Origin of the sequence: Algoriphagus halophilus (assembly GCF_041729275.1) — a bacterium.
Taxonomy (GTDB): Bacteria; Bacteroidota; Bacteroidia; order Cytophagales; family Cyclobacteriaceae; genus Algoriphagus; species Algoriphagus halophilus_A.
Genome location: NZ_CP146486.1, coordinates 4751101 through 4806961 on the forward strand (window position 1 = coordinate 4751101; position 55861 = coordinate 4806961).

Genomic DNA, 55861 nt, shown 5'->3' on the forward strand with positions numbered 1-55861 from the left:
CATTCAGTTTAATAGTGTAATCAGTACCAATCAAGCCGCCATTCACCTTTGGAAGAATTTTGGTTTTGAGATCATAGGAACGACTCCCAATGGATTTAGACACCAAAAATTTGGGATGGTAGACACCTATATCATGTATAAAAAATTGTGAAAGTTAGAGTTTTGATGACCTTCAATTGGAATTTCAAAGCTAGAAAATGAGCTGATAGGAAATTGGTTCTCATCCTTGTTCATCGAGTAAAAAATAAATTCTTAGTATATATGCTTTCTTGTCAAAAACACCTGTTTAATCTTAAGCCTGGGGTTCACTATTTAAACAATGCCTACCGTGCCCCATTACTTGGGAGTTCGGAAGAAGCAGGGATTCAATCTATTATCAAGCAAAGAAATCCTTTTGAGTTTACCCAAGATGATTTTTTTGATGGGGTAATGGAAGTGAGAAACTCATTTGGTTCATTGGTAAATTGTAAAGCCAATGAAGTAGCTGTAATTCCGTCTACCTCTTATGGCTTTACTTCTGTTTTGAACAATGTGCCAGGAGGAAAAGGCAAAAAAGCAATTGTGGTGAAAGAGGAGTTTCCAAGTGGGTATTTTTCCTTGGAGCGTTGGGTCAAGGAACAAGGTGCAGAATTGGTCATTATAGGTCCTGATCCAAACGATGGCCAAAAAGGCGCCTCTTGGAACCAGCGAATTCTAGACAGCATTAATCAGGACACTGCAGTGATTTTAATTTCCTCTATTCACTGGATGAGCGGGGTAAAGTTTGACTTGAAAGCCATTGGAGAAAGGTGTCAGGAAGTAGGGGCTTATTTTATTGTGGATGGAACTCAGTCCGTTGGGGCACTGCCCATGGATGTGAAAGAGTTTAAAATAGATGCTTTGATTTGCGCAACCTATAAATGGCTTCTTGGTCCATATTCCATCGCCTTGGCCTTTATTGGGGAAAAATTTCAAGATGGAATTCCTTTGGAAGAATCCTGGATGAATCGGGTTAATGCTCGAAATTTTAGTTCTTTATCTGATTATGCAGCTCAATACCAAGCCGGAGCAGGTAGGTTCAATGTTGGTGAAACTAGTAATTTCATTATGATGCCTATGTTGAAAGCAAGTTTGAGTCAATTGCTAGTGTGGAAACCTGAAGGAATTCAGGAATATGCTCGGCTGTTAAACCAGCAGTTGAGACAATTTATGGAAGAAATCGGAGGGGTGGTTGAAAAAGATGATTATTTAGCCTATCATTTGATTGCTCCCAAATTGCCCCAAAAACTTGATCTGATTTCTCTGAAAAATAAACTGGATGAACATCAGGTTTATTTATCTGCGAGAGGAGAAAATTTGAGGATTTCAGTGAATGTCTTCAACACCGAGGAGGATATTGCCAAATTGCAAGAGGTTATCAGGGGAGAATTGTAAAATGTATTGTAGCGGGCACCTGAAGTAATTGCCTAAACTTTTCTTTTTATTTAGTAGATTCAGGTCTACTTTTTTAAACAATACATGGAAAAAAGAACCTGTTTAAATTGTGGTGAGCCCATACGAGGTAGAGTAGATAAGAAGTTCTGTGATGATTCCTGCAGGAATAATTACAACAACCAGCAAAATGCAATCACCACCAATTTGATTCGGAATATTAATCATGCCCAAAAAAGAATCGGAATATTTTAGAAAGTTTGATCCCAGAGGGAGAGAGTTTGGCCAAATCACCAAGGGATAAATTAATGAGAGCAGGTTTCAATTTTAAATATTTCACGCATTTGTACACCAATAAAAAGGGAAATCAATACTACTATTGCTACGATTACGGGTACTTGGAGCTAGAGGGAGATTGGTTTTTGATTGTAAAAGGAAAAGAATAATCTAATCTAAATAAGGATGAAAAAGCGCGTTACAGGAGTAGGGGGTATTTTCTTCAAAGTGAAAGACCCAGCAAAAACCAAAGATTGGTACAGAAAACATTTGGGACTGCATACGGATGATTATGGGACCACTTTTGAATATAGGAGTTCTGATAACCCAGAAAAGAAAGAATTTTTACAATGGTCTCCCATGAAGGACGATACCACCTATTTCAAACCTTCGGAAAAAGATTTTATGATCAATTATTGTGTGGAAAATCTAGAGGAATTGGTAGAGGAGTTGAAAAAAAAGGCGTCACTATTTTAGATAAAATCGAAACCTATGATTATGGGAAATTTGTCCATATTTTGGATCCGGATGGACATAGCATAGAGCTCTGGGAGCCCAATAATGAGATCTATGATGACATGGTTGAAGACAAAACAAAAAGCTAATTGAAAGATTAACGATGGAAATACAACATCACTTTGATGGTAGAAAAGGATCTTTTTTTGTGGAAGAAGGGGTGAGAAGGTTCGCTGAGATGGTATATGTTATGGCTGGGCCTAAAAAGATGATCATCGAACACACAGAAGTAGATGAAACACTAAAAGGACAAGGCATAGGGGCGAAATTATTGGAGGCTTTGGTTGAATATGTAAGAAAGGAGGGGATCAAGGTATTACCTCTTTGCCCATTTGCGAAAGCTACTTTTAGGAAACGCAAAGACTTACAAGACGTTTTAACTTAATTCATTGCGATAATGATTTCTATCCAACAAGAGCAAATCATCCAATTGGAAGAATTTATCCATGTTTTGGAGGCTTCTACTTTGGCCAGGCGTAGGCCCATGGATGATGCTCCATTACTGGCTCAAATGGTGAAAGGTGCAAATCTTTGGGTTACTGCAAGAGAGGATGGAAAGCTGATTGGTTTTATGAGAGGGATTTCAGACTTCTGTTACAGGACATTTATCGCAGATTTAGCAGTGATTGAAGCTTATCAAGGAAAAGGGATTGGGAGGGGAATGCTTGTTAAAACAAGAGAAATTGCTCCTACTGCCCGTTTAATCCTGTTTGCTGCAGAGGATGCTGAAGGTTTTTATCAAAAATTGGGCTTTCACTTACATGAGCGATGTTATCAATTGAAGACTGGAGAGCCATTCTCCTGATTTTTTGTTAAACTGCTTCCGAATTTAACCAACCAACCATTCACCCATGAGAAAATTAGTTCTTTCGGGGTTAGCATTAATGCTATCCCTTGGTGTTTTTGCGCAAAAAACTTACATCCACGCAGGGAAATTAGTGGATGTGAAAACAAAGAAAATCCTGACAGAGCAGACCATTGTAGTAGAAGGAGACAAAATTGTGTCTGTTGGTGCTGGATACCAATCTGGTGGGGCAAGTGATCAAACCATCGATTTGAAGAACAGTACCGTAATGCCCGGGTTAATGGATATGCACGTGCATATTGAAGGAGAGACAAGTCCGACAAGATATGTGGATGGCTTTAGAGACAATGAAGCTGATATTGCTTACAAAGCGATCCCTTTTGCCGAAAAAACACTGATGGCTGGTTTTACCACAGTTCGAGATTTAGGAGGTTCTGGCGTGAATATAGCCTTGAGAAATGCCATTGCCACTGGAAGAGTAGATGGCCCTAGAATTTACACGGCTGGAAAATCCATTGCTCCGACAGGTGGTCATGCAGATCCAACGAATGGGGTTAAAAGAGATTTAATGGGGGATCCAGGACCAGATCAAGGGGTAATTAATGGGCCCTATGAAGCAAGGAAAGCGGTGCGCCAAGCCGTGAAATACGGTTCTGATGTCATCAAAGTAACTGCCACCGGTGGTGTTTTGTCCGTAGCTAGAGATGGTTCGGCTCCACAATTTCAACAAGACGAATTGGATGCCATTGTTCAAACTGCCAATGATTTTGGAATTCATGTGGCAGCACATGCGCATGGAGATGAAGGAATGCAACGGGCAGTGAAAGCTGGGGTTCACTCCATCGAACATGGGACCATGATGACTGAAGAGACCATGGCACTTATGAAAGAGAAGGGTACTTGGTATGTGCCTACTATTACTGCAGGGATGACTGCTGCTCAATTGGCTGAGGTTCCAGGATATTATCCTCCAGTTGTGGCTGAAAAAGCAAGAAGAATAGGCCCTCAGATCCAAGATACATTTGCTAAAGCCTATAAAAGTGGCGTCAAGATCGCTTTCGGGACGGATGCTGGGGTGTACCCACATGGAGACAACTATCGCGAATTTATATACATGGTGGAGGCAGGAATGCCTAATTTGGAAGCGATTCAAGCTGCCACCATTACCAATGCAATATTCATGAACATTGAAGATAAATTGGGTTCTATCGAAGGAGGTAAAATAGCTGATATCATTGCAGTAAATGGAGATCCCGAGCAGGATATAGCTGTGATGAATGAAGTGGTATTTGTCATGAAAGAAGGAAAAGTCTACAAACAATAATTAAAAGCCCGAGTATTCGGGCTTTTTATGTCTTAAATTAAATCCTATCAACCAATCTAAATCAAACAATCATGAAGATAAGATTAGTACTAATCCTATTTCTCGTCACCGGTTTTGCTTTTGCCCAGGAAAAGCATGAAACGGAAAAAGAGACTCCAAAAGCACAGGTGTTTGAATCCAAACAGTCTGTTACGATTGATGGCAAGACCATTAACTTAAATGCCAAGGCTGGAACCTTTGAATTGAAGGATGAACAAAATAAGCCGATCGCACTATTTGGTTTTACCGCCTATTTTAAGGAAAACCCTGAAAAAGATAGACCGATTATCTTTTCATACAATGGAGGTCCAGGATCATCTTCCTATTGGCTTCACATGGGGATTATGGGTCCAAAACGAATTGTGTTAGACGACCCAAATTACAATCAAGCAGGCCCTTATGAGCTTACCAATAATGAATTCTCCATATTGGATGTAGCAGATGTAGTCATGATGGATCCTGTGGGAACAGGTTTAAGTGTTCCGATCGGTGATGCTACGGGCAAGGACTTCTGGGGAGTAGATCAGGATATCAGAAGCGTCAGCTTATTCATTATGCAATTTCTAAAGGAATATGACCGGTTGAATTCACCCAAATATATTTTGGGAGAAAGCTATGGGACTTTCAGAAATGCTGGTGTGATGAGCTATTTATTGAACCAAGGATATGCTTTGAACGGGGTGATCATGGTTTCTTCCGTATTTGATTTGAGAACTCTGTTTTTTGTTCCAAATGAGGATATTTCAAATATTGCTTATTTACCCACTGTAGCTGTAACGGCAAGATATCATGATAAAATAACCAACAAAGGGGCAGATATAGAGTCCTTTGTACAGGAAGTTAGAGCGTTTACTGAAAATGAATATGCTCCCGCTTTATTTAAAGGCAATACCATTTCTGATACGGAGAAGAATTCCATTGCTCAAAAGCTGGAAGGTTATACGGGAATTGATGCGGAGATCTGGAAAAGAGCTGATCTAAAATTGAATGCAGGGGAGACCTTTCAGGAACTTCTAAGAGATGAAGGAATGACAGTAGGTAGATTGGATTCCAGGTATAAAGGGATCAATTTGGATCCATTGTCAATGTCTGCCTTTACAGATCCTCAAAGTGATGCGATTTCTCCAGCGTATACTAGTTTGTTCTTGGATTACTTCCATGGAGCTTTGGGAGTAAGTAAGGATTTGATGTATGCTCCTTCTGCCTATAGTAAAGATGGGTTTAAATGGGATTGGTCCCATAGCGGAAACCAATATTGGGGAACAACTGGTGCGATTACTACCCTTCCTGATATGGCTGATGCGCTGAGTAAAGATCCAAATATGAAAGTGTTGATCATGAATGGTTACTATGATTTAGCCACAGTTTTTTATGGGGTAGAGCATTCTATTTCTCATTTAGGATTGCCAAAATCAGCCACTGATAGAATTATAATGACCTATTATGAAGCTGGACATATGATGTACACTCATTTGCCTTCCGCAGCCAAATTTAGAGCAGATCTAAAGGATTTTATTTCTGATACTTTAAGAAAATAAAAATGGAATCCAGCAGCCTGTTTCCATGAACTGTTAAAATGGAATAGGTTGCTGGTTATTTTTTCTATAAAAAAAACCAATGGAATAGCTTCTATTGCCTTTTATCTTAAGCTTTTGAATAATTTCTTTTCAGGGAATAAACAAGAGGCCAAAACTGCTGGAAATGAATCCAGCGATCAATTAACCTTCTTCTTCGTATTGGGTAAGTTGTAGTTTGATTTTGTCAAGCGTAAGAGGCTTTTCAAGAAAGCCAGAGACAATGCTATATTCTTCTGCTTTTTGCCGATCTTGAAAATCAATGGAGCTGGAAAGTATGACGATTTTATTGTTCCTGTCAGGGAATTTTTCTTGATAGATTTCCAGAAACTCCCAGCCATTCATTACCGGCATATTGATGTCCAGAAAAATCAGTATTTTTTTATGTGAAGGGATTTCCGAGACTCGTTCAATAGCAAATTGCCCTTCAAGAAATTCCTCAATATTTTCCGAAACTTCAACTTTGCTTAATAACCTATTATTGATCAGGTTATTGATGGGGTCATCATCCACGAGAAAAATGGCGTCGAAGTGAATCATTGAACGATTTAAAGTATTCGGTTGGGTATTATCAGCAAAATACAATTATTCCATATCCTAGAAAAAGTATTTTGACCCTTTTTTATAATTAAATATGACTAGCCTCTAATTTTCAGATAAATAAAAAAGGAGACTGATTCAGTCTCCTTCCTTATTTGAGGGGTTGGAATTACATCATTCCACCCATTCCTCCTCCGCCACCCATTGGAGGCATTGCAGGAGCATCTTCTTTCACGTCAGCTACTACACACTCAGTAGTAAGTAGCAATGCTGCAATAGAAGCTGCATTTTCAAGTGCCAATCTAGTCACTTTAGTAGGGTCAATTACACCTACAGAGAATAGATCTTCATATTTGTCAGTACGTGCATTGTAACCGAAGTTTCCAGAGTTTTCTCTGATCTTGTTGATTACCACAGATGGCTCACCACCAGCGTTCAATACGATAGTTCTCAATGGAGATTCGATTGCTTGTCTGATGATATTGATACCAGTGTCCTCATCTTCGTTCAGACCTTTAAGATCAGCTAGTGCTTCGCTTGCTCTGATCAAAGCAACACCACCACCTACAACAACACCTTCTTGAACGGCTGCTCTAGTAGCATGCAATGCATCGTCTACACGGTCTTTCTTTTCTTTCATTTCTACTTCAGTAGCTGCACCGATATAAAGGATTGCTACACCGCCAGAAAGCTTCGCTAATCTTTCTTGAAGTTTCTCTCTGTCGTAATCGGAAGTAGTTTTCTCAATTTGAGCTTTGATTTCAGAAACACGTCCTTTGATCGCGTTGGCATCGCCAGCACCGTTTACAATAGTAGTGTTGTCTTTGTCAATGTTGATTTTTTCAGCTCTACCAAGCATGTCAACAGTAGCGTTTTCAAGCTTGAAGCCTCTTTCTTCAGAAATTACAGTACCACCAGTTAAGATAGCGATATCTTCCAACATGGCTTTTCTTCTGTCACCGAAACCTGGAGCTTTCACAGCAGCTACTTTCAGTGCACCTCTGATTTTGTTCACAACTAGAGTTGCCAAAGCTTCTCCGTCTACATCTTCAGAAATGATCACCAAAGGCTTACCAGACTGAGCTACTGGCTCAAGAACTGGAAGCAATTCCTTCATGGAAGAGATTTTCTTGTCATAGATCAAGATGTATGGCTGCTCCAATTCAGATTCCATTTTCTCTGTGTTGGTCACAAAGTATGGAGAAAGGTAACCTCTGTCAAACTGCATACCTTCTACAGTTTTAACTTCAGTTTCAGTACCTTTTGCTTCTTCAACAGTGATCACACCGTCTTTACCTACTTTGTCCATTGCGTCAGAAATCATGTTACCGATTTCTTCGTCATTGTTGGCAGATACGGTAGCCACTTGAGCAATTTCCTTAGAAGTAGAGATTTCTTTAGAGTTCTCTCTCAATTTGGCAACAACGGCAGTAACCGCTTTGTCAATACCTCTTTTCAAATCCATTGGGTTAGCACCAGCAGCAACGTTTTTGATACCTACGTTGAAGATGGACTGAGCTAATACAGTTGCAGTAGTAGTACCGTCACCCGCATTGTCTGCAGTCTTGGAAGCTACTTCTTTAACTAGTTGAGCACCCATGTTTTCGATTGGTTCAGCAAGCTCAATCTCTTTTGCAACAGAAACACCATCTTTAGTAATTGTTGGTGCACCGAATTTCTTATCTAGAATTACATTACGACCTTTTGGTCCCAATGTGGTTTTTACTGCGTCAGCTAATGCGTCAACACCTTTTTTCAGGCGATCTCTAGCATCTGTGTCGAAAAATAATTCTTTAGACATATTTTTTGATTTTTTAGGTTAACGTTTTGGTGATTGCTTAAAGGATAGCGAAAATGTCAGACTCTCTCATGATAAGAAAATCTTTGCCATCTACATTCAGTTCAGTACCAGAGTATTTTCCGTACAATACGGTGTCTCCTACTGAAACAGTCAAGGGCTCATCTTTTTTACCATTACCCACTGCTACTACAGTACCTTTTTGAGGCTTTTCTTTAGCAGTATCCGGGATATAAAGTCCGGATGCGGTTTTCTCTTCGGCTGCAGCTGGTTGTACCAAAACCCGATCTGCAAGAGGTTTGATGTTCACGTTTGACATATTATGTATTTGTTTAAATGTTAGATTAAAATGCATATGGCTATTAGCACTTCCTGTGCCAGTACCAGATATTTAAAAAAGGCTGACAAATCGGCTGTAAATGTCAGGTAGCTTCCTTCTTCAATGCGACAGATTTCAAAAAATTAACTGTCAATTTTTCCAAAACTGTCAGTTTTTATGTCAGATTTTAGTATTTTTTGGTAAACCTATATCCTATGAAGACATTGCCAAAAAACTGGATTGCCGAAGGATTAATTGATTTTGAGTATAAGAAATATCAACTTCTGGCATACTTACAGGAAACCAATCAACAATTTGACGCAGCCAAGCTTTACCCGGTGTTAGGGGAGCTGATTGAGCACCATCGGCTTTTGGATGATTTGAAAAAGGGAAAATCAGAGATGAAAAGTCTTTTTCCTAAAGCTATTTCATCAATCGATGTCCAAAACGCCAAAATCCATTATCAACCACGGGAAAATGAAGGCGAATTGATGCAGGAAATAGCAAATATCACCGAATACGCACTCCCATTATTTTCTCAGCAAATTCACAAAGGAAAAGAGATTTATTAGCATGTGGAGAGTCAGGTCAAATTTGAGCCGGTGGGAATTATGCCCATTTACACCCAAGAAGGATTTATCCTGGTTTCCAAAGAAAACAGAGCAGACATCCATGCTTACCAATATCAATCCAACTTACTTCAACTAGCAGGAGAGAAGTTTAGAAGCGTAAGCATGTGGCTCGTTGGGGTGTTTCAAAAAACCATTGTCAATACCTTGGAGAGGATTAAATTGCAATTGATCCGTGAGGTGAAGGAGCTTCCAAACCCCGCAACTTGGAGAGTGCATAGTGCTCAAGATTTCCCAATGGAGGAAACCTTGATTCCTATCAGTAAAAGATTGCTTTTACAGCATGTTGCCAAGTAAGGGACCTTCAAAGGATGAAGTTACTAAGCTAATACCTCCTCTTCTTCAAGCGTAGCTTTTTCTTGCTTTGGAAGTTCTGCTTTTTCACGGGAAGCAATAACCTCAGCACCAGGTTTGTCGAATAAGATTCTCCAGCCCTCTTGGAAGTTATTGGCCTTTTTAAGGTCCCTGAAGATGTCTACCCATTCATGAAAGACCAGGTATATAGGGTTGTAGGAGGTGACTGGTTTAGTAATCCCATAAGTTGGCCTTTCTGCTTCAGGCATAAAGGTTCCGAACATCCTATCCCAAATAATAAAGGTGGAGCCGTAGTTCTTGTCCAAGTAATGCTCGTCACTGGCATGATGAACGCGGTGATGGGAAGGAGTGGTAAAAATAAACTCTATCACTTTGGGTAATTTCTTGATATACTCTGTATGAATCCAAAATTGGTACAACACAGCGATCTGGTGACAGATAAAGAAGACAAAGGGATTAAATCCCATAAACATAACTGGGAAGAAGAAAATCACTTTGATGTGTTGAGTCCAGCCCAACCTGAACGAAACAGATAAATTGTATTTGGATGAATTGTGATGGGTAATATGAGTTGCCCACCAAAAGCGCTGCTCATGAGCTACTCGGTGAGCCCAGTACCTGGCAAAGTCGATGGCTACAAAACATAGCGGAAAAGACCACCAGGTTAAAGGGATGGTAAAAGGAGAAATGTTGTAGAAGAATAAAGCAGACCCAAAGGTCGCTACTTTTATCAATGCACTGATCCCCACATTGACCAGCCCAATGGTGGAAGCAGCGAAGAAATCTTTGGTACTATAGGCATCTTTTTTTTGATAGGCACTGATTCCCCACTCTATGAATACAAGTAAGAACATAATTGGGGCAGCCCAAAGGATTAGATTAGGCCAATTTTCAAGATGTAAGTCTTCTATACTTATCGGTTTAGAATTCATAAATAATCCGAAAATGAATAGGGTGATTGAATGATTCTGGTAGCTCAAAAACGAATCATCGAAGACCAGAATTTGGTGACTAGGCTAGAAATTACGATTTCTATAGTCCTAAAACAAAAAAGTCTGCCTTTTTGAGGCAGACTTAACATTTGTTGACGAAAATATTAATTATTTCCAGTTGTGTCTTCGCTTGTAGCAGGAGTTGACTCAGTAGGGAGTAAGCTCTCATCTTCTCCAAATGCAGGGGCAACAACTTGTTGCTTGGCACTTTCAATGTTAGGAGAAGAAAATTGATTTGGCTGGCTTCCTGAATAAAAAGCAGAAGATGCCAATGATAATACCAAGATAGAAACTGCTAAAACCCAAGTAGCTTTTTCTAGCACATTTCCGGTACGAGTAACTCCCATGATTTGGGATGCACTGCCGCCGAAAGCTGCTCCAACGCCACCTTTTGAGTTTTGACCTAAGATGACAAGTATTAAAAGCACTGCCAAAATCAGGATTACGGTGATTAATAAAGTAAACATATAGTAGTGATTATTCTTTCAGTTTTTCGATCAAGTCCGCAAAGTAAGACCTTTTATCCGGAAATTTCAACATCAATTTCTCATAAATTTTCTTTGCCTTGGCCTTTTTCCCTTGGTTAACCAACAGCTTTGCAAAGGATTCAGATAATAAGTCGTCATTTATTTCCGTGCTACTTGCAGCAAGATTCTCATTATTTTGATTGGCTTCAATCTCTTTGATCGTTGCAAGTTTGATCTCTTTCTTGCCAAATGCTTTGATCAAGTCAATTTGCTCTCTTTTCTTGGAATCGAGAATCTCCTTTTTTCCTTTTTCTTGATCGTCTCGATCAAATCATCATTCGGAGATTTTCTCCTTTTCCGGACAGGTTTTGCTTTAGGCTTTTCTGCCGCTTCAGCTTCAACCTTTTGACCTTTTAGATTTTCTCCTAGCTGTAAAAGGGATTTTGTTCGTTGATTCGGGTCTTTGGACGTTTTGACATCTTCAGGCAGGAGTTCTTCTTTTTGGGAATTTCTTGGGCTGGCATCTACCTCACGCTCAATTAATTCCTTTAACCAAACACGATTAGGACTGGTAATAGCAGCATATCCCAAAGATTCAGAGGGAGCTTTTGGATCTTTGCTATATTCATAACGGGCAGCCAGTACATGAGGAATCTGGAAATACGGGAAATTCTCCTGAATTTTTTTCAGAGACAATAAGTCACTTCTGCTAGGAGTTCCTGATTTATTGATTAATTCTATAAACTGTGCCGCGTTCAATCTGCCTAATTTTAGGTTTAATATAGGGAATTTACCAGTTAGCTACCGTTGCCGTAAAGATATCCTGAATAATATTTTCAAATATTTCTTCAACTAGTTGGCTTTCAACATCCAGCAAGGTGGTCGTCCGGGGATCATAGTCTTGGAAGAATGAAAATGTTCTTCTCAAATTCTCCTCTTCGTTGGTCAGGTTAATGTATTCTACTTCCACCGCAATGGTCAGCCTCATTTGTCCGGCTCGATCTGGAAGGTTAGGGTCATTACTGGAAACCGCCGACTGCGGAGTAAGAGAATAACGATTTATAGCTCCAGCAAATTGTAAATCACCGTTACTTCTCACCAGTTCCAGCTGAGTATTTCGCTGATAATATTCTTTTAATGATTCAGTGAAAAGCTGCTCCATATTGGCAGGGCCACCTCCAGAATCGTTGAAGAAATTCTCCACAGTAAAGGTCTTTACCAAGTCGTAATTGATATTTGTTCCGGTGAAGCTGTATTTTACCGAACATGCCTGTAATCCGAAGAATAAACAGCAAATGAGAAGAACTGGTAATTTACTGGTCAATTTCATATTGCTTGATCTTCCTATACAAGGTTCGTTCTGAAATCCCTAAGTCGCTGGCAGCATATTTTCTTTTGTTATTATGCTTCCGCAAGGCTTTTAGAATCATCTCTTTTTCTTTTCTTTCCAAAGAAAGTGAATTATCATCTTCCTCATGGTAAATATCCTCAATTACATCGTCCTCGTAATTGCTGTCAGGTTCATTCTGGTTTTTTGAGGTGCAATAACCAATGGAACGGAATAATTTGGATTGCTTTCAGTTGGTTCATTTTTAGGCGCTGAACTATCCATATCCTCAAATAAACCTTGATGCTTTTGAATGATACTTTGACTCAAACCACCGTTTTGATAGGATTCCAGAACAAGCTTTTTAAGGTCGTTCATGTCTTTTTCATATCAAAAAGAACCTTATAAAGTAAATCCCTTTCCGAGAAATCGGTGGTTTCAGACTTGCTGCTCTGATTACCTAACGTCATCGGTAATCTAGAATTGTCTGTGGGTAAATACTTTGACAAAGTTTCTGCATCTACCTCACGGGAATCTTCCAACAAGGAAATCTGCTCTGCAAGGTTTTTTAACTGTCTGATGTTGCCAGGAAATGGATATCTTTTTAATAAAGCTTGGGCATCCAAATCCAGAGAAATGGGTTTTACATGGTATTTTTCAGAAAAGTCTGAGGTGAACTTTCTAAATAACAGCACCATGTCATCCCCGCGTTCACGGAGTGGAGGAACGTAGATCGGTACTGTATTTAAACGGTAATACAGATCCTCTCTAAATTTCCCTTTTTCCACTGCATTGAGCAGTTTGACATTAGTAGCAGTAATCACCCGTACATTGGTTTTTTGTACTTTAGAAGAGCCAACCTTAATGAATTCCCCATTCTCCAGAACTCTTAATAAGCGAGCTTGGGTTCCAAGGGGCATTTCACCTATTTCATCTAGGAAAATAGATCCGCCATCTGTTACTTCAAAATATCCTTTTCTTGCCTCATGTGCACCTGTAAAAGATCCCTTTTCATGTCCGAACAATTCTGAATCAATGGTACCCTCCGGAATGGCTCCACAGTTGATTGCTATAAATTTCCCATGTTTCCTGAGGCTTAAGGAATGGATAATCTTAGAAAAGCTTTCCTTCCCACTTCCACTTTCTCCCGTAATCAAGACAGTCATGTCCGTAGGGGCAGCCTGCATCGCCACTTGAATGGCATGATTCAGCAAAGGACTATTGCCTATTATTCCAAACCGCTGCTTGACACTTTGTATTTCGGAATCTGTAATCATTGAAGAGTAGGGTTCACTGTAATAATTTCTCCAAACAGCGTTGCAGTGGTACAATCAGTCACTTTAACTAAAACGTAATCACCTGGTTGGTAGTCTCCCGCTGGAATGATTACCACTTTATTGGCTGAATTTCTTCCGCGGTATTCCTGGTCAGATTTTTGGAAGTCCCTTCGATCAAAATCAACTGTTCTTTTCCAATGTCCAATTTGTTTCTTTCCAAGGAAAGTTGGCTCTGCTTAGAAATGATTTCAGATAGTCTTCTCTTTTTCAAATCCAAGGGGATGTCATCCTCATATTTCTTGGCAGCCAAAGTTCCTGGTCTTTCTGAATAGAAGAACATATAACTAAAGTCATACTTCACCAAGTCCATCAAGGTCAAAGTATCTTGATGCTCTTCTTCCGTTTCTGTACAAAAACCAGCGATCATATCAGAGGAAATTCCACACTCTTCTCCCAGGATATCTCGGATGGCTTGTACTCGGTTTAAGTACCATTCCCGGTCATAGGTTCTATTCATCAATTCAAGTACTCGGCTATTGCCGCTCTGTACAGGAAGGTGAATGTATTTACAAATGTTATCGTACTTCTTCATGGTATAAAGTACTTCATCCGTAATGTCTTTAGGGTGAGAGGTAGAAAATCTAACTCGCAAATAAGGAGATACCTGCGCCACCATTTCCAATAAATTGGCAAAATTAACGACCGTACTAACTTCTCCTTCTTTTTTGCTTAATCGTGCTTTGTTGTTTTCCTCTGGAGACCATTTATAACTGTCTACGTTTTGGCCAAGAAGGGTTACTTCCTTATATCCTTTTGCAAATAAATCCTGGGCTTCCGCTACAATAGAATGAGGGTCTCTGCTTCGCTCTCTTCCTCTGGTAAAGGGTACCACGCAAAAAGAACACATGTTGTCACAACCTCTCATAATGGAGATGAATGCGGTAATTCCATTGGAATTTAGCCGGACAGGAGCGATGTCCGCGTAAGTTTCTTCTCGAGACAGAAAGGTATTGACTCCTTTATTGCCTTCCTCAGCAGAAGCGATGAGGTTAGGAAGATCTCGATAAGCATCCGGTCCTACCACCACGTCCACAATTTTCTCTTCTTCCAGAAGTTTTTCTTTCAGCCGCTCTGCCATGCATCCTAAAACGCCAATGGTCATTTCCGGCTTGCTTTTTTAGCTTTATTGAAGTCGGTTAATCTCTTCCTGACGGTTTGTTCAGCTTTTTCACGAATCGAACAAGTATTTAGAAAGATCACGTCTGCTTGGTTGAAGTCAGAAGTAGTGTCAAACCCATTTTCTTTCATAATGGAAGCCACAATCTCTGAATCAGAGAAATTCATTTGGCAACCATAACTCTCGATGTATAGTTTTCTGGATTTACCAGTATTCTCATCCACCGTGGTTTTAAAGTCACATGCTTGTGCTTCTTCACCGGAGATGATGTCAATGTCTTTAATTAGATTTTCCATGTATAGAAATACTTTCGGGATGCGAAATTAATAAAATGCAGACAAAATGGCAGATTATCTTGCTCTTTTTCTTTGCTAAGCGGGGAAGTACTTCAAGAGGAGCTCTTTTTGGAAAAAGGAATCTTAAGCTGCTCCCCAAAATGTTGGTGCTCTTCTGTGATATTCAGGTTTGAAATACCCAGTCCAAGCAATCGAATGGCCTTTGGAAGATTTTCTTGAAAAAGCAGCTCTTGGGCAATTTCCCAAATCGTGTCATTTTCAGGGTATTGGTCCAAGGTCTTGCTTCTAGTCTGTTGGGAAAAGTCTGCGTATTTGATCTTTAAGGTAACCGTCCTTCCTTTTACTCCACTTCTTTCTATCCTCTTTGCAAGTTCCAAATAGATTGCATGCATTGCCTCAATCAATTCAGAATCGGTAATTAAGTCTTTTTCAAAGGTGTTCTCAGCACTTAATGATTTTCGGACCCGGTGAGGTTGAACCTCAGAAAGGTGGATACCTCTAACAATATTGAAGTAGTGAAGTCCGGATTTCCCAAATTTTTTGGACAGAAACTGTAATGAAAACTGCTTTAGATCCGCCCCGTTATGAATGCCGATTTTACGCATTTTTTCAGCAGTTACTTTTCCGATGCCAAAAAACTTACCAATTGGAAGTTTCTCCAGAAATGCTTCTGCCTCTTCCGGAAGGATATACGCCTGACCATTGGGTTTGTTAAGGTCGGAGGCAATCTTGGCCAGGAATTTATTGTAGGAGACCCCTGCAGAGGCATTGAGCCCAGTTTTTTCTTTGATTTTGGCCCGTATTTGTTTCGCGATAAGAATGGCTGAAGTCAGGCCTTTTTTATTCTCTGTGACATCCAAAAATGCTTCATCCAGAGATAGGGGTTCTACCAGATCGGTGTATTCGTAAAACACTTCTCTAATTTGCATGGAGAGCTCTTTGTACCGATCAAATCGAGGTTTTGCAAAAATAAGATTGGGACATTTTCTAGCTGCTATACTGGATGCCATGGCAGAATAGACACCGAATTTTCTGGCTTCATAACTTGCCGCTGCAACGACTCCCCGGGATTCGTTTCCACCTACTACTAATGGTTTGCCCCTCCATTCAGGATGGTCCATTTGTTCGACCGAAGCATAGAACGCATCCATGTCTACATGAATGATTTTTCGGTATGCATTAGGACTGATTTCTTCCATTTAACACCTCTCTGATGGCTTGGGATTTAAGTTCGCATTCCTCGTACTCTTGAACGGGGTCAGAGTCGATGGTAATGGCACTTCCTACTCCAAAATAGAGTTTTTTGTGCTCAAAGTCTGCAATGATACTTCGTATTACTACCGAGAAATCAAAATCTCCTGATTCATTGATCCACCCAATTGCACCTGAAAACCATCCCCTTTTAAACGATTCCAATTGTTCAATCAGTTTCATTGTTCTGATTTTAGGGGCGCCGGTCATGGAACCCATGGGGAATGTCGCATGAATGACTTCCTTCAAAGTGGCTTCTTTTTTAGGGTTGATCTCACGGTAGTGATCATCTGGAAGACCCTGGGAAGCGCATAGACTCCAAATAATTCATCTACTTGAACAGAACCAATTTCTGAAACCTTAGATAGGTCATTTCTGGTCAAATCTGTAATCATGAGATTTTCAGCCCTTTCTTTTTCGCTGGCCAGTAACCTTTCCTTATTTAATTGATCCTCTTCTAGGGTGGCACCTCTCCGGATCGTGCCTTTTATGGGTTGTCCGATCAATCGGAGATGGTTTCTTTTGATAAACCTCTCGGGAGAGGCTGAAACTAGCCATTGGTGTTTTGCTTTAAATAAGGAAGCAAAAGGCATAGGAGAAGTGGCTTGTAATCTGAAAAATGCAGTCAAAGGGTCCCATTGTTCAAAAGATCCTTCAAAAGATTGACAATAATTCATTTCATAAGTTTCTCCTTCGATGATATACTCTTGAATTTTCTTGACAGTAGCGATGTACTCCTCTTTTGTAGTTTGTCTCTTGAATGAACAAGAGGTATTCCCTTCTTCAATAGTGGTGTTTTCAACCTGTTTCCAAAAAGTATTTGGTAATGCTGTTTTACTTTTTATCAGATTACCTTGAAATGAAAAACTGAGTTCTGGAGTAAAAAAACATAGGTCAGGTAAATTAAAGGGGGCAAGATTTTTACTATCCAGCTTTTCAATTTGATTTTTAAATCATACCCCAAGATTCCGACTTTGGTAATGTTCCTTTGATCATCCCAAAGTTCTTGTTCTGTCAACTGGGTATTGCCTACAAACAAAGAATCTTGGAAAGGCCCCTCAGGATATTCATAACCGTTTCCCTGAAAAAGTGCTAAATAATCGAAGTGGTTATTTGCCCAAGAGATTAATTTTTGTTTCCAGTTTGGGAATTCAGGGCGATATGAAAAAGAGTATTCATTCATGGAAGGACAAAAAAAGAGGAATTCTTATGAATTCCTCTTATCAATTTAATAATACTGATTATTCTGAAGCTTTCACATCTAAAGAAAGAGAAACAGTATTGTAGATAAACTTGTCCTTTGCTTTGTCTACAGCTGAAGCTTCATCACCATAGGCAAGTCCCCAGGCAGTTCTATCGATGTTAAAACCAGCTTTCGCAACTACAGCACCATTTTCCAAGCTTACTGCTGCAGGGAATTTAATGTTTTTGGTAGTTCCTCTCATGGTCAAGTTTCCGCTGATCCAGTGAGTTGGGTTTTCTGGAGAAAGTTCAGAAGAAGAAAGAGGTGTGTTATCTGTCTCAAACTGCTCAACATCTGCAATTACGTCACCACTATTGAATGGCTCTACTGAAGTAATTTCAAACGTAGCGTTTGGATGGTTTTCGGCATCAAAGAAATCTGCAGATTGCAAGTGACCATAAAGCTTACCGTAGCTCTCGTCTGTTTCTTCCATATCTTCGATCTTAAGACCTGTAATGTCAAAAGTAAATTTACCACCGGTGATTTCTTCTCCCTTCACAGCTAATGTACCTTCTACTGCTGGGATTTTACCGAAATGCTGTCCAGCTGGCTTGTAGCCTCTCCAAGCAATGGTAGTAGCATCTGGAACAATTTCTAAAGTTTTACCTTCTGCTGCAGCAACTTCTTGAGCTTCTGAAGTCTCTACGGTGTCTGCAGGTTTGCTACATGAGAAAGCGATCAATGCTGTAGCAATAAATAATCCTGATAGTTTAATAGTTTTCATTGGTTGTTTTATTTGATAAGGGTTGAATACGTTACAAATTTATGTGTATATACATGTAAACTCAAAATTTTTAGAAAAGTTTCATATAAATAATTTTATGTCCCAAAATTTATCTCCTTAGATTTGAGTGAAACCTAATTATAAATACGTGATGGCATTAATTATTCCAGTGAATTCAAAAGAACCGTCTTTTGGTGAAAATTGTTGGCTCGCACCTAATGCAACGGTAGTAGGTGAGGTTATGATGGGTAAAAACTGCACGGTTTGGTTTAACGCAGTTATCAGGGGAGATGTTCATAAAATTGAAATTGGGGATGATTCCAACATACAAGATGGGGCGGTAATCCACTGTACCTATCAGAAGTATCCTACGATCATTGGAAATAAAGTGTCGATCGCTCATAATGCCGTGGTTCATGGCTGTACCATCCATGATCGAGTGTTAATTGGAATGGGAGCTATTGTAATGGATGGGGCAGTGGTTCATTCCGGTGCAGTCATCGCTGCTGGAGCAGTGGTTTTGGCAGGAACTGTGGTGGAGGCGAATTCAATTTATGCAGGTATTCCTGCAAAAAAGTGAAGGATACAGGGGATGCTATGCAGGAGGTCATTGATAGAACTGCCAAAAACTATCCTATGTATGCCTCATGGTTTGAAAAAGAATAAAAATTTCTAATATTTATCAGAGGTACCCTAAAAAAAACAACTAGCATTTAATGGTTTAAATTATATTATTTTGTAAATTTCCATTACCAAATTCATTTTTTATGATTCCTAAAGCAATTTTTTTATCGCTTAGTAGGAGGACTGTTTTGATATCTTTAACGCTCCTCTTTTTAGTATTCAATTTTTTATTGAATTATTTTCTACCCTCCGAGTATGCCTTAGATCTCAAATTTGCTTACACGGTAGAACAAGCTTATATAGCCATTGGAAATCTTTCTAAGCCAGACAGGGACTTATACCGAGTTGGGATTTTAGCATTGGACTTCCCTTATATGTTTGTCTATGGTATGCTTGCAAGCGGTTTACTGTTTTTAGTTTGGAAAAAACCAAAGGTTTTACTCATTCCATTAGGAATAGTACTTTTTGACTTGATTGAAAATATCCTGATTATTCAAATATTAGATTCCTATCCGGTAGAAAAGCCCATTATGGTATCTTGGGCTTCTATAATCACGACATGTAAATGGTTGTTGGTATGCCTACTAGCATTATTCCTACTTGTAGGAACGGTGAGGTTGTATTTGACCAAAAACTTTCTCGACCTTCAGCACCAGAATTCTGAAGTGAAGGAAATCTAATATTGGAAGAAGCCCTATTGGATTTTATCCACCAATAAAAAATCCCTCACTATTGAATTGCTATAATGAGGGATTGCTATGGATGATTTAGGGAGTCCAACTACTTGGGTCTTTTCTCCAGGCGGATAGGGACTTTAAAGTTTCATCCGTAATATAATTTTTAAGATCGCTCTCGGAAGAAGAGCTTCGTAATGGCTTAAACAGATCAACTTGGTATTTGAATTTTTAAAATTCTGATCTGCTATATCGAAACCATAAGTGAAAATGGCAACCATGCCAAGAACTTCAAATCCAGCTTTCCTTAAGTCTTCTACTGCTTTTAAAGAACTACCTCCAGTTGAAACAAGATCTTCTACTACTACTACTTTTTGGCCTGGAGTAACTTTTCCTTCAATCATATTTTCCATTCCATGACCTTTGGCCTTGGAGCGAACATAAATGAAAGGAAGCTCTAGATCATTGGCAATTAAAGCGCCCTGTGAAATACCAGCAGTGGCAACACCGGCAATGGCTTCTGCCTCTGGAAAATAATGCATCACACTTCTTACCAATTGTTCTTTGATCAGATTACGGACTTTTGGAAAAGATAAAGACAGTCGATTATCACAATAGATAGGGGATTTCCATCCAGAAGCCCAAGTAAATGGGTTTTCTGGTTGAAGGCGAATGGCTTGTATTTCCAGTAATTTATCAGCTACTTCTGCAGCTACACTCGAGTCTAAGATTTCCATACCCCAAAAATAAGTGATAAACTTTGCGGAAGGTTGTTGCTGCTGATTTTTTTATGCATTTTTGGCTCATTCAGTAAATTAAAGACTCAGTATTTCTATGAGAATTTTTGTTAATGACAAGCCTTTGGAACTCCTTTCATATGAAGAGTTGGATGCAAAGAAATCTTATGAGTCGATTTACCGCCAACCAGATGAATTGTTAAACCAAGTTTCTTGGAATGATGATATTCTTTTTCATGAGCCTTCACATGATCTGGTTATCAAGTTATTATATGTGCTGAGAACACGGAAGCTTAAAAATCTGGATTCCATTACCTTGGTGACCAATGATAAATCTGCGCTAAAAAGTTTGTGAAAAGTAGGTTTATGATCATTAAAGCTGCGGGAGGGGTGGTGACCAACAAGAAGAAAAAGTTCTATTAATTTATAGATTGGGAAAGTGGGACTTTCCTAAAGGAAAATTTGAGAAAGGTGAGACTCCTGAACAATGTGCTGTACGTGAAGTAGAAGAAGAATGCGCCATCAAAGTGAAATCAAAAAACACTTATACAACACTTGGCATACTTATACCCAGAACAGAAAGAGCATACTTAAAAAGACTTTTTGGTATGAAATGGAATGTGTGGATGATAAAGGTATGGCACCACAAAAAGAGGAGGGCATTGATGATATTCGATGGTTTTATGAAACAGATGCCAAAATTGCCTTGGTCAATTCCTATCCATCCATGCGCTACCTGTTTAAGCAATTCATAAAAAATCGCCCTAAGGTTCAGATTTTGTAAGGAAGGAATTCGGAAATATCTCCTCCATAACGATGTACTTCCCGGATTACTGTTGAACTGATTGCCGCGAAAGGAGGAGAAGTAATCAAGAATACGGTTTCAAGGTCTTCGTTTAAATACCGGTTCATCTGACTGATGGTATTTTCATATTCAAAATCAGTCGTATTTCTAAGCCCTCTTACCAAATAAGATGCATGATGTTTTTTAGCTAGGGTAGAAGTCAGCTCATTGTAAACAATTACTTTTACCGAGTCTATTCCTTTATAAACATCTTCGATCTTGCTGACCATCACATCGATGTCGAAGTAGCGATTTTGTTTGGTGGAATTGTAGCCAATTCCGATGATTACTTCATCAAAAAGTTTCAAACTTCGGATTACTATGTCATGATGTCCCATGGTAAATGGGTCAAATGAACCTGGAAATATGGCTACTTTTTTCATGGGTTAATCGAATTGCCAGTAAGTTTCAAATAATCCTCTGGATTTCAAATGTTTAAATCCGTGAGGATAATTTTGATTGGAATGGGGAGTCATCAACCTGAAATGGTGGAAATAACTTTTTCCCCAATCTTCTGTGATTCCATTCTGCTCGGTTGCCCCAAATAAACTGATGCGAACATAATTCTTATCAAAATTAAGCTGGTCGATAAGGATGCTCACATATTTGAGGATATCTGCCTTATCTTGAATTTCAAAAATGTTGAACACACTTAGTTCCTGATCAGTGAATGCAGCCAAGTAGATGTATCGTTCGAACACACATACCAGGATCTCTTGTCCTATTAAATTGAACCGCTCCTTGAAAAGGTAGGAAAGAAAGGAAGTACCTCCGTGATAAAAGCTTAAATCAGAAAATCTTGCTTCCAGGGATTTCTTCGCTTTTCCATTCAAATAAGAAACCAGCTGAATGTTATTGCTATCTAGTGGCGTGGAAAAGTAAAAGTTGTCCTTTTCCAGATTTCCAATAAATGATAAGTAAGTTTCTTCTTTTCCAGGTTGAAATAGAACCCCCGGAACCAAACTAAAGTCAGGTTGATGAAGGTAGATTTTGGTGGGAAGGTCTAACTTCAATAAGGGGTCGGAGACAAGAAGTCCATCTAATTTATCCCAACTAAACGTAGTGTAAAAGTGGATGCCAATATTCGCCTGATTGTTATCCTTGGCAAAAACAGCAAGGGAATTGGGATATAAAAAAGTGATAAGCTCGTTGTGTCTTCCACATCAAACTTATCACTTTTGAATACTTTTAGATTGTTTTCCAAAATCCGTAGGGATTATTTCCAGTTTCCTTCAGTAGAAGCGTCAGTTCTGGAACCCACTTTAAGGGCTTTTTCGTTATTATTTAATCTTCTTTCAGGATTGATTGGAGCAGGGTCTCTGATCTCGAATACAGCCACTTCATAACTGTTTCTTTCGATTTTGTCTGCAAAGAATTCAAATTGCTTTCCGCCTGAACCTGGAACCACCGCAAGTGCTTCTAAGTTGAAGTCTGGGTATTTTCTATCGTTGAATAAAGAGTCTAGTACATTAACAGAACCCAAGGTGTCAAAAGTAACGGTGGTTTCTTCTTTACCGTATTCTAACAATTTAGTAGTTTCAGTTCTTTGTACTAACCAAATTTTACCTTCCTTGATAAATTGCTTCAAGGAGTCCCAGTTGTCTGCGTATTTCCCGTTGGCTGCTTGGTATGCTAATTCAGCATCACGTAGCATTTGGAGCTTTTCGATAATGGCAGCTTCTGTTGCAGCAATTCTCTTTTCAGTTTCCACTACATCATCTACGCCTTTCCAAAGAAGGTAACCAAGACCTAGAGCAGCTAAAAGGAAGACAAAGGATAATACTTTCGTTAGATTCATTTTGATTAAATTTTAAATCAAGGTAAGGTTGAAGGTTTTTAAAACGTGCTATTTTATGGAAATATTTCCAAAATTAAAATATCCTTTCCACAAACCTAGGTCTTCAAGTGAATTTATTCGCCAAAAGATTTGATGAAGGGAGTCCTGAGGCAGTGAACGGATATCTTCCAGGCTCATCCATGCCAATTCATTTAGAATCTGGAATTCCTTACTAAGTTCGGGATCTTCTCCGAGTTTCAAAGAACCTCCTGTGGATTTTACGTTAAAAAAATGCTCCATGGCATGTAATGGAGGGTCTAAATACTCATGAACGAACAAATATTTAGTAATTTTAACATTTAGGCCAGTTTCTTCTTCGAATTCACGGATGAGATTTTGTGCTGCATTTTCTCCGTAATGCATCCCACCTCCTGGGACAGACCACAAAATCTTTCCATTTCCCATCAAATGTTTGACCATTAATAATTTATTGTCCTCGATTAGGATTCCATTTACCCGTACTCGTAAATGATTTCCAAATTTTGACTCGATTTCTTTGCTGATTTCGTCTTTTGACATTTACATTCGTTTCTATGGCTAAAGATAATCAGCACTTGCCGAAGCCTTCGGATTTATTGATCAAAAATTTCCCATTTCCTCCCACATTGGGACAATCCAGCTTTTTTAAGAAAATGGATCAGTTCCTGTTAATGGATTCCGGTTCCAAACCCACCTTTGTATTGCGGGGATATGCAGGTACAGGGAAGACATCTGTAATTTCAGCCTTGGTGAAAAGTTTACCTCGATTGAATATGAGGGCCCTGTTGCTTGCTCCAACAGGAAGAGCGGCCAAAGTGATGGGGAATTATAGCAATAGAGCTGCTTATACCATTCACAAAATCATCTATAAGCCCAAAGGAGAAGACGGGAACCTGGGAATGGGCTTTATTCTTCAGAAAAATTACTATAAGGATACTGTTTTCATCATTGATGAATCTTCCATGCTTGCTGATGATGGAGGGATGTCTGGGACCTTATTGGGGGATCTGATCCGATTTACCTTTCAAGGAACCGGGAATCGATTGATCCTGGTTGGGGATACCGCACAATTGCCACCAGTTGGAAGTGATTATAGCCCTGCCTTAGAGTCCGGTATTTGCTTAGGCATTTCCGTCTAAATGCAGACCAAATTGAATTGACAGAAGTCATGCGTCAGAAATTGGAATCTGGTATTCTGTACAATGCGACCAATCTGAGGGATCAATTAAAAAAGAGCAACCGGAAATACAGATTACTACCAATCGATTCAAGGATACCTTCAAGATGACTGGAGAAAGGCTGGAAGATGGGTTAAGATATGCCTATGATAAATACGGGACGGAAAACACCACCATCGTCACTCGATCCAATAAAGCAGCTGTTCAGTATAATCTATACATCCGGAAAGTGATACATTTTTTGAAGATGAGATCAGTACCGGTGATTTGTTGATGATCGTAAAAAATAACTATACCTACATGGCTGACTCGGATCGGGTGAATTTCTTGGCCAATGGGGACATGGCAGAAGTGATGAAAATCAGATCCTTTGAAGAATTATATGGATTCAGGTTTGCTACCTTGGAACTTCGGCTGTTGGATTATCCAGATGAACCTCACTTTGAGGCAAAAGTACTCTTGGATACCCTGTATTCTCCGAGCCCCTCTTTGACACGAGATCAATATAGGAGTCTTTACCAGCAAGTTTCAGAAGATTATGCAGATGTCGCCAGCAAAGTAGAACGGCAGGAACTCATTCGAAAGGATCCTTATTTAAATGCCTTGCAAGTGAAGTTTGCCTATGCTTTGACCTGTCATAAGGCCCAAGGAGGGCAGTGGAAGGCGGTTTTTGTAGATCAAGGATATCTGAAAGAAGATCAGGTAGACAAGGACTTTACCAGGTGGTTGTATACAGCTGTCACCAGGGCTACGGAGGAATTGTATTTGGTGAATTTTAATCCACTATTTTTTGTTAAATCACCGGAAAGCGAAGATTAAAGTGAGGTGTTCAAGCATTTTTGGCAAGGTATTTTCAATTTAAAAAACCATTAGTAGTCAATTTCGTTGTTTGATGCTATTCGAAAAAATTGAATATTTGGAAACTAAAAAATAGATTAACCATGAAAAAAATAGCGATTCTATTTAGCCTTTTTGCATTTGCCTTGGTATTTCATGCCAATGCACAAGAAGCTTCTGGAGCAGCAATTACCTTTAAGGAAAAGTCAATTGACTTTGGAGATATTACTCAAGGTGATAAAGTTTCACATACGTTTGAATTAACCAACACTGGAAAAGCTCCCTTGATCATTTCCAATGTAGCGGCAACTTGTGGATGTACAGTACCTAGCTGGCCAAAGGAGCCGATTGCTCCAGGTACATCTGCTGAAATTAAAGTCTCTTTTAACTCAGCAGGAAAAATGGGTAAGCAAAATTCAGTTGTTAGAATTTATTCCAACGCTTCTGAGCCAATAGAGAAGATTTCTTTGATCTCCAATGTATTGCCTAAGACTAAGTAATTAAGAGTTTAATACGAATTAAATCAAACTATAACCTCTCGGATTTCCGAGAGGTTTTTTTGTGGGATAAAAATTAGGAATGAGCGTTTTTGGCTATTTAAACTTGTTCTGATCTTTTTTAAAGTTCTTCATCATCTTTCCAAAATGCTTGTCCCGCTTCCGTTTTTCTGCTATGGTGGATTCGAAATGGGCCTTTTCCCGCTCCATTTTGAGGTAGTTTTCATAGGAAGATTGATCCAATTCTCCTTTTTCCAAAGCGTTTAGGACGCTACAACCCAGTTCACTAGTGTGGGTGCAATCCTTGAATTTACATTCCTTAGCCAAGGCAATAATCTGTTCAAAAGTTTGATCTAAGCCTTCACTGATATCTGTCATTCCAACTTCCCTCATACCGGGATTATCAATCAGGATTCCTCCATTTTCTAAAATCAATAATTCCCTATGGCTGGTCACATGCTTTCCTCGGTTGGTACTGGTGCTGATGGCATCCGTTTTCATGGATTGTTTGCCTGAAAGGATATTGGATAGGCTGGATTTACCAACCCCAGAGGATCCCAGTAAGCAATAGGATTTACCTTTTTGAATGATCTTTTTAATCTCCTCGATACCAATGAGACTTTCATTACTGATTGTAAACAAAGGAACATCTGTGATTCTATTCCGAACTTTTGCAACCAAGGATTGCAACTCCGAATCCTCAATTAAATCTATTTTAGTAAGGATGATCTTAGGAGTTACCTTGGCAGCATAGCAAATACTGAGGTATCGTTCGATCCGATTGATGCTGAAATCCCGGTCTACAGCCAAAACAATAAAAGCATAATCAATATTGGTGGCAATAATTTGTTTTTCCCCGTGTTTTCCAACTGCCTGTCGTTCGATGATTGTTTTTCTGGGAAATACAGCGTGTATCAATGCATCCTTTTCATTGAAAGGAGAAATGGCCACCCAGTCCCCTACAGCAGGGAAATCAGCCCTGCTATTGGCAGTGAATCTTAAATTGCCGATAATTTCACTGTCATATTCCGAGTCAGCCGTCCTAACTAGGTACCGTTCTTTGTGTTCGGATATTACTCTACCAATCAAAAAAGAATCAAGATGATGCTGTTTTTGATAAGCAGCCAGCGATTCGGTATATCCTAGATCTTCCAGAGTCATTTCAGTTACTAACGTAGTCAAACGGGAGTGGCAAAATTCAACAGACTAATTCCAGTAGGTAAAAGCGAATTAATTTACCAAAATCCTTTAAAACTTGGGTGAATTCGGTTTGAAGATTATTTGAAGAATTAGCTAAATGTGATCAGGGATTTATTTTCCTAATTTCAATATCCTGAGCGCTCCTTGCACCACCAAAACAAAAACGATGCTCCCAATAATTAAATCAGGCTTATTGGAGTTTAGCCAATGCACTAAAAACCCAGCTATAATGACTCCTAAATTGATGATGACATCATTGGAAGTGAAAATCATACTGGCTTTCATATGCGCTTCTTCCTTCCCTTTTGACTGTTGTAATAGATAGAGGCATATTCCATTTGCAAGCAATGCCATGACAGAAATATAAATCATGGTGGTAAAGTGGGGAAGGCTTTCATTTCCAAAAATCTTCTCAATACTTCCAAGAATCCGAATGCAGCCAAAAGAATTTGAAAATACCCTGCCAGCTTTGCAATTTTCTTTTTCCGAACCAGTGTTCCTCCTACAGCAAAGAGGCTGATTCCATAAACAAAAGCATCGGCAAGCATATCCAGACTATCTGCCACCAATCCCATGGATTTTGAGATCAGACCAGTGGAAAGTTCAATGATGAAAAAGGAAAAGTTGATCGCAAGGACTACCCAGAGTAATTTTTTCTGTTGGGTAATATCTTCAAAATCGAATTGTTCTATTTTTTCAGTACTCAATCTATTCCCGCCCAAATTCAAATCCAAAATGGATCCTTCAATTTTTTCAGTCCCTCCATGATGGTAAACAGTTAATTTCCTGTTAGGAATATCAAATTTCAATTGTTTAATACATGCTAATCCGTCTAGCTTCATCCGGATTAAATTTTCCTCAGAAGGACAATCCATTTTTGGAATTTCAAAGGTTGATTTTTCCATTCGGGGTGAGAAGCTTTGCGAGTGGTTTATAATTGTTATTTAGGCTTTGTTTTTAGCCTTCAGAACACCTTAGATGTAAGTTTATTATTTAGTGGTTAATGAATCCTATTTTACTATTAAAATAATTTAAGGTTGAGAGCATAATACTCGTATTAGGGGGAATAGTTTGCTTCCGGCTAGGGTATGTTTGAATTCGGAGAGGGGGATATTCAGGATTTATTAATTTTGGTCATAAGCTACCCAATCCACTTTTATGATCAAGTAGTAGAATCCCATTTTTAATTTTTCGGGAAAAGGAATTTCCTATGCTTCTTTGGGCCTAAAACATTCAAAAGCCCTCTTTTGTTCAAGAAACCTTCGGAGCCCAACTTGCACATAGCATTCCATCAGCAGCCAAATCGGGATGTTCGCAATCTGCCCGATTCATTCGTTGGCAGCTTTTGCAATGCATGGATTTGTTTAATTGCTGAAGAATAGAAAATTGGTCACATGTGTATTCTTCACTGACTTTCAAATCATGTGTTTTGCACATGTGGGATTCGGAAAAAGAGTTGCAATGGTTGCAACTGGAGGCGATTCGGATAGACATGGCTATGAGATTTTAATGTCTATGAATTTACTTTAAAAATCACATAAAACCTTGGGGTACAGGGAATATGGAATTGTAATAAATAAAAATAGGGAAGGGGCTGAGAAACCTAATTGGAGGTGTTCAACTTAAATCCTCGTGATAAATCATGTTTATTTTATAGACACTACTTTAACAGGATTTAAAAATATCGCTTGCAATAAACATTCACTTACCACTTAATTTTTTCATAATCCACACTCGCTTTTGCAGTTCCTTTGGGGTTGGGGTCCAGGTAAAGTTCTTGTTCTTTTAAAAGTTTGATCTTTTTTGATTCCCCTTTAAGAATGGTGATTTCATTGATGATTTTTCCGTCTTGTTGAATTCTAACTGAAAATTGCATGTCCCCAATATTTTCAACAATTGCAAAGCAATCCTGTCCTCGGTAAGGATTAATCGTCGCGTCTTGACCAGGTCCTTTTCCAGTCATAATCATACTTTGAGAGGGCTCGAGTACAAATGTTGTTTGCGCAAGGACTTCATAGGCGGAGACAATAGTCAAGCAGAGTAATAAAAACAAGCGCTTCATGGTATGAAATAGTTTGTAGTTAGGTTTCAACAAATAGACAAGGATTAAGAAAAATGCCACTGGTTTTATATAGTACTTAATATAGTACTTACAGTGGCTTGTTTTTGTTTTAACTAAAAAATCTGGAAATATTTTTTGCTATCGTCCAGATATGGCATATGCCTCTGGGCTTTCATATATCGGTAAATTTTCTTAGTTGCGTTTCACTGTCAGGTAATTAAGGTGATGCATGTGGTATATCGTTTGTTACCCGGTGTTCCTTAACCCCAAGAAACAAGAGACCTACAAACCAGCCTGCCGGCTGGCAGGCATCTACTTAGACGGAACGGCTAGGTGTCGGTCAAAGTATTCGATAATCTTACCAAACAGGTAGCGATCGTAATTTTGCTCACGGCTCCATCCATGTGTTGCACCCGGTGCAAACGCAAAGTCGAAGTCCTTGCCCTGTTTAATCAGTTCTTCAGCTAACACGGTCACTGTCTTGAAGGGGACCACATGGTCTTGCATACCGTGGATAAACAGGAGTTTATCCTGCAGATTTGATGCATACTTGAGTGCTTTTCTTTCGAAGATCTCCGGGTGTGTCTGTGGGGTACGAACAATCGCAACATCGTCCGTGCCAAAGAACAGCGGGTCAACAGCCGCAGCTGCAGCAACACCTACCTGGAATAAGCCCGGCTTCATCAATAGCGAATAAACGGAAAGTGTGCCACCGTAACTGCTGCCCCAAATACCGATGCGTTCGGGATCGACATAATCCTGTGACTCCATGTAGGCAACGGCACTTGCATAATCCTCAATGTCCTGGTCCGCAAAACCCAGCAGGAACTCTTCACGGAATGCTCTACCATAACCGTCGCTACCTCGAGAATCCACCTGCATGATAATATATCCCTTCTTGACCAACAGTTGCTGCACGAGGCTGTAGTTACCGGCCCAGCGGTTTCTCGCTGTATTCGAATACACGGGCCCAAATAGCACTGGATACTTCTTACCGGGCTGCATATTCGTAGGTTTCAGAATCCGGGCATGCAGCGTGTATTCATCTACAAGACTGGGGAAACTAACGTATTCCGCAGCCGCCCAGGTTCGCTCCGTAAAGGCGGGCAACGGAGAGTTGGTTACTCGCGTAGCGTCACCACCCTCGCTGCTTACCACATAAAGCTCGGGCGGTGATGTGTCATTGCTGTGCATGAACACCAAGTGCCGGCCATCCGGTGAGGGGTAGCCATCGTTCCTGCCCGAAAGACATGTCACCTGCTCTGGATCGCCACCGGACATCTTCAGGCGATACACGTGTTGTTCGTAGGGATTGACGCCGTTGCCTGGATAAAACAGTGCATCACCAGCAATACTTGGGGCGGACAGTACATCGTAGGACGGATTAGTCAGGAGCTGCGGACGATCCCCAGGCGTTGAGGTATCGATCGTGTACAGGCCGTAGCGATCACCCATATCGCTTAAGAAAACAACCTTCTTTCCATCTGGATGCCAGGTAGACCCAAACGATGTATACATGCGGCTCTCTCGAACACCTCGCCAAATCTCGTGCATTTGGCTTTCTCCGGGTGCAACTACAAACAACTTACGTTCAACCGCCGTGTCGGATGCGATATCCACCAGCAGTGCACCGCTTGGTGACCAGTTGAAGTCGATGACCTGGTTAGCATGCGGATCTGGCAAATCGAGGTATATAATGTTCCCGCTTTCTACATCGAGCAGTCCAACCCTACGAATCTCATTTGGATCGCCCGGGTAACTTCTGCGTACTTCGTTGGGATTCGTTTCATCAGCGAGGTAATCCGGGAACGGTACCTTTCGCATCTCACGTCTGTCAACGAGGTGAAATACAATTGTTTTGCCATCCGGGGACCATTTGTAAGTTGGCCCACTCCAGATGCCTGGACCGATTTCACGTTCCGCTCGGCTGTATCGCCCCTTCTGTAAGCTCGAGAGACTGGCGATGCCGATCTTGGTGAGCTGGCGATTCTGTTTGGAAGGGAAGTCAGCAAGCCAAAGGTCACCGTTCCGTATATACGCCGCTTGCTTGCCGTTTGGCGATATCGACAGGTTATGTGCATCTGCCTGGACGGGCATAAATTGGAGGTCGTTTCCCTGGCTCAGCGAAGTCTGCCATAAGTTGTTGCCTCGGAGGCTGACGATTGTGTTCGCGTCGGTCCATGCAATATCGCGAACTGATGGGGATGGCGTATCGGAATTAAGGCGCACTTTCTTCCCATCGCTTGCGAATACCCAGAGGCCACGCCCAGGATTTCCTGGTTCACTCCAAGTAAAAGCGAAGTGCTTGCTGTTTGGTGCCCATGTGGGTTGGGACGGGGTTGTTCCTGTCAGTTTTGGCGTTGCGAATAGGTCATCAAGAGTGAGCTCACCTTCCTGTGCTGTAACTATTGCAGGCAACACCATCAGTAAGCCTGCCACTACCCATGTTTGCCAAAAAGAGATCTGTTGCATGTGTTTGTTTTAGTAGTTGTCTAGTGAAATAATCTTACACTGCTCAAATAGCGCACTCGCCAATCGAGCGTACGTTTTCTGAAGGTCTTCCAAGTCGGATTTTTTGGTTTTATCGTTACCTCTTCCTTGGAACATAACGTTCCTGGCTATGGGTAGTGCGGCATTTTGAAAACGTTCCGCCCTCGCCAGCCGGATGGTTATTGAAAGTACAAAATATCATTTTTTAGTTTCAAGGCCAGCATTTGCTATAGACGATGTTATGCCTTCGTGCTTTTTAATTTTCAAGTATGTTCATTAATTTCTTATTCAGATATAATTTTTCTTTACCGACTCTTATGGATGTTAGAAATCCTTCTTCTTCTAAGGCCATTAGATAGTTTCCGACTGTTTTTGGTGTTCCTAGGTCCATATCAATTAGGTTTTGTCTTTTGGTATAAGGCAGTTTGAAAATGACTTCAATTAAATCTTTGGAGTAAACTTTAGGAAGCTTTTCTTTTATTTCTAGTCCTGTTATTTCCATAAGTTGAATTATGGATTCTAATCTATTTAACCCTTTTATAGCAGTTTTTTCTACCATATCCAGCATGTATAGAATAAAATTCGACCAATTATTTTTCTCGGTTATCGCCTTTAAACCTTGGTAGTATTTGTCTTTATTCTCTATGATGTACTCACTTAAGAAAAGGGCAGGGATGTCAAGTAGTTGCTCTAGTTTTAGCTGAAGTAAAAGAAGAATACGACCTGTTCTTCCATTACCGTCCGAAAAAGGGTGTATGGCTTCAAATTGGTAATGTGAAATGGCCATTTTAATTAGTGGGTCTAACGTATGATTTTCATTGATGAAAGCTTCAAGATTTGCCATTTTTTCTCGAATTACCTCTTCACCTGATGGTGGTGTGTAGATAATATCGCCTTTTGAATTAGAGAGAGTCGTTCCAGGAGTTGTTCTTATTCCAGCTGTAGTTTGTTTAATACATTGAACAATTTCGATACAAAGGTTTGTTGTGATAAAAGGTTTTTCCTCAAGTCTTTTAAAACCTAACCAAATAGCTTCTTTGTAACTAATTACTTCTTTTGTAGCTAGGTTGTCGAATTTTTTATCTGCCACAACGGCTTGATACAAGTCGTCATTTGTTGTTACGATATTCTCAATTTCAGAACTAGCTTTTGCTTCCTGCAAATGAAGAGTGTCTAGAAATAAACTAGGATTAGGTAGGTTTCTTATTGCGCCATTTAATTGAGCTAAAGCCCTGCTGGCTTTGATTGTTTTTGTAAGAATTTCTTTAGTTTCTAGATCTGCTGTTGGTGGGAGTAGAGGCAGATTGTTAAATGGTTTGGCTTTATCGAAGCTGTTCATAATCGAGAGTAATTTTTACACCTGTATTTTATTCAGAGGTAAAAATAATCAAAAATTACTCTCGTATTGTTTTGAGAAGTAAGTTTTACTCTTGTTTTTTTTGCATGAGGCACAATGTCGGGGCGGTTTCCAAACGGTGTGGAGCCCCGACATTGAGAAACGACCGAAGGGATGTTTCTCAACGGTCCGGCTAGCAGCTGTAGTTTTGGTTTGTGTGTTGGCCTAAGCGACTATTGCTGCTACCATTGTTAGCAACAGTATTTATCAATTATTTTGTTAATTCGACTTCTATTTTTCTGTTGAAGTAATATTGGATAGAGATTTAATATTAGGTTGAATGCTGTACCGGAAAAAAAGAATATCAATTCAGACCTTAAGTCAAAAACAATAAATAGAATTAGTTGAGAACTTAATAATCCAATGAAATGTCCAAATTCACTTTTTATCATTTCATGTCTAGATATCAATAAGTTAGAACAACTTATACCATTAATCCTAATAGTCCGATTCATCTTGCCGTAAATTGTTTTAGTAACAAGGAATTCAAAAAAGTCAACGCCAATTTTTCGGTATATTTCTTTATCAATAGAGAGAGTGTTTGTTAATAACGACTTGTCCTTAAGTCTTCTCTCAAATAATTGGGACACTATTGCTCCTAATCCCCACGAACTAATCACAATTAAAAAGCTGTAAATGAAGTTCATTGGAAGGGTATCATAGTTCTGTTGAGGTACATATTGTTGCTAACGCTAAGCGCATGATCAGCAGCGCTTTATGAGCATTATTTTATTTTTTATCTGATCAATCTTAAGAGCACATTTCTATTGTCTAACACTTTAACCGCTTTGGATTATGCGCATTGTGTGCCTTGAATGGTGAATATAGACCCGTGATGGTCGTTCCAACGGGTGAAAGTCCCTTAAGCGCGGGAGTCGTTAACACCAGGCCAAGCAAGTGGCAAGGTGGTTTACCGCGAGGTATACACTGAAGTAAGCCAGACTGCGGTGTCTGTACTGACGAACAGGAACTCTATACTGAGGCTATGAGGATGGATGAGGTAGCACATCATGCCGAAGTCCAAAGCTCTGGAAACAGAGATAAGCCAAAATAGTAGATAGAGCAGCGATAGGCACAAGGATATTCACCTTACCGAGGGAGGTCTCTAGACGTCTGGAACGTCCAAGAGAAGTCAGCCGAGGTCATAGTAGTTATCGGAAACGAGCTGTAAATACTCGCAGAGGTCTCACTGGATAATGAAGGACTGAACATTGAATCGCGTCCTAATTCGGATAGGAATCCCGCACATGCGAGATAGCCTATTCTTAAGCGGACAAGGAGAACAAAGTAATGATAGAAAAAGTACTTCAATCCAAAAAAACCTTTATAAAGCCTACCGTCAAGTAGTGGGTAATAAAGGTCATCGGGAGTGGACGGTATGCAGGTGACCGAATTGAAGTCGTTTATCGACCAAGGCAAGACAGCTGTATTAACCGACATCCTGAAAAGGAGGTACGTACCTAAAGCTATCAGAGGGGTTGAAATCCCAAAGAGTAACGGAAAAACCAGATTACTCGGAGTCCCATGCGTAGTGGATAGATGGCTTCAACAGGCAGTTAGCCAGCAATTAGCCACCCGATTCGAATTAACTTTCGAAGAGGAGAGCCACGGTTTTCGACCTGGAAAGAACCTTCACGGAGCAGTAACACAAGCACTGAAAACATCAATGATGGCTATCAGGATATTGTTGACATTGATCTGAAAGGTTTTTGATGAAGTACAACACTACAAGTTGCTCAGTTAATCTACAACAGGGTGAAATGTCCCACAACTTTGTGGCTGATCCGAAAATGGCTGAGAGCACCAATCCAGATCAACGGAAAACTGCACAAACGCCGAAAGGGTATGCCACAGGGAAGTCCCCCAATCCTCTTCTATCCAATATATTATTGGACGAACTGGACAAGTATCTCAAAAGTAAAGGGTTGAAATTTGTCCGCTATGCCGATGACTTTAGTATCTATACTCAGTCAAAATCAGCTGCCCAAAAAGTAGGAAATGAAGCTCATATGTTCCTGAAGAACAGACTGGACTTGCCTATCAACAGGGAGAAAGGAATCCGAAGACCCTGACTTTTGAGCTGCTAGGTCATGGCTTCGTGCCAACCTACAAAAAGGGGGAAAAAGGGTAAATACCAACTGGTAGTGAAGAAGCAAAGCTGGGAAAACCTGAAGCGTAAGTCAAAGGAATAAACTAAGAAAAACCCTACCATACAGCTTTGAAGAGCGACTTCAAAACTCAGAGAGGTATGGATGGGCTGGGTAAACAATTATCGACTGGCCAGTATTCAGGCCAAGCTCAAACAACTCGACGAGTGGCTGAGGAACAGACTCAGATATTGCATTTGGCATGACTGAAAAAGCCTGAGCGAAAACGCAAAACCTAATTAGACTGGGAGTGGATCAAGACCATGCCTACGCATGGAGTAGAACCAGAAAGGAGGATGGGCTGTAGCTCAGAGTCCCATACTGTAAATAACGATTACACTTTCCAGACTGAAAAGAAAGGGCTAAGGTAAGTATGCTGGACTATTACTCAAAATCAAAGCCCGAGATTCATCAATGAACTGCCGTATACGAGACCCGTACGTACGGTGGTGTGAGAGGCGCACCGTGGGCTTATGGCTCACGGCCGTCTACTCGATTGCTGGCCGTACATTCATTAGCACCAAATTCTTTTTTCCAACAATTGAATGACGCTGTATTGTCTTACTTCACTGACATTAGGATATTTTTCTGCATATATCCATGGTTCATAGAATGAATAATTCTCAATCCTTCCATCCTCTTTTACATCTAGATCATAACTCCGAACTATCTAATACATGAATGACTTCATAACTTTACCTCTTACTGTAGTAACCTCTTTTCTTAATTTATTTTTTGATTTCTTCCTGACTTGGAAGGTCCATTATACCTAAGTCTTTTAAATCTTTCCATAAGTATTCCCAGCCAGAATTAGGTTTCAAATTAGCTATATCATAATTCTTAATTTTTGTGGTTACTTCTTCATTCTTATTCAGCTTCATTAAATAATCATATCTTGATGCTACTCAGAGTCTTTTTTCTTCTTTATCCACAAGACCAACCCTCCATTTGTAAATCCTCTACCAAAAAATATTCTTAAGTCTATGTCATTATCACTGGTCTTCAATTTTGGGATATTAAGCTGTTTTTCAAGTTTCTCGTTAGTGACAAATTCCACTTCATCATCATTCTTCTGTGCAAATGCTGAAAATAGGGTGGCTATAATTAGTACATTAAACAATGATTTCATCTTCTTCATGGCACACAACGGTTTGCATATGGCTTGTGGCGGTTTCGAAGCACTTTCCAGTCCACCGAAACCAAAGTTGGCTACGAAGCGAAAACCTTGCTGACAGCCGTTTACCCGCCATAAGCCATATGTGGTGTGTGTGCCTTGAATGGTGAATATAGACCAAAAGATGGTCGTTCCAACGGGTGAAAGTCCCTTAAGCGCGGGAGTCGTTACCCGAAGCCAAGCAAGTGGCAAGGTGGTTTACCGCGAGGTATACACTGAAGTGCTTTCAGACTGCGGTGTCTGTACTGACGAACAGGAACTCTATACTGAGGCTATGAGGATGGATGAGGTAGCACATCATGCCGAAGTCCAAAGCTCTGGAAACAGAGATAAGCCAAAATAGTAGATAGAGCAGCGATAGGCACAAGGATATTCACCTTTTACCGAGGAGGTCTCTAGACGTCTGGAACGTCCAAGAGAAGTCAGCCGAGGTCATAGTAGTTATCGGAAACGAGCTGTAAATACTGCAGAGGTCTCACTGGATAATGAAGGACTGAACATTGAATCGCGTCCTAATTCGATAGGAATCCCGCACATGCGAGATAGCCTATTCTTAAGCGGACAAGGGAGAACAAAGTAATGATAGAAAAAGTACTTCAATCCAAAAAACCTTTATAAAGCCTACCGTCAAGTAGTGCGGGTAATAAAGGCTCATCGGGAGTGGACGGTATGCAGGTGACCGAATTGAAGTCGTTTATCGACCAAGGCAAGACAGCTGTATTAACCGACATCCTGAAAAGGAGGTACGTACCTAAAGCTATCAGAGGGGTTGAAATCCCAAAGAGTAACGGAAAAACCAGATTACTCGGAGTCCTATTATGCAGTGGATAGATGGCTTCAACAGGCAGTTAGCCAGCAATTAGCCACCTGATTCGAATTAACTTTCGAAGAGGAGAGCCACGGTTTTCGACCTGGAAAGAACCTTCACGGAGCAGTAACACAAGCACTGAAAAACATCAATGATGGCTATCAGATATTGTTGACATTGATCTGGTATGTTCTTTTGATGAAGTACAACACTACAAGTTGCTTCAGTTAATCTACAACAGGGTGAAATGTCCCATTTAACTTTGTGGCTGATCCGAAACGCTGAGAGCACCAATCCAGATCAACGGAAAACTGCACAAACGCCGAAAGGGTATGCCACAGGGAAGTCCCCCTTAGTCCTCTTCTATCCAATATATTATTGGACGAACTGAAGGCATTCCGTGTATAAAGGGCTGGAAATTTGTCCGCTATGCCGATGACTTCAGTATCTATATCAGTCAAAATCAGCTGCCCAAAAAGTAGGAAATGAAGTCTATATGTTCCCTGAAGAACAGACTGGACTTGCCTATCAACAGGAGAAAAGCGGAATCCGAAGACCCCTGACTTTGGAGCCGCGTTGTGGCCGCGGCTTCGTGCCAACCTACAAAAAGGGGGAAAAGGGTAAATACCAAACTGTAGTGAAGAAGCAAAGCTGGGAAAACCTGAAGCGTAAGCTCAAAGGAATAACCAAGAAAAACCTTACCATACAGCTTGAAGAGCGACTTCAAAAACTCAGAGAGGTATGGATGGGCTGGGTAAACAATTATCGACTGGCCAGTATTCAGGCCAAGCTCAAACAACTCGACGAGTGGCTGAGGAACAGGACTCAGGATATTGCATTTGGCATGACTGGAAAAAGCCTGAGCGAAACGCAAAAACCTAATTAGGACTGGGAGTGGATCAAGACCATGCCTACGCATGGAGTAGAACCAGAAAAGGAGGATGGGCTGTAGCTCAGAGTCCCATACTGGTAACAACGATTACACTTTCCAGACTGAAAGAAAGGGCTATGTAAGTATGCTGGACTATTACTCAAAATCAAAGCCCGAGATTCAATGAACCGCCGTATACGACCCGTACGTACGGTGGTGTGAGAGGCGCACCGTGGGCTTATGGCTCACGGCCGTCTACCGGATTATGTGGCGATTACTCTTCTTTCTCAAAAAATATCCTAACAATATTATCGGTTTTAACCGGAATACCTTTGATTGTCCCTGGTATCCATCTAGAATAACTAGTTTTTAGTTTCCTTACTGCAATTTTGAATAAATCATCTCGATATTTCTCATTCTCTTCCATTTGAGGGACAAAATTATTTATGTAAAAGTCTGATATTGTGCTGTCCTTTTCTACTATAAAACCTAGGTCAAGAAAGGGCCAACCTCCGAATTCAGATTTATTTTTCACAACGTTGATATTATTTACTTTTATAGTTGTTAAATAATCTCCGGTTCTTTCTATTTCTTTTGGTAGTCTTGGTCTTTCATCACAATCCCAGTATTTCACAAGTATATCTTCTGATTGAGTTCGAAATATGAAAAGACTATCAGCTTTTTCATGAAGTTTTTCTTTGAAACCTACTCCATATTTTTCAATAATTACTTTATCCATGAAATCCCCATAACAACCCTGTGTTTGACCTTCATAAATTACATCGCTTATTAAGTCAAAATCGAATACCAATCCATATTGTTTGCAAAGTTTCCTTAACTCATTTTCATATCGAATTTCTCCGAAAAGAAACCCTATAGTTTGGGTGAATACAATCCTTCCATTTTCTATATCCTTTTTAGCTCTTTCTATTTCAGAAATGCAGAGAGTGTCATTTGAATTAGGATTATTTACATAATGAATTCTTTGAAGTAATTCATCTTCATAAAAATTTTGCTCGTTCTGTGAACAAGCATCAATCGAAATAAGTAAGAAAAGTAGAAATAGCTGCCTCATATTTTTTCAATGCTACATAACGTTTTGCAGCTACCCGAAGGTGGCGATTTCGAAGCACTTCATTGTCAACCAAGTACAGACTTTGATAGAAGCACAACGCTTGATTTAACCATTGCACCGCCACTTTTGGGTAGGTGCTGTGTGTGTGCCCAGCATGGGCATCAGATATCGAAGATATCAAATTATTCCAGAGGGTGAAAGTCCCTTATGGGCGGGGGTAACGCCCCGAAGCATTAGCAAGTCGCAAGGTGGTTTGTCGTGAGACATTCACTGAAGGAAGCGAGACTGCAAACCTTGGTTCCAACGAACAGGAATCCGGATACGGAGGCTATTTAATGGATGAGGTAGCACATCATACTGACGTCCAAAGGTTGGTTAACCAACATGTGCTTAGATGGTAGATCCAGTGGATATTGAGGGAAGGAATATGCTCTTACCTGGGGAGATCTCTGGCTGTCGTGAACATCTAAGAGAAGTCAGCAGAAGTCATAGTAGCTATGAGGAAACTTGAGCTAAGAACTATGGAGGTCTCACAAAAGTAGTAAAGGACTGAACATTGGATTACGTCCAAATTGATAGGAGTACTGTTTTGGTATAGCCTTATCTTAAGCGGACAGGGTTATCAAGTAAATGATGATAGAAAAAAGTACTCAACCGTAAGAACCTTTTTATAAAGCCTACCGACAGGTGGTGCAGAACAAGGGTTCGGCAGGTGTGGACGGCATGAATGTGACTGAACTACTTTCCTACTTGAAGGCAACAGGGGCGGGATTGCCACATCCATTCTGAACCATGCGTATGTACTGAAACCTATCAAAGGGGTGAAATCCCTCAAGAGTAACGGAAAGACCAGATTATTAGGTGTTCCCACAGTAGTAGACAGGTGGCTTCAACAAGCAGTAAGCCAAGTGCTGATGACCAAATACGAACTCACGTTCGAGGAACACAGCTATGGGTTCAGCCCCTGAAAAGAACATCCATAAGGCGGTAAGACAAGCCCCATAAACATCAATGATGGCTATCAGGACATCGTGGATATTGATCTGAAGGGTCCTTGATGAGGTTGACCACTCGACGCTACTCCAATTGATCTACCAACAAAACGTCCGACAACTCTCCGTCTCATCAGAAAGTGGCTACGTGCACCCATCCAGATCAACGGAAAACTGCACAGGCGTAGGAAAGGTGTACCACAGGATCTCCTATCAGCCCGCTTTTGTCCAACATCCTTCTGGATTTATTGACAAGGAACTGGAAAGAAGAAACCTTTTGATGATATTTATATGCTGATGACTTTGCATCTTACACAAAACGTGAAAGAGAAAGCTAGAAAAGGAACGAGATTTTTGGCCTTTTCTCAAAAGGCAAGCTTAAACTACCCATTAACAAAGAGAAAAAGTATCCGTGCAGACCCTCTAACTTTCGAAATGTTGGGACATGCCATTTGTTCCGACATACCAGAAAGGGGTGAAAGGAAAATACCAGTTGGTAGCGAAAAAGAATAGTTGGGAATCACTCAAACGAAAGCTCAAGCAGCTCACCAAGAAAACAAAACCATACGGCTTGGAGGAACGGTTGAAAAAGCTGGCTGAAGTCTGGCGCGGATGGGTGAACAATTATCGTCTCGCCAGTATCACAGCCAAACTGAAATCACTTGATGAGGAACGGTTAAGAAACCGTCTCCGATATTGATTCGGCATGATTGGAAGAAGCCTGAGCGGAAACGTAAAAACCTAATCAGATTGGGAGTAGATCAAGATCATGCTTTACTCAAGGAGACCAGAAAAGGAGGATGGGCAGTAGCCCAGAGTCCGATATTGATTACAACAATCACTCTGCCACGCTTAAGAAGAAAAGGCTACGAATCTATGCTTTCCCTATTACTCAAAACGCAACCTACAACCCAGTGAACCGCCGTATACGAGACCCGTACGCTGGTGGTGTGAGAGGCGCACGTGGGCTTATGGCTCACGGCCGTCTACTCGATTGGCACCAGTGTTATATTTTAATTTTCTGTCAACGGTTCTTTTCTTTTTGCTGATCATTTTGGCTTAGGTAATGAACGGATATCAGAACTTGAATGCTGGGGTCTTTCAAGTCGTAGTATTCAGGATTCGTGTAAATTCTTTGTTGGAGCAGACCCATTGATTCCCAATCTCCAGCTCCCATTATACTCTCATAATATTGTTTCAAGTCTGGGTTTCGCTTTGAAAGGTCTTTTAAGAAAAGAGCGTACTTCCCTTCTATGTTAAGACCTATATATTTGTAAGTCTTGTTCTCACGAAAGTTTCTTGCTTTACCGAATTTCCATATCTCTGAGAATAGGTCGGATTCAAAGTTTGAGTACAATTCCTTTTGTTCTTCAAATTCTACATTTTCTAGGATTGGCATGTAACCATATTCACCTAAATATGGAATTAATGAGTCAATGCACGACTTGAACTCATCAGTCGAACCGCACATTTGAGACTGAAAAAACGATTTCAGCTTTTGCAAGTCTTTTATCTCAGCTCCACTGAAGTTGGCCTTTAATTCAGTCGAACGAAACTTTTGTGAGCAATTAGAAACTAAAATTGAAATAATAATTATGTAGAAAATTCTTGTCATTTTACATTGGTGCCAACGATTGTGTATACGCAACCAGTTGCGCATATATTCTATATATCTAAATTGTCCAGAGGACTTTGAATCTGATTAAATCCCTTGGTAGTTACATGGGTATAGATTTCAGTTGTTTTTGAACTACTATGTCCCAAAAGTGATTGAATATACCTCAAGTCGGTTCCATTTTCCAGTAAATGGGTTGCAAATGAATGTCTTAAGGTATGAGCTGTAATATTTTTAGAGATTCCAGCACGTTTAACTGCTCTTTTTAGTATGGCCTGAATACTTCGGCTAGAATATTTAATAGGTCGGTCGTTTGTACTTTCTTGTCCTTCAAATAAATAGTATGTCGGCTTATATTGCTTGAAATATTCCCTCAATAAATCCAATAGTTTTTTGGAAAGGATCGTATATCTATCTTTTTTGCCCTTAGCCTCCTCAATTCGTATTTGCATTCGCTGGGAATCAATGGCAGAAATTGGAAGATTGATCAATTCTCCAATTCTTAGTCCTGCTGAATAGATCGTGCTCAATATTGCCAAATGTTTGATGTTTTTCACTTGATTAAGAATCATTTTGATTTCTTCTTCACTACAGACTACAGGAAGTGTTTTTTCTCTTCTGGGACGTTCCACAAAATACAACTTTCTTTTACCACCTAATACTTTCTCAAAGTAAAATTTGATGGCATTAATTGCTTGATTTTGATAAGAACTGGATACTTTTCGATCAGTGACCAGAAATCTTGAGAACTCTATGACATGTTTCTCATTCAATGAATCCATGTCTTCGGCTGGAAAATGATTGATAAACTCCTCAAATAAAGGGATATAGGTCTTAATGGTGTTTTCGCTGTATCGTAATTCTAAAAGCTTATCCTTATAGGAATTAGGTGCAGGTTTGTATCGAGCGACTTCCTCAGGCTTGAGTTTGGCAATCCCTGTTTTGGGAGGCTCCATTTCTATTCTTAATGAAAGACCTGCTTGGGCACTGTGAACTTTTATTTCTTCTAAAAATTGTTCAGAATAGGGTACCGTCCACCATTTGTTTTTGCTATCCCATTTTGCATAAGGGATAGTTTTAATGTGTTTTATTAGTGTAGGAAAATACCCAAAAAGGAGTTTGATTCTTCTGTTTTGGGTGATTATCGCCAATAATGCAGTTTTCTCAATGTTCGCTCTGGAAATAGTTGAGGGTTGGTGGAGTCCATCTTTTGTCAGTTTACTAATTCTCTTTCCAAAATAAGAATCCAGTTTTTCCAGATTCCCAGGATAATGAGGGATTTCCCAAAGAAAAAGATCTTTATTCCATCGTGAATAAAGAATGCCTCTCACAAAGCTGATATCAGCTTCATTTTTTGGCATTTTCAAGAGAATCTTTCTCCCCTTTACTTCAATTTCAACTGCTTTATTCATTAAAAAAATATTCAAAAGTTGCGTATATACAGCTATATGGTAAATATGCGAAATTATTCTAAATAATTAGTTCATCTACTAATTATTATATGATAGATATTCTAGTTATTCCTTGAGTACTTAATTCGAGATTTATGTTCTTAGATTTAAATTACAAGCTGAACTGAATTCCCTGAATTCAGGTTTACCAATCTTAACGCACTATTTCATGGCTAAAAAAGCAGCACGCAAAGTGACCATGGGTCAGGTATTTAAAACCATCATCTGGCCCAGAAGAAAGCATTTATTTTTAGGTCTTTTTTTGATCATTATCAGTAGACTCGCCAGCCTAGTGCTCCCAGGAGCCAGTAAATACCTGATAGATGATGTGATACCCAGCAATGACCTGACCATGCTCAAATGGTTGATTATTGCCGTTGTAACGGCCATCGTGATCCAGTCGGTCACCTCTTATGCTCTGACTCAAATCCTGAGCGTGGAAGCACAAAACCTGATCGCCAAGTTAAGGTCCCAGGTCCAAAGTCACATCATCAAACTTCCTATCCGATTCTTTGATAATACTAAAACTGGAGAATTGGTGTCCAGAATCATGTCGGATGTGGAAGGAGTGAGGAACCTGGTCGGAACGGGCTTTGCCCAAATGGTAGGTGGGATCTTGACGGCTATCATTTCGCTGTTTTTACTGATCAGCATATCTCCTAAAATGACCTTGTTTGTGCTGCTTCCTGTGGTGATTTTCGGTTTGGTGTCCTTAAAAGCCTTTGGAAGAATCCGGCCGATATTCAGGGAAAGAGGAAAGATTAATGCGCAGGTGACAGGAAGGCTTACCGAAACCTTGGGAGGAATACGAGTGATCAAAGGATTTAATGCCGAGCAACAGGAAATCAAAACCTTTGCCAGAGGGGTGGAAGAGTTGTTTTTGAATGTAAAGGCAAGTTTGACTGCTACCAGCTTTGTGACTTCTGCAGGAGCCTTATTGCTTGGGCTAGCTTCCGCAGGGATCATGGGTTTGGGCGGTTATATGATCATGCAAGAGCAATTGACATTTGGGGATTTTCTGGCTTTTACCCTTTACTTGGGATTTATGATTGCTCCGATTGTTCAGATGTCAAATATTGGAAGCCAGTTGACTGAAGCTTTTGCAGGATTAGATAGAACTGAAGAAATCATGAATACTCCTTTGGAGGCAGACGATAACCTAAGAACTTTGTCTTTGGCCAAAATTAAAGGAGAAATGGTTTTTGACCGAGTTTCATTTTCTTATGAAGAAGGAAAAGAGGTGGTAAAAGAGGTAAGTTTTGAAGCACCTGCTGGATCTGTGACTGCCTTGGTAGGGACTTCAGGTTCAGGAAAGACTACTATTGCTGGACTGGCAGCTACGTTCTTAACTCCAGACTCTGGTAGTATTTACCTGGATGGAAATGATTTGGCTACGGTGACGCTGGACTCTTTCAGGACCCAATTGGGTGTGGTCTTACAGGATGATTTCCTTTTTGAAGGGACTATTCGGGAAAATATTCTGTTCCCAAGACCTGATGCTTCGGAGGAACGATTGCTTCAGGCAGTTCATGCAGCGCATGTACAGGAATTTACAGATCGTTTTGAGGATGGTTTGGATACTTTAATAGGAGAACGAGGGGTGAAGCTTTCCGGTGGACAACGACAAAGAATTGCCATTGCACGAGCCATCTTGGCTGATCCAAGAATATTGATTTTGGACGAGGCTACTTCAAATTTGGATACGGAATCAGAAACTTTGATCCAAGCGAGTTTAAAAGACTTGATGAAGGGAAGAACCACCTTTGTGATTGCACACCGATTGAGTACCATCAGACAAGCAGACCAGATTTTGGTGATCGAACAAGGCAAGATTGTAGAAAGAGGGAAGCACGAAGAATTGATTGCTTTGGAAGGAAGGTATTATCAATTATATACTTACCAGGCGAGAATATAGGTTGCAGGGTCTAAGTTGTAGGTTTTTGGCTATAGTAAAATTAAAAATTGTAGAGTTTAAAATGAGAATTAATGTTTTAGGTTTTATTTGTAAGTTTCTTAAAACATAGGTTATGAAGTTAGAAGGAAGAATTTTGTAAGTTAGTTTACATTGTTCAAGTCCCGGTATTCAGAACTAAAAATTCACGGAATTGCACAGCCAACTCCGCCTTTTAAAAGGGGAAGGGGGATTGAAGAATGGAAGTATGAATTATGAAGTCAGAAGTTAGTTTGAAAACTGATGACTGAACACTGCCAACCGAATACTGACTCCTAACCACTGATTCACATTTCCTTGATCAAAGGAATAATATCTGAAATCTGTTCGGCTTGATAAAAGTGTTCATGTTCAATTTCATGGTGGATCATTTCATGCTTCCACGTCACATGAAATGGGATATGAATGGCATGACCCCCGAGTTTCAATACAGGGAGAATATCTGATTTTAAGCTGTTTCCCACCATTAAAAATTCGGATGGATAAACATCCAAATGCTTGATGAACTTTAGGAAATCTGTTTCCTTTTTTCGCTCATGATTTCTATATGATGGAAATAAGCCTCCAAACCTGATTTCTTGAGTTTCCTTTCCTGATCTACCAAGTCGCCTTTGGTGGCCATTACCAGTCTATAATCCGAACTCAGTTCTTTTAAGACCTGCTCCACTTCGGGTAGCATTTCCACAGGTTTACCCATCATTTCTTTTCCAATATCCATGATTCGTTCTATCATGGTTAATGGAATGTTCTTTTCAGATACCCGAATGGCGGTTTCAATCATGGATAGCATGAAGCCTTTGATACCATAGCCATAGATGTTAATGTTTTCAATCTCAGTATGATATAATTCTTTTAAAGAGCTGTGTTGAGGCATGAAATCCTCTAACATCTCCGTGAATTTTTCTTCAGCCTCCCGAAAAAATGGCTCATTAACCCAAAGGGTATCATCTGCGTCGAAAGCGATAACTTTAATCATGAAATTTTAAAATTGAGATGTTGTAAAAATTGAGGATTAGGGAATAAAATGATTTGGTTCCTTCGCAAAATAAAGAGCTTCAAAATTCGAATAAACGATTTTTCTCAAAGTTACATAATCCGATCACTGACCACTGACTACTGACTACTGACTATTGATCACTGACCACTAACTACTGATCATTGACTACTGACTACTGACTATTGCTCACTCCTCACTATTCAGTGAAATCATCCAATCCAATAACACCTCTCTCCATCCAGAAACAGGGCCTTTTCCTAGGCCAAAGCCGAAACCATGTCCACCGGTAGGATAGATATGCAGTGAAGCAGGAACTCCCTTGGCATGAAGGGCTTTGTAATATAAAAAGCTGTTTTCGATCGGAACCCCTTTGTCATCCTGTGCATGAACCAAGAACGTAGGAGGGGTGTCTTCTGTGACGTTCAGTTCACCCGAAAAACGATCGATCAACTCTTGTGGAGCGTTTTCTCCGATTAAGTTTCTTCTAGATCCTGAATGGGCACTGGCATCCCTGAATGATATAACCGGGTAAGCTAAAATTGAAAAGTCAGGACGTGCCGATAATTCATCGATCGCATCTTTTGGTCTATCCACCTCATGCTCATATTGGGTACTTACCGTCGAGGCTAAATGTCCACCAGCAGAGAATCCCAAGACACCGATTTTTTCTGGATCTATTTGCCAGTCGTTTGCATGATGTCTTGCCAGTCGAATAGCTCTTTGTGCGTCGAGCAAAGGAACCTCCTTCCCATCTGTCAATGATTTGGAATCGGGGAGTCTGTATTTAACGACAATTCCAACTATTCCTTGTGTGTTTAGCCATTTAGCAAAATCCCTTCCTTCCCAGTCATAAGCTAGAATATGGTATCCACCTCCAGGAAAAATGACTACTGCTTGTCCTGTTCGTGATTGCTTACTTGGTAAAAAGACTTCAATCTGAGGAATCTGAACATTTTCAATTCGAATAATTCCTTGCTCCACGGCTTTTTCTTCCAAACCCATATCCGTTTGAAGGGGTGGAGTGCCTTCCCATAGTGGTAAAACGATTTCTTGAGCAAAAGAACTGCTAAAGGTCATACTGAGTAAGAGACCGAAAAATAGTGATTTCATAGGTTCATTTATTGGGCTTCAATTGGAAAGATGAACTCTCCAAACCATTTGGTTTTGAGGGTTTAAAATACTCATTTATTTGAGTTCTTTGGTAGTTTTTGGTCCCGCTATTTTGAAAGAGTTAGTTTTTGTATCCATTTCTAATCCCCATCTTTCCAAATTGGGTAGTTCCAAACTTTTTTCCCGGTATTCATCTGGAGTCATAATGGGAATCCCATAGATGATCGGAAAATACCGTTGGCAGGATTCGCAAGTGAGTAATCCTTCTATGATTTCCTGATAATCAGTTTCTTGGATGATTTGGATCTTTAAGTCGCTTTTGTCAAAAGGACAACAAAGTTTATCTACTAATTTTCGATTCATGTAAATGCTATTTAAGTTGTTGGAGATAGGTTTGGACAGCCATTTCAGGGTCTGTAGCGTTTAAGATTCCAGAAATAACCGCAATTCCTTCGAAGGAGAAATGGCTAAGTTTTTCCAGGTTCTCTGGTTTGATTCCGCCTGAAAGGAAGATCGGCAATGAAGTCAATTTCCTGGCTTGCTGGATACTTTCAGGGTGAACTAACTCACAGGTATCAACCGAGGAAGAAGGGAATACTGAACAAAAGCTGATGTATGATAATTGATTTTGCTCCGCCCATAAGATCAGTTCCTCTTGATTGTTTACAGTTAGTCCAATGATTTTACTTTTTAAAGATTCCCTTATAAGCTCAAATTCTTCTGGTACTTTGTCTAAATGTACCCCATCCAAATTGCACTTTTGGGCTAATTTCCAATCCTCATTGATCAGTACTGGAACTTGATAAGTCTGTGCAATTTTTTTGATGTCCTGACAGAATTTGATCTTTTCTTGTTCGGTAACTTGTTCAGGCCAGTGATTCCAAATTTGAAGTAGTTGAACCCCTCCTTTGAGTGCTTGTTGGGTTTTTCAAGTAATTCTAGCCAGGGTTGATTTGGATCCAGAACCAAGTATATTCCTTCGAGTTTTTTCATGTCATACCTTGTTGTAAAGCTTTGAAGAATGCTCCCCAATAAGGGTCAATTCCATTGAATTCAAAATTTGATGATCCACCGGACTTACCTAGTAAGGTATTCATAGGACTATTTGTGAAAGTACCAATGGATACGGCCGGAATTCCTTCATCTTTTAATCGGTTGATGAGTTTATTTTCACTTTCCGGGGTAACCGCCATAATCATAGATCCTGCTCCAATGGAAATAAGCGGGTCGATCCCGAAAAGTTCGGACACCTGTTGAACTTCCGTAGGAACAGGTATATCGGCGGCATTTACAGAGAAACCCAAACCAGAGGCATTGGCCATTTCCTGAATTGCACCTAAAATCCCTCCCTCCGTAACATCATGCATGGCATGTAGCTCTTGGTGTGGAGTGAGTGTTTGATGTGCCAATCTTGCTTCCTTCAATACGGAAAGTTTCCAGAAGTTATCCGCCGCAGTTTGTTGGATCTTTTTCCCAAAGCAGACTGAACTGTTTCCGGAAAGGACATAGCCAAGAGTGATGTAGATGAAATAGCAGCATGTTTGGTGAGAATAATAGCATCTCCGGCTTTGGCTAATGAGCTAGTTAGAATTTGGTTTCTGGGAGCTTTCAAAAAGAAAGTACCCCTCCGGAAATGGTAGATTCAATTCCTGGGATTTGCCCGGTATGCCCACCTGTGATGCTGATCTCCATTTCCTCACAAAGGGAATGAATATGTTTCCAATATTCCTGGAAATCTTCCCTGCTTAAGCTTAGTGGTAAATTGAGCACAAACTGGGCATATTGTGGTCCGAAGCCTGTTGTACTCATATCATTGGCCAATAAATGTACCGAAAGCCAGGCAGAAACCTTCATTCCCAAACTTGGGATCAATGAAAGAGGATCGCTCGAAATGGCCAATGCATCTCCATTTCCAATATCCACCATGGCAGTATCTACTCCGAACCTGGGCCCATGAATGACCTCTTTTCTTCCAGCTCCACAGAAGTTTAAAACATCTTCTTTAAACACCTCCGAGCTGACTTTACCCGCTGAATTCTCAAAAGCTCCCATTAGACATCCAATAATTGAACGTGGAACCCAAAGAAATCACCATAGGGGATTTTCCATTGTTTTTAGGGAACCATTTTGGCAATCCAGTGGCGTTCCATTCGATTTTGTATTTCCGATCAGGCAAGGCTTCTGCTACCAATGCTTCCAGGGATGCGGGAGTATAGAAATGGGCAGTCACATAATAATTGTTTCTTCCGAAAACCTGCTGGACTTTACGTCGGAGTAGTTTGGGGGTATTTCGGTTCATCATTCCAAAAATGATCCCATACTTTCCTACTCGAACCGCTTCTTGGATTACCTGAATAGGGTTTTTGTAATATTCGAAGGTGGTGACAAAAGCCAATGCATCAAAGGAATGATCCTTGAAAGGCATATGATGTGAATCAGCCATCACCAGGTCTCCGTCAAATAATTGCACCCCTTGTGCCAACATAAAAGGAGAAATGTCTCCTCCGGTAGCTTCCAATCCGATTTCATGCCACCAGCGGGTAAATCGGGTAGTTCCGCAACCAAATTCCAATAAGGTTTTCACCCGATGATCCTGTTTGATGAGTTCCTCCAAGGTCTTTTTTGCCAGACTTCCTGGAATTTATAAGGGCCCTCGTAGTAATCTTCGTAATGGTCGGTATCATCCCGGTTGAAAAACCATTCTTTTCTGCCTTGCCAATTTCGAAGCCCATCAGGAGCTACTTCAAATTTTTCTTGTTTGATCAGTTTACTCATTCGCCTATGTTCATAGACCTGAATGAATCCCAGAAATGGAGAGAAAGTGAAAAATAAGGAGGTTCACAATTCCTACGCTGGCATTATCCAGATCAGGTTTTCGGGTATCATCTCAGCCTTTTGGGCACCCCGTTGTAAATTTTGTTCTACACAAAGATAGAAAGAAGAAGGAAAGGGAAAAGTCTTTCCGCTTTTGAATTCAAATACCTGAATTAGGCTTTAAACTCAAAAATTTTCTCCGTAATCGCCCATCTCCAATTAGCCGGAGTACCTGGGAGATTGGTCTGATATTGTCCAAGGAAGGTCTCCCATTCCTGCACTTTTGGATTGCTCTCATCTAGTTTTGCCTTCTTTTCGAAAGAGAAATTCTCGTCACCCACCAAAATCATGGTTAGTCGGTTCTGCCATCGGTATATGCTCATTTGCAAAACTCCAGCGACCCGAATACTCTCAATGATTTCTGGAGCCACTGCTTTATGACATGCTACATAGGCTTGAATGGCTTCTTCTTCATTTTTCAGGTCACAGATGAGTACAAATGTTTGGGTTTTCATTGGGCAGAAGATTTTACTCGAACACTAAACAATCCTACAAATACAAAACAGATTAAAGGCAAAATAAAGGAGAAATTGACCTCAGGGACCCCTAAAATTAGCGTGTCATCGTAACCTGCCCCTCCAATATCCATGATCATCCCTTGTAAGGTAGGCATGATGGCACCTCCCACAATTGCCATTACTAAAAAGGCGGCAGCAAACTTGGAGTCTTCTCCAAGACCTTCCAAAGCGATTCCATAAATGGTTGGGAACATCAAGGACATGGCAAAGGAAATCGCTACCAAGCTATACAAACCTAACATTCCGGGAAGGAATATGGCTCCAGCAGTAAATAGAATGGCTAATACAGAGAATATGGCCAGTAACTTTGCCGGAGCAAAAAACTTAAATAAGTAGGTACAAATCCATCTTCCAATTAAAAACACCACCAAAGCAGAGTACCCATAATTCACTGCAGAAGCATTGGAAATCCCTAATACTTCGGCGTATTGGTAGATATAGGTCCAAACCATGATCTGAGCACCTACATAAAACATCTGTGCAAAAGTTCCTTCCACAAAGTTCCGTTTAGTCCATAACCTTTTCATGGTGGCGCTAAAGTCTATACGGTTGTCAGAGTCTTTGCTTTCGGGCATTTTGGCTAAAGCAATGATGACTAAAATGGCCAAAACCACCAAACCAAGCATCACATAAGGATTTCGTATGACCATCAAATCCGCAGTTCTGATCACGGCCTTGGCGGATTCATCCAAGGTGGTGAAGATGATATTTCCATCCGCATCTGTTTCATTGGATTGGAGGGCATTTAGGATGAATTGTTTGGCTACAAACAAGCCTGCCAAAGCTCCCATAGGGTTAAAAGCCTGGGCTAAGTTCAATCGTTGGGTAGCGGTGGCCTCTGGCCCCATAGCCAAAATATAGGGGTTGGCAGTGGTCTCCAAAAAAGCCAAACCAAAGGTCAAGATGTATAAGGAGGCCAAGAAGAAACCATAACTTTCCCAAGCTGCAGCTGGGTAAAATAGGAGGGCTCCGAATCCATACAGCCCAAGTCCTAGAAGAATACCTGTTTTGTAGGAGTATTTTTTAATAAAAAAGGCAGCAGGAAGTGCCATGGTAAAGTAGCCTCCATAAAATGCCATCTGCACCCAAGATGCCTGGGTGTTATTCAATTCCAACACTCTTTTAAAGGCAGCCACCATTGGGTTGGTGATGTCATTGGCAAAACCCCATAAAGCAAAGAGGGAGGTGATCAGAATAAATGGAAGAATTAAATTTTTGGGGACTAGGGCAGGTTTTTGGGTTAGGTTGTTCATTAAAGAGATCGGTCAAGGTGGGTATATCCTCCATCCACAAACAGGTGTTGTCCTGTCATATGGGAGGCTTTGTCAGAAAGTAAGAAAATGCTCATGGCAGCGATTTCCTCTGGACTAGTCATTCTATTTCCTAAAGGAATATTTTTAGTAATATCAGCTAGCTTCTGTTCTGGATTATCAAAAGTCTGAATCCAGTTTTGATAAAGGGGAGTGTAAACCTCAGCAGGAATTACCGCATTGACCCTGATTTTATATTTCAGTAATTCCACTGCCCATTCTCGGGTCAGGGACAATTGCGCTCCTTTGGCAGCGGTATAACCGGAAGTTCCTCCCTGGCCTGTAACCGCAGTCTTACTACTGATATTGACAATGGCTCCTTGCGTTTTTTTCAGATGAGGAAGCGCATAATGGGCCAGCTGGTAATAATGGAATAAGTTTTTGGAAACTGAATTGGCAAATGCTTCCGGGGAACCATTTTCTAAGCCCACGCTATCGTTGGCGCCTGCGTTATTCACCACACCGTCTATCCTTCCAAATTTCTCAATAGTCAACTTGACCGCTTTTTCGGCATCACTAGCTTCCAAGAGTCTGATAGGAATTTGAAATGCTTTCATGGGGGCACGTTCTAAAATCAACTCTCCTTCCTCAATGGAAGGGTCAATAATGATCGGGATCGCTCCTTCGTCAATCAATCCATTGGATATTGCTCCTCCAATTCCTTTGGCACCACCACTGATGATGATGACTTTATCTTTAAGATTTAAATCCATTTTGGGTTTTATTAATCTATATTATTCTTTTATCCCGTAAAAATCCACTGCATTTTCACCCATAATTAATTTTTCTCTCAGAAGGTGAAAGCTTGTCGGTAAAACGATCTACCAACTCAAATACTTGTTCATATTCTGCAGCGACCAAACATACTGGCCAGTCGGAACCAAACATCAATCTCTTGGGACCAAAAGCCTCCAAAACAATCTCCATGTAATTTGCAAAATCATTGGGTTTCCATGATTTCCAGTCCGCCTCGGTGACCATGCCGGATAGTTTGCAGGAAACATATTCCCGCTCTGCGATAGGGGCCAGTTCCTTTTTCCATTCTCTCCAGATTCCCAGCTTAATATTGGGTTTAGCTAAATGGTCAATGACAAATGGTTGCTCTGGACTTCGTTTTAAAAATTGCAGGGTGGCCTCCAGTTGATTAGGAAAGATCAAAATATCATACGTATATCCTCGCCTTCCTATTTTTTCAATTCCACGGATAAACTCTTTTCTAAGCATGTATTCCACCGGTTTGTCCTGCAAAACTTCCCGGTATCCTTTGAGCTTTTTGTGTTTGGAAAACTGGTCAAGATCTTTGTCTAAGGCATCACTACCTAAATCGGCCCAACCTACCACTGCTTTGATTTCATTGAACTCCTCCGCTAAATCAATTAAAAATGCGGTTTCATAAAAACTCTCATCAGCCTGGACAGCTACACAGCCATCGAGCTGATGTTGGGAAAGTAAAGGGATCAGGTCATCCGGAAGAAAATTCTTCTGGATGACCTTCATGTCTTCATTGATCCACTGATGTTTTTGTGGATTATACTTCCAGAAATGCTGATGAGCATCTATTCTCATGCTTCCGGATCATTGACTGCCACTTGCTTGGAAACGCCCAATCCATCGATTCCTAGCTCCACTACATCGCCCTCCGCCAAATATCTAGGTGGGTTAAAGCCTAACCCAACTCCTGCAGGGGTTCGGTTGGAGATTACATCTCCTGGCAATAAAGTCATGTATTGACTGAGGTGTTCGATGAGAGTAGGTATATCAAATACCAAATCAGAAGTATTGCTGTCCTGAATCGTTTCCCCGTTAAGCTTCAACCAAAGTCTCAGATTATGAGGGTCAGGAATCTCAGTTTTGGTAGCCATAAAGGGGCCTAGTGGAGCAAAATTGTCCGCACTTTTTCCTTTAACCCACTGCCCACCATGTCGAAGTTGAAAATCTCTTTCACTGACATCGTTATGTAAGCAATAACCTGCTACATAATCCATGGCATTTTCCTTACTGACATATTTGGCTCTTTTTCCAATCACTACCGCCAGTTCAACTTCCCAGTCAGTGGCAACGGAATTCTTTGGAATATAAATTGGATCAAATGGTCCGCATAGGGAGGAAGTAGCTTTCATAAAGATGATTGGTACCTCGGGAACTGGCATACCTGATTCAATGGCATGTTTCCTGTAGTTTAATCCAATGCACACAATTTTGGAAGGTCTGGCAACGGGAGAGGCAATTCTACTACCTTCAGGGATTTTAGTTAAGGTTTCGAGGTTTGCTTCTAACCAAGCATCCAATCGATCGAGCCCATTTTCGGCAAAGAATTGCTCGTTCCAATCTTCGAGGAAGCCAGAACAATCTAGGTAGTTTCCTTCTTCATCTATAATTCCTGGCTTTTCCTGACCAGCGTCTCCAAATCGTATCAGTTTCATAATCTAGTGTCTAGAATTTAGTAAAAGGTATTTTGAATTGAGTTTGTAGAATTACTATCAAGAATTAGGGTAATGAACAAATGCCATATCGTCGATTGGATAATAGCCTATATTCCTAAATCAAGATTGTAAATTCAGTTTATTTTACATTTTAAGTCCTAAGAACCCTCCGTCAATAGGAATATTGGTGCCTGTTATAAAGCTACCGGCATCGGAACTCACAAAATAGGCTAGGTTCGCAATTTCTTCTGGGCTAGCCATTCTTCCAATAGGTTGGGTGGCAGAAAGTTTTTCAAACATTTCCTTTTCCTGACCCGGATAGTTTTTAGCTAAAAATCCATCCACAAATGGAGTGTGGACTCTTCCCGGAGATAGGCAATTGCATCTAATTCCATCCGCTACATAATCTCGGGCAATGCTTAAAGTCATGGAATAGGCAGCTCCTTTGGTCATGGAATAGGCGAAGCGATCCGGAATCCCAATGGTCGCAGCTACAGAAGCCATGTTTAAAATAGACCCACCACCATTTTCTTTTAACTTAGGTAAGGCCGCTTTGGTACAGTTAAACATGCCTTTTACATTGACTTGAAATACTTTATCAAAGTCTTCTTCAGAGGTATTTTCAACTTTTCCAATATGGGAAATTCCAGCATTGTTTATCAGCACATCAATTTTTCCAGGAATGCTTTTGATGGAATTCTCAGTTTCTGAATAGGATGCTAAATTACATTTGATAAAGGTGGCAGATTTTCCCTCGGCAGTAAGTTCTTTACTAATGGATTCTCCAGCGTCGTTGAGATCCAAGAAATACACGGAACTTCCCTCAGACGCAAATTTTTTCACCATTGCCAGACCTATACCACTGGCTCCCCCGGTTATTACTATGGTTTTATTTTTCATGATTTGTATAAAAAAATTAAGATAATGTCGCTTTTTACCAACCGCAACGACTTTTGATTTTAAGCTACAGTTTTACTGTTTCACCGGTCTTTACCGATTCATCGCACGCAAAAGCGATCTTTAAACTGTTTAGGGCATCATCCAAATGATCATCCAAATTAAGGTCATCCATAATAGATTTCAAAAAGAAAGATTGCTCTCGGTTACAAAGCTCCTGATGCCCAGGTTCATCCTTCATGTCAATCCATTCGTCTTTTTTAGTAAACTTGTTTTCAGAATTGATATCGGCATGGTGGACTCGAATGGATTCTGTTTTGGTATGGCTATCCACATCATCAGATTTTCCGGATGATCCGGCTTCTTTGGCAGTAATTGAAACCGATCCATTCGGGCCAAAAACATCTTTGACAAAGAATGCTGTCTCGCTGACCATTGGCCCCCAACCTGCTTCATACCATCCGACAGAACCATCTTCAAATCGAATTTGTAGCTGACCATAATTGTAATTATCAGCGGCTATGTCATCGGTTAATCGGGCACCGATTGCAGAAACAGTGATTGGTTTTGATCTAGTCATTTGACACATCACATCGATGTAATGGACTCCGCAATCCACAATAGGACTCAGGCTTTTCATCAGGTTTTTGTGGACCTCCCACATATAGCCTTGGCTTTGCTGGTTCAAGTTCATCCGCATCACCAGGGGTTTTCCCATTTTTTGGGCTTCTTCTATAAACCTAATCCAAGAAGGATGATGTCTCAAGATATATCCTACGACCACCTTTTTGTCCTTTTCCTTTGCTTTGGCAATGATCTTTTCACAACCCAAAACAGAATCAGCCAATGGTTTTTCTATAAAAACATGGCAACCAGCTTCCAGTGCAGCCAAAGCAAATTTTTCATGGGTGTCTGGATAGGTGCTGATGCAAACCGCATCTGGTGAAGTTTTTTCTAAGGCAGATTCAAAATCTTCAAAGAGAGGATAGGCTGC

The 55861-nt window shown here is 40.3% G+C and carries 67 protein-coding genes, 9 pseudogenes and 1 riboswitch (2 of these 77 running past the window's edge); of the genes and pseudogenes, 28 read left to right on the forward strand and 48 right to left on the reverse strand.

Annotated elements, in window-relative coordinates; genetic code table 11:
• The 9 genes from V8V91_RS25510 to V8V91_RS25550 all read left to right on the forward strand — a co-directional run.
• Positions 1-151 carry the final stretch of an N-acetyltransferase family protein gene (locus V8V91_RS25510; RefSeq protein ID WP_373397850.1) on the forward strand. Its footprint begins 356 nt before the window's first position, so only the last 151 of its 507 coding nucleotides appear in the window; its start codon lies beyond the left edge, outside the window; it ends in the stop codon at positions 149-151.
• 110 nt (positions 152-261) lie between these two features.
• On the forward strand, positions 262-1413 hold the full coding sequence (locus V8V91_RS25515; RefSeq protein WP_373397851.1) for an aminotransferase class V-fold PLP-dependent enzyme: 1152 nt from the start codon (positions 262-264) through the stop codon (positions 1411-1413).
• Positions 1414-1497: 84 nt separating this feature from the next.
• On the forward strand, positions 1498-1665 hold the full coding sequence (locus tag V8V91_RS25520; RefSeq protein ID WP_373397852.1) for a DUF2116 family Zn-ribbon domain-containing protein: 168 nt from the start codon (positions 1498-1500) through the stop codon (positions 1663-1665).
• Positions 1666-1670: 5 nt separating this feature from the next.
• Positions 1671-1856: a hypothetical protein gene (locus V8V91_RS25525; protein WP_373397853.1), complete on the forward strand. Its 186-nt coding sequence runs from the start codon at positions 1671-1673 to the stop codon at positions 1854-1856.
• 16 nt (positions 1857-1872) lie between these two features.
• Positions 1873-2163: a VOC family protein gene (locus V8V91_RS25530; RefSeq protein ID WP_373397854.1), complete on the forward strand. Its 291-nt coding sequence runs from the start codon at positions 1873-1875 to the stop codon at positions 2161-2163.
• Between the two features lie 142 nt (positions 2164-2305).
• On the forward strand, positions 2306-2587 hold the full coding sequence (locus V8V91_RS25535; protein ID WP_373397855.1) for a GNAT family N-acetyltransferase: 282 nt from the start codon (positions 2306-2308) through the stop codon (positions 2585-2587).
• Between the two features lie 12 nt (positions 2588-2599).
• Positions 2600-3007 (forward strand): GNAT family N-acetyltransferase, encoded by a 408-nt coding sequence (locus V8V91_RS25540; RefSeq protein ID WP_373397856.1) that lies wholly within the window; start codon positions 2600-2602, stop codon positions 3005-3007.
• Positions 3008-3053: 46 nt separating this feature from the next.
• Positions 3054-4331, forward strand: a complete 1278-nt coding sequence (locus V8V91_RS25545; RefSeq protein ID WP_373397857.1) for an amidohydrolase family protein — start codon at positions 3054-3056, stop codon at positions 4329-4331.
• Between the two features lie 71 nt (positions 4332-4402).
• Positions 4403-5908 (forward strand): S10 family peptidase, encoded by a 1506-nt coding sequence (locus V8V91_RS25550; RefSeq protein WP_373397858.1) that lies wholly within the window; start codon positions 4403-4405, stop codon positions 5906-5908.
• 180 nt (positions 5909-6088) lie between these two features.
• Here V8V91_RS25550 and V8V91_RS25555 read toward each other — a convergent pair whose 3' ends face one another.
• From V8V91_RS25555 to groES, 3 genes are all read right to left on the reverse strand, one after another.
• The gene (locus tag V8V91_RS25555) at positions 6089-6484 is read right to left on the reverse strand and encodes a response regulator (RefSeq protein WP_373397859.1); all 396 of its coding nucleotides are present in this window, start codon (positions 6482-6484) and stop codon (positions 6089-6091) included.
• 169 nt (positions 6485-6653) lie between these two features.
• Positions 6654-8285 (reverse strand): chaperonin GroEL, encoded by a 1632-nt coding sequence (gene groL / locus V8V91_RS25560; protein ID WP_205644697.1) that lies wholly within the window; start codon positions 8283-8285, stop codon positions 6654-6656.
• Positions 8286-8322: 37 nt separating this feature from the next.
• Positions 8323-8601, reverse strand: coding sequence for a co-chaperone GroES (groES, locus tag V8V91_RS25565; RefSeq protein WP_074223565.1), 279 nt, complete (start codon positions 8599-8601; stop codon positions 8323-8325).
• A gap of 215 nt (positions 8602-8816) precedes the next feature.
• On the opposite strand from groES, the gene V8V91_RS25570 reads away from it, so the two are divergent.
• Complete coding sequence (locus tag V8V91_RS25570) at positions 8817-9173, forward strand: hypothetical protein (protein ID WP_373397860.1); 357 nt, start codon at positions 8817-8819, stop codon at positions 9171-9173.
• A 3-nt stretch (positions 9174-9176) separates the two neighbouring features.
• The gene (locus V8V91_RS25575) at positions 9177-9527 is read left to right on the forward strand and encodes a hypothetical protein (RefSeq protein WP_373397861.1); all 351 of its coding nucleotides are present in this window, start codon (positions 9177-9179) and stop codon (positions 9525-9527) included.
• A 23-nt stretch (positions 9528-9550) separates the two neighbouring features.
• Here V8V91_RS25575 and V8V91_RS25580 read toward each other — a convergent pair whose 3' ends face one another.
• The 10 genes and pseudogenes from V8V91_RS25580 to V8V91_RS25625 form a co-directional block, all read right to left on the reverse strand.
• Positions 9551-10477, reverse strand: a complete 927-nt coding sequence (locus V8V91_RS25580) for a sterol desaturase family protein (protein WP_373397862.1) — start codon at positions 10475-10477, stop codon at positions 9551-9553.
• A gap of 164 nt (positions 10478-10641) precedes the next feature.
• Complete coding sequence (secG, locus tag V8V91_RS25585; RefSeq protein WP_074223568.1) at positions 10642-11004, reverse strand: preprotein translocase subunit SecG; 363 nt, start codon at positions 11002-11004, stop codon at positions 10642-10644.
• A gap of 10 nt (positions 11005-11014) precedes the next feature.
• Entirely contained in the window at positions 11015-11266 is a 252-nt protein-coding gene (locus tag V8V91_RS25590) for a hypothetical protein (protein WP_373397863.1), read from the reverse strand.
• Entirely contained in the window at positions 11263-11763 is a 501-nt protein-coding gene (locus V8V91_RS25595) for a hypothetical protein (RefSeq protein ID WP_373397864.1), read from the reverse strand. The genes V8V91_RS25590 and V8V91_RS25595 overlap by 4 nt, the downstream gene beginning before the upstream one ends.
• A 31-nt stretch (positions 11764-11794) precedes the next feature.
• Positions 11795-12334: an LPS assembly lipoprotein LptE gene (lptE, locus tag V8V91_RS25600; protein ID WP_373397865.1), complete on the reverse strand. Its 540-nt coding sequence runs from the start codon at positions 12332-12334 to the stop codon at positions 11795-11797.
• Positions 12318-13608 (reverse strand): annotated as a pseudogene (locus tag V8V91_RS25605) (sigma-54 interaction domain-containing protein). Before V8V91_RS25605 ends, lptE begins: the two are co-directional and overlap by 17 nt.
• A pseudogene (miaB, locus tag V8V91_RS25610) lies at positions 13605-15081 on the reverse strand (tRNA (N6-isopentenyl adenosine(37)-C2)-methylthiotransferase MiaB). Before miaB ends, V8V91_RS25605 begins: the two co-directional pseudogenes overlap by 4 nt.
• A 92-nt stretch (positions 15082-15173) precedes the next feature.
• Positions 15174-16280 (reverse strand): DNA polymerase IV, encoded by a 1107-nt coding sequence (dinB, locus tag V8V91_RS25615; RefSeq protein ID WP_373397866.1) that lies wholly within the window; start codon positions 16278-16280, stop codon positions 15174-15176.
• Positions 16261-17273, reverse strand: a pseudogene (locus V8V91_RS25620) (anthranilate synthase component I family protein). The gene dinB and the pseudogene V8V91_RS25620 overlap by 20 nt, the downstream one beginning before the upstream one ends.
• 300 nt (positions 17274-17573) lie before the next feature.
• Entirely contained in the window at positions 17574-18299 is a 726-nt protein-coding gene (locus V8V91_RS25625; RefSeq protein ID WP_373397867.1) for a YceI family protein, read from the reverse strand.
• A gap of 151 nt (positions 18300-18450) precedes the next feature.
• On the opposite strand from V8V91_RS25625, the pseudogene V8V91_RS25630 reads away from it, so the two are divergent.
• Positions 18451-18965 (forward strand): annotated as a pseudogene (locus V8V91_RS25630) (gamma carbonic anhydrase family protein).
• Positions 18966-19153: 188 nt separating this feature from the next.
• A complete protein-coding gene (locus V8V91_RS25635; RefSeq protein WP_373397868.1) occupies positions 19154-19603 on the forward strand; it encodes a hypothetical protein in 450 nt (149 codons plus the stop codon).
• A gap of 87 nt (positions 19604-19690) precedes the next feature.
• Here V8V91_RS25635 and pyrE read toward each other — a convergent pair.
• A pseudogene (pyrE, locus tag V8V91_RS25640) lies at positions 19691-20334 on the reverse strand (orotate phosphoribosyltransferase).
• Between the two features lie 97 nt (positions 20335-20431).
• Here pyrE and V8V91_RS25645 point away from each other — a divergent pair.
• The 3 genes and pseudogenes from V8V91_RS25645 to V8V91_RS25655 all read left to right on the forward strand — a co-directional run bounded on the left by V8V91_RS25645 (position 20432) and on the right by V8V91_RS25655 (position 21118).
• Positions 20432-20689, forward strand: a complete 258-nt coding sequence (locus tag V8V91_RS25645; protein ID WP_373397869.1) for a hypothetical protein — start codon at positions 20432-20434, stop codon at positions 20687-20689.
• A 76-nt stretch (positions 20690-20765) separates the two neighbouring features.
• Positions 20766-20813, forward strand: a pseudogene (locus V8V91_RS25650) (hypothetical protein); the annotation flags it as partial.
• A 35-nt stretch (positions 20814-20848) separates the two neighbouring features.
• Positions 20849-21118 carry a hypothetical protein gene (locus tag V8V91_RS25655; RefSeq protein WP_373400864.1) on the forward strand — a complete coding sequence of 90 codons (270 nt, stop codon included), beginning with the start codon at positions 20849-20851 and terminating at the stop codon, positions 21116-21118.
• Here the strand turns inward: V8V91_RS25655 and coaD are convergent.
• The 4 genes from coaD to V8V91_RS25675 all read right to left on the reverse strand — a co-directional run bounded on the left by coaD (position 21106) and on the right by V8V91_RS25675 (position 23534).
• Complete coding sequence (gene coaD, locus V8V91_RS25660) at positions 21106-21561, reverse strand: pantetheine-phosphate adenylyltransferase (RefSeq protein WP_074223580.1); 456 nt, start codon at positions 21559-21561, stop codon at positions 21106-21108. The two genes, V8V91_RS25655 and coaD, sit on opposite strands and share 13 nt — an antisense overlap.
• Before the next feature lie 3 nt (positions 21562-21564).
• On the reverse strand, positions 21565-22191 hold the full coding sequence (locus V8V91_RS25665) for a DUF3822 family protein (protein ID WP_373397870.1): 627 nt from the start codon (positions 22189-22191) through the stop codon (positions 21565-21567).
• Positions 22192-22394: 203 nt separating this feature from the next.
• Positions 22395-22976, reverse strand: a complete 582-nt coding sequence (locus V8V91_RS25670) for a hypothetical protein (RefSeq protein ID WP_074223582.1) — start codon at positions 22974-22976, stop codon at positions 22395-22397.
• Positions 22977-23024: 48 nt separating this feature from the next.
• Positions 23025-23534 carry an NUDIX domain-containing protein gene (locus tag V8V91_RS25675; RefSeq protein WP_373397871.1) on the reverse strand — a complete coding sequence of 170 codons (510 nt, stop codon included), beginning with the start codon at positions 23532-23534 and terminating at the stop codon, positions 23025-23027.
• A 14-nt stretch (positions 23535-23548) separates the two neighbouring features.
• Between V8V91_RS25675 and V8V91_RS25680 the strand changes: the two are divergent.
• Positions 23549-24991: pseudogene (locus tag V8V91_RS25680) on the forward strand (ATP-dependent RecD-like DNA helicase).
• A 122-nt stretch (positions 24992-25113) separates the two neighbouring features.
• A complete protein-coding gene (locus V8V91_RS25685; RefSeq protein ID WP_373397872.1) occupies positions 25114-25509 on the forward strand; it encodes a DUF1573 domain-containing protein in 396 nt (131 codons plus the stop codon).
• 93 nt (positions 25510-25602) lie between these two features.
• Here the strand turns inward: V8V91_RS25685 and rsgA are convergent, their stop codons facing one another.
• The 8 genes and pseudogenes from rsgA to V8V91_RS25725 all read right to left on the reverse strand — a co-directional run bounded on the left by rsgA (position 25603) and on the right by V8V91_RS25725 (position 33301).
• Positions 25603-26667, reverse strand: coding sequence for a ribosome small subunit-dependent GTPase A (gene rsgA, locus V8V91_RS25690; protein WP_373397873.1), 1065 nt, complete (start codon positions 26665-26667; stop codon positions 25603-25605).
• A 150-nt stretch (positions 26668-26817) separates the two neighbouring features.
• Positions 26818-27611 (reverse strand): annotated as a pseudogene (locus tag V8V91_RS25695) (cation transporter).
• Positions 27612-27957: 346 nt separating this feature from the next.
• Positions 27958-28200: a hypothetical protein gene (locus V8V91_RS25700; RefSeq protein WP_074223588.1), complete on the reverse strand. Its 243-nt coding sequence runs from the start codon at positions 28198-28200 to the stop codon at positions 27958-27960.
• A gap of 211 nt (positions 28201-28411) precedes the next feature.
• Entirely contained in the window at positions 28412-28768 is a 357-nt protein-coding gene (locus V8V91_RS25705; RefSeq protein ID WP_373397874.1) for a hypothetical protein, read from the reverse strand.
• Between the two features lie 312 nt (positions 28769-29080).
• Positions 29081-31240: a prolyl oligopeptidase family serine peptidase gene (locus tag V8V91_RS25710; protein WP_373397875.1), complete on the reverse strand. Its 2160-nt coding sequence runs from the start codon at positions 31238-31240 to the stop codon at positions 29081-29083.
• Positions 31241-31249: 9 nt separating this feature from the next.
• Positions 31250-31375, reverse strand: coding sequence for a hypothetical protein (locus tag V8V91_RS25715; RefSeq protein WP_373397876.1), 126 nt, complete (start codon positions 31373-31375; stop codon positions 31250-31252).
• 139 nt (positions 31376-31514) lie between these two features.
• Positions 31515-32597, reverse strand: coding sequence for a Fic family protein (locus V8V91_RS25720; protein ID WP_373397877.1), 1083 nt, complete (start codon positions 32595-32597; stop codon positions 31515-31517).
• Between the two features lie 248 nt (positions 32598-32845).
• The gene (locus V8V91_RS25725; protein WP_373397878.1) at positions 32846-33301 is read right to left on the reverse strand and encodes a hypothetical protein; all 456 of its coding nucleotides are present in this window, start codon (positions 33299-33301) and stop codon (positions 32846-32848) included.
• Positions 33302-34032: 731 nt separating this feature from the next.
• Here V8V91_RS25725 and V8V91_RS25730 point away from each other — a divergent pair.
• The 3 genes from V8V91_RS25730 (at position 34033) to V8V91_RS25740 (ending at position 35011) form a co-directional block, all read left to right on the forward strand.
• Positions 34033-34356, forward strand: coding sequence for a hypothetical protein (locus V8V91_RS25730; RefSeq protein ID WP_373397879.1), 324 nt, complete (start codon positions 34033-34035; stop codon positions 34354-34356).
• A gap of 58 nt (positions 34357-34414) precedes the next feature.
• Positions 34415-34726: a reverse transcriptase domain-containing protein gene (locus V8V91_RS25735; RefSeq protein WP_373397880.1), complete on the forward strand. Its 312-nt coding sequence runs from the start codon at positions 34415-34417 to the stop codon at positions 34724-34726.
• A 180-nt stretch (positions 34727-34906) separates the two neighbouring features.
• Positions 34907-35011: a group II intron maturase-specific domain-containing protein gene (locus V8V91_RS25740; RefSeq protein ID WP_373397881.1), complete on the forward strand. Its 105-nt coding sequence runs from the start codon at positions 34907-34909 to the stop codon at positions 35009-35011.
• A gap of 518 nt (positions 35012-35529) precedes the next feature.
• On the opposite strand, the gene V8V91_RS25745 is transcribed toward V8V91_RS25740, so the two are convergent.
• Positions 35530-35682 carry a hypothetical protein gene (locus tag V8V91_RS25745; protein WP_373397882.1) on the reverse strand — a complete coding sequence of 51 codons (153 nt, stop codon included), beginning with the start codon at positions 35680-35682 and terminating at the stop codon, positions 35530-35532.
• A gap of 20 nt (positions 35683-35702) precedes the next feature.
• Positions 35703-36167: a hypothetical protein gene (locus V8V91_RS25750; RefSeq protein WP_373397883.1), complete on the reverse strand. Its 465-nt coding sequence runs from the start codon at positions 36165-36167 to the stop codon at positions 35703-35705.
• A 1-nt stretch (position 36168) separates the two neighbouring features.
• On the opposite strand from V8V91_RS25750, the gene V8V91_RS25755 reads away from it, so the two are divergent.
• Positions 36169-36318: a hypothetical protein gene (locus tag V8V91_RS25755; protein WP_373397884.1), complete on the forward strand. Its 150-nt coding sequence runs from the start codon at positions 36169-36171 to the stop codon at positions 36316-36318.
• 961 nt (positions 36319-37279) lie between these two features.
• Complete coding sequence (locus V8V91_RS25760) at positions 37280-37669, forward strand: group II intron maturase-specific domain-containing protein (protein ID WP_373397885.1); 390 nt, start codon at positions 37280-37282, stop codon at positions 37667-37669.
• Between the two features lie 259 nt (positions 37670-37928).
• On the opposite strand, the gene V8V91_RS25765 is transcribed toward V8V91_RS25760, so the two are convergent.
• Positions 37929-38729, reverse strand: a complete 801-nt coding sequence (locus V8V91_RS25765) for a hypothetical protein (protein ID WP_373397886.1) — start codon at positions 38727-38729, stop codon at positions 37929-37931.
• A complete protein-coding gene (locus tag V8V91_RS25770; protein WP_373397887.1) occupies positions 38689-38910 on the reverse strand; it encodes a hypothetical protein in 222 nt (73 codons plus the stop codon). The genes V8V91_RS25765 and V8V91_RS25770 overlap by 41 nt, the downstream gene beginning before the upstream one ends.
• Before the next feature lie 67 nt (positions 38911-38977).
• Here V8V91_RS25770 and V8V91_RS25775 point away from each other — a divergent pair, with 67 nt between their 5' ends.
• The 4 genes from V8V91_RS25775 (at position 38978) to V8V91_RS25790 (ending at position 40639) form a co-directional block, all read left to right on the forward strand.
• The gene (locus tag V8V91_RS25775) at positions 38978-39130 is read left to right on the forward strand and encodes a hypothetical protein (RefSeq protein ID WP_373397888.1); all 153 of its coding nucleotides are present in this window, start codon (positions 38978-38980) and stop codon (positions 39128-39130) included.
• A gap of 420 nt (positions 39131-39550) precedes the next feature.
• Positions 39551-39697 carry a hypothetical protein gene (locus V8V91_RS25780; protein WP_373397889.1) on the forward strand — a complete coding sequence of 49 codons (147 nt, stop codon included), beginning with the start codon at positions 39551-39553 and terminating at the stop codon, positions 39695-39697.
• A 499-nt stretch (positions 39698-40196) separates the two neighbouring features.
• Positions 40197-40421, forward strand: a complete 225-nt coding sequence (locus V8V91_RS25785; protein ID WP_373397890.1) for a group II intron maturase-specific domain-containing protein — start codon at positions 40197-40199, stop codon at positions 40419-40421.
• A gap of 50 nt (positions 40422-40471) precedes the next feature.
• A complete protein-coding gene (locus V8V91_RS25790; protein ID WP_373397891.1) occupies positions 40472-40639 on the forward strand; it encodes a hypothetical protein in 168 nt (55 codons plus the stop codon).
• A 106-nt stretch (positions 40640-40745) separates the two neighbouring features.
• Here the strand turns inward: V8V91_RS25790 and V8V91_RS25795 are convergent, their stop codons facing one another.
• The gene (locus tag V8V91_RS25795) at positions 40746-41120 is read right to left on the reverse strand and encodes a hypothetical protein (protein WP_373397892.1); all 375 of its coding nucleotides are present in this window, start codon (positions 41118-41120) and stop codon (positions 40746-40748) included.
• A 266-nt stretch (positions 41121-41386) separates the two neighbouring features.
• On the reverse strand, positions 41387-42748 hold the full coding sequence (locus tag V8V91_RS25800) for a tyrosine-type recombinase/integrase (RefSeq protein WP_373397893.1): 1362 nt from the start codon (positions 42746-42748) through the stop codon (positions 41387-41389).
• 208 nt (positions 42749-42956) lie between these two features.
• On the opposite strand from V8V91_RS25800, the gene V8V91_RS25805 reads away from it, so the two are divergent.
• Positions 42957-44702 carry an ABC transporter ATP-binding protein gene (locus V8V91_RS25805; protein ID WP_373397894.1) on the forward strand — a complete coding sequence of 582 codons (1746 nt, stop codon included), beginning with the start codon at positions 42957-42959 and terminating at the stop codon, positions 44700-44702.
• 323 nt (positions 44703-45025) lie between these two features.
• Here V8V91_RS25805 and V8V91_RS25810 read toward each other — a convergent pair whose 3' ends face one another.
• The 16 genes and pseudogenes from V8V91_RS25810 to V8V91_RS25885 form a co-directional block, all read right to left on the reverse strand.
• Positions 45026-45232, reverse strand: a complete 207-nt coding sequence (locus V8V91_RS25810; RefSeq protein WP_373397895.1) for a hypothetical protein — start codon at positions 45230-45232, stop codon at positions 45026-45028.
• 14 nt (positions 45233-45246) lie between these two features.
• Positions 45247-45714 carry an HAD family hydrolase gene (locus V8V91_RS25815; protein ID WP_373397896.1) on the reverse strand — a complete coding sequence of 156 codons (468 nt, stop codon included), beginning with the start codon at positions 45712-45714 and terminating at the stop codon, positions 45247-45249.
• A gap of 207 nt (positions 45715-45921) precedes the next feature.
• A complete protein-coding gene (locus tag V8V91_RS25820; RefSeq protein WP_373397897.1) occupies positions 45922-46845 on the reverse strand; it encodes an alpha/beta hydrolase in 924 nt (307 codons plus the stop codon).
• A 75-nt stretch (positions 46846-46920) separates the two neighbouring features.
• Positions 46921-47208, reverse strand: a complete 288-nt coding sequence (locus V8V91_RS25825) for a Trm112 family protein (RefSeq protein ID WP_373397898.1) — start codon at positions 47206-47208, stop codon at positions 46921-46923.
• Positions 47209-47215: 7 nt separating this feature from the next.
• Positions 47216-47758: pseudogene (locus V8V91_RS25830) on the reverse strand (thiamine phosphate synthase); the annotation flags it as partial.
• Positions 47759-47834: 76 nt separating this feature from the next.
• Positions 47835-48269: an AIR synthase-related protein gene (locus tag V8V91_RS25835; RefSeq protein ID WP_373397899.1), complete on the reverse strand. Its 435-nt coding sequence runs from the start codon at positions 48267-48269 to the stop codon at positions 47835-47837.
• A 184-nt stretch (positions 48270-48453) separates the two neighbouring features.
• The gene (locus V8V91_RS25840; protein ID WP_373397900.1) at positions 48454-48897 is read right to left on the reverse strand and encodes an AIR synthase related protein; all 444 of its coding nucleotides are present in this window, start codon (positions 48895-48897) and stop codon (positions 48454-48456) included.
• Entirely contained in the window at positions 48884-49459 is a 576-nt protein-coding gene (locus V8V91_RS25845; RefSeq protein ID WP_373397901.1) for a class I SAM-dependent methyltransferase, read from the reverse strand. Before V8V91_RS25845 ends, V8V91_RS25840 begins: the two co-directional genes overlap by 14 nt.
• Complete coding sequence (locus tag V8V91_RS25850) at positions 49426-49620, reverse strand: hypothetical protein (protein WP_373397902.1); 195 nt, start codon at positions 49618-49620, stop codon at positions 49426-49428. Before V8V91_RS25850 ends, V8V91_RS25845 begins: the two co-directional genes overlap by 34 nt.
• A gap of 52 nt (positions 49621-49672) precedes the next feature.
• Positions 49673-49762: riboswitch (TPP riboswitch) on the reverse strand.
• 70 nt (positions 49763-49832) lie between these two features.
• Entirely contained in the window at positions 49833-50174 is a 342-nt protein-coding gene (locus V8V91_RS25855) for an L-rhamnose mutarotase (RefSeq protein WP_373397903.1), read from the reverse strand.
• Positions 50171-51490: an L-fucose:H+ symporter permease gene (gene fucP / locus V8V91_RS25860; protein ID WP_373397904.1), complete on the reverse strand. Its 1320-nt coding sequence runs from the start codon at positions 51488-51490 to the stop codon at positions 50171-50173. Before fucP ends, V8V91_RS25855 begins: the two co-directional genes overlap by 4 nt.
• The gene (locus V8V91_RS25865) at positions 51490-52260 is read right to left on the reverse strand and encodes an SDR family oxidoreductase (protein WP_373397905.1); all 771 of its coding nucleotides are present in this window, start codon (positions 52258-52260) and stop codon (positions 51490-51492) included. The genes fucP and V8V91_RS25865 overlap by 1 nt, the downstream gene beginning before the upstream one ends.
• Positions 52261-52315: 55 nt before the next feature.
• On the reverse strand, positions 52316-53113 hold the full coding sequence (locus tag V8V91_RS25870) for an amidohydrolase (protein ID WP_373397906.1): 798 nt from the start codon (positions 53111-53113) through the stop codon (positions 52316-52318).
• A complete protein-coding gene (locus V8V91_RS25875) occupies positions 53110-53970 on the reverse strand; it encodes a fumarylacetoacetate hydrolase family protein (RefSeq protein ID WP_373397907.1) in 861 nt (286 codons plus the stop codon). The genes V8V91_RS25870 and V8V91_RS25875 overlap by 4 nt, the downstream gene beginning before the upstream one ends.
• A 144-nt stretch (positions 53971-54114) precedes the next feature.
• A complete protein-coding gene (locus V8V91_RS25880) occupies positions 54115-54870 on the reverse strand; it encodes an SDR family NAD(P)-dependent oxidoreductase (RefSeq protein ID WP_373397908.1) in 756 nt (251 codons plus the stop codon).
• A gap of 64 nt (positions 54871-54934) precedes the next feature.
• A protein-coding gene (locus V8V91_RS25885) for a Gfo/Idh/MocA family protein (protein WP_373397909.1) crosses the window boundary here: on the reverse strand, positions 54935-55861 show its 3' portion. The gene runs 144 nt beyond the window's last position; only the last 927 of its 1071 coding nucleotides appear in the window; its start codon lies off the right edge, out of view; it ends in the stop codon at positions 54935-54937.

Excerpts from the sequence above, each read along its gene's own strand:
- V8V91_RS25515 (WP_373397851.1), top strand. The coding sequence starts at position 262 with ATGCTTTCTTGTCAAAAACACCTGTTTAATCTTAAGCCTGGGGTTCAC.
- V8V91_RS25520 (WP_373397852.1), top strand. The coding sequence starts at position 1,498 with ATGGAAAAAAGAACCTGTTTAAATTGTGGTGAGCCCATACGAGGTAGA.
- V8V91_RS25530 (WP_373397854.1), top strand. The coding sequence starts at position 1,873 with ATGAAAAAGCGCGTTACAGGAGTAGGGGGTATTTTCTTCAAAGTGAAA.
- V8V91_RS25535 (WP_373397855.1), top strand. The coding sequence starts at position 2,306 with ATGGAAATACAACATCACTTTGATGGTAGAAAAGGATCTTTTTTTGTG.
- V8V91_RS25540 (WP_373397856.1), top strand. The coding sequence starts at position 2,600 with ATGATTTCTATCCAACAAGAGCAAATCATCCAATTGGAAGAATTTATC.
- V8V91_RS25545 (WP_373397857.1), top strand. The coding sequence starts at position 3,054 with ATGAGAAAATTAGTTCTTTCGGGGTTAGCATTAATGCTATCCCTTGGT.
- V8V91_RS25550 (WP_373397858.1), top strand. The coding sequence starts at position 4,403 with ATGAAGATAAGATTAGTACTAATCCTATTTCTCGTCACCGGTTTTGCT.
- V8V91_RS25555 (WP_373397859.1), bottom strand. The coding sequence starts at position 6,484 with ATGATTCACTTCGACGCCATTTTTCTCGTGGATGATGACCCCATCAAT.
- groL (WP_205644697.1), bottom strand. The coding sequence starts at position 8,285 with ATGTCTAAAGAATTATTTTTCGACACAGATGCTAGAGATCGCCTGAAA.
- groES (WP_074223565.1), bottom strand. The coding sequence starts at position 8,601 with ATGTCAAACGTGAACATCAAACCTCTTGCAGATCGGGTTTTGGTACAA.
- V8V91_RS25570 (WP_373397860.1), top strand. The coding sequence starts at position 8,817 with ATGAAGACATTGCCAAAAAACTGGATTGCCGAAGGATTAATTGATTTT.
- V8V91_RS25580 (WP_373397862.1), bottom strand. The coding sequence starts at position 10,477 with ATGAATTCTAAACCGATAAGTATAGAAGACTTACATCTTGAAAATTGG.
- secG (WP_074223568.1), bottom strand. The coding sequence starts at position 11,004 with ATGTTTACTTTATTAATCACCGTAATCCTGATTTTGGCAGTGCTTTTA.
- lptE (WP_373397865.1), bottom strand. The coding sequence starts at position 12,334 with ATGAAATTGACCAGTAAATTACCAGTTCTTCTCATTTGCTGTTTATTC.
- dinB (WP_373397866.1), bottom strand. The coding sequence starts at position 16,280 with ATGGAAGAAATCAGTCCTAATGCATACCGAAAAATCATTCATGTAGAC.
- V8V91_RS25625 (WP_373397867.1), bottom strand. The coding sequence starts at position 18,299 with ATGAAAACTATTAAACTATCAGGATTATTTATTGCTACAGCATTGATC.
- V8V91_RS25645 (WP_373397869.1), top strand. The coding sequence starts at position 20,432 with ATGAGAATTTTTGTTAATGACAAGCCTTTGGAACTCCTTTCATATGAA.
- V8V91_RS25655 (WP_373400864.1), top strand. The coding sequence starts at position 20,849 with ATGCGCCATCAAAGTGAAATCAAAAAACACTTATACAACACTTGGCAT.
- coaD (WP_074223580.1), bottom strand. The coding sequence starts at position 21,561 with ATGAAAAAAGTAGCCATATTTCCAGGTTCATTTGACCCATTTACCATG.
- V8V91_RS25670 (WP_074223582.1), bottom strand. The coding sequence starts at position 22,976 with ATGAATCTAACGAAAGTATTATCCTTTGTCTTCCTTTTAGCTGCTCTA.
- V8V91_RS25675 (WP_373397871.1), bottom strand. The coding sequence starts at position 23,534 with ATGTCAAAAGACGAAATCAGCAAAGAAATCGAGTCAAAATTTGGAAAT.
- V8V91_RS25685 (WP_373397872.1), top strand. The coding sequence starts at position 25,114 with ATGAAAAAAATAGCGATTCTATTTAGCCTTTTTGCATTTGCCTTGGTA.
- rsgA (WP_373397873.1), bottom strand. The coding sequence starts at position 26,667 with ATGACTCTGGAAGATCTAGGATATACCGAATCGCTGGCTGCTTATCAA.
- V8V91_RS25700 (WP_074223588.1), bottom strand. The coding sequence starts at position 28,200 with ATGTCTATCCGAATCGCCTCCAGTTGCAACCATTGCAACTCTTTTTCC.
- V8V91_RS25705 (WP_373397874.1), bottom strand. The coding sequence starts at position 28,768 with ATGAAGCGCTTGTTTTTATTACTCTGCTTGACTATTGTCTCCGCCTAT.
- V8V91_RS25710 (WP_373397875.1), bottom strand. The coding sequence starts at position 31,240 with ATGCAACAGATCTCTTTTTGGCAAACATGGGTAGTGGCAGGCTTACTG.
- V8V91_RS25715 (WP_373397876.1), bottom strand. The coding sequence starts at position 31,375 with ATGTTCCAAGGAAGAGGTAACGATAAAACCAAAAAATCCGACTTGGAA.
- V8V91_RS25720 (WP_373397877.1), bottom strand. The coding sequence starts at position 32,597 with ATGAACAGCTTCGATAAAGCCAAACCATTTAACAATCTGCCTCTACTC.
- V8V91_RS25725 (WP_373397878.1), bottom strand. The coding sequence starts at position 33,301 with ATGAACTTCATTTACAGCTTTTTAATTGTGATTAGTTCGTGGGGATTA.
- V8V91_RS25730 (WP_373397879.1), top strand. The coding sequence starts at position 34,033 with ATGCAGGTGACCGAATTGAAGTCGTTTATCGACCAAGGCAAGACAGCT.
- V8V91_RS25735 (WP_373397880.1), top strand. The coding sequence starts at position 34,415 with ATGTCCCACAACTTTGTGGCTGATCCGAAAATGGCTGAGAGCACCAAT.
- V8V91_RS25740 (WP_373397881.1), top strand. The coding sequence starts at position 34,907 with ATGGGCTGGGTAAACAATTATCGACTGGCCAGTATTCAGGCCAAGCTC.
- V8V91_RS25745 (WP_373397882.1), bottom strand. The coding sequence starts at position 35,682 with ATGAAGCTGAATAAGAATGAAGAAGTAACCACAAAAATTAAGAATTAT.
- V8V91_RS25760 (WP_373397885.1), top strand. The coding sequence starts at position 37,280 with ATGTTCCCTGAAGAACAGACTGGACTTGCCTATCAACAGGAGAAAAGC.
- V8V91_RS25765 (WP_373397886.1), bottom strand. The coding sequence starts at position 38,729 with ATGAGGCAGCTATTTCTACTTTTCTTACTTATTTCGATTGATGCTTGT.
- V8V91_RS25795 (WP_373397892.1), bottom strand. The coding sequence starts at position 41,120 with ATGCCAATCCTAGAAAATGTAGAATTTGAAGAACAAAAGGAATTGTAC.
- V8V91_RS25800 (WP_373397893.1), bottom strand. The coding sequence starts at position 42,748 with ATGAATAAAGCAGTTGAAATTGAAGTAAAGGGGAGAAAGATTCTCTTG.
- V8V91_RS25805 (WP_373397894.1), top strand. The coding sequence starts at position 42,957 with ATGGCTAAAAAAGCAGCACGCAAAGTGACCATGGGTCAGGTATTTAAA.
- V8V91_RS25815 (WP_373397896.1), bottom strand. The coding sequence starts at position 45,714 with ATGATTAAAGTTATCGCTTTCGACGCAGATGATACCCTTTGGGTTAAT.
- V8V91_RS25820 (WP_373397897.1), bottom strand. The coding sequence starts at position 46,845 with ATGAAATCACTATTTTTCGGTCTCTTACTCAGTATGACCTTTAGCAGT.
- V8V91_RS25825 (WP_373397898.1), bottom strand. The coding sequence starts at position 47,208 with ATGAATCGAAAATTAGTAGATAAACTTTGTTGTCCTTTTGACAAAAGC.
- V8V91_RS25840 (WP_373397900.1), bottom strand. The coding sequence starts at position 48,897 with ATGGGAGCTTTTGAGAATTCAGCGGGTAAAGTCAGCTCGGAGGTGTTT.
- V8V91_RS25850 (WP_373397902.1), bottom strand. The coding sequence starts at position 49,620 with ATGAGTAAACTGATCAAACAAGAAAAATTTGAAGTAGCTCCTGATGGG.
- V8V91_RS25855 (WP_373397903.1), bottom strand. The coding sequence starts at position 50,174 with ATGAAAACCCAAACATTTGTACTCATCTGTGACCTGAAAAATGAAGAA.
- fucP (WP_373397904.1), bottom strand. The coding sequence starts at position 51,490 with ATGAACAACCTAACCCAAAAACCTGCCCTAGTCCCCAAAAATTTAATT.
- V8V91_RS25865 (WP_373397905.1), bottom strand. The coding sequence starts at position 52,260 with ATGGATTTAAATCTTAAAGATAAAGTCATCATCATCAGTGGTGGTGCC.
- V8V91_RS25870 (WP_373397906.1), bottom strand. The coding sequence starts at position 53,113 with ATGAGAATAGATGCTCATCAGCATTTCTGGAAGTATAATCCACAAAAA.
- V8V91_RS25875 (WP_373397907.1), bottom strand. The coding sequence starts at position 53,970 with ATGAAACTGATACGATTTGGAGACGCTGGTCAGGAAAAGCCAGGAATT.
- V8V91_RS25880 (WP_373397908.1), bottom strand. The coding sequence starts at position 54,870 with ATGAAAAATAAAACCATAGTAATAACCGGGGGAGCCAGTGGTATAGGT.